This window comes from Sphingomonas corticis (assembly GCF_012035195.1).
In the GTDB taxonomy this organism is placed as follows: domain Bacteria; phylum Pseudomonadota; class Alphaproteobacteria; order Sphingomonadales; family Sphingomonadaceae; genus Sphingomonas; species Sphingomonas corticis.
Window position 1 is genome coordinate 1 of the sequence record NZ_JAAVJH010000005.1, and the last position, 56,340, is coordinate 56,340.

52 protein-coding genes and 1 tRNA gene (1 of these 53 only partly in view) are annotated in these 56,340 nt (G+C 67.8%); 19 read left to right on the top strand and 34 right to left on the bottom strand.

Going from position 1 to position 56,340, the window contains the following annotated elements:
* Positions 1-393 precede the first annotated feature (393 nt).
* From HBH26_RS09020 to HBH26_RS09045, 6 genes are all read right to left on the bottom strand, one after another.
* Complete coding sequence (locus tag HBH26_RS09020) at positions 394-1,167, bottom strand: alpha/beta fold hydrolase (RefSeq protein WP_168134281.1); 774 nt, start codon at positions 1,165-1,167, stop codon at positions 394-396.
* A gap of 235 nt (positions 1,168-1,402) precedes the next feature.
* The gene (gene arsH, locus HBH26_RS09025) at positions 1,403-2,161 is read right to left on the bottom strand and encodes an arsenical resistance protein ArsH (protein ID WP_168134282.1); all 759 of its coding nucleotides are present in this window, start codon (positions 2,159-2,161) and stop codon (positions 1,403-1,405) included.
* Positions 2,158-3,222 carry an ACR3 family arsenite efflux transporter gene (gene arsB, locus HBH26_RS09030; protein ID WP_209308453.1) on the bottom strand — a complete coding sequence of 355 codons (1,065 nt, stop codon included), beginning with the start codon at positions 3,220-3,222 and terminating at the stop codon, positions 2,158-2,160. Before arsB ends, arsH begins: the two co-directional genes overlap by 4 nt.
* Positions 3,222-3,650: an arsenate reductase (glutaredoxin) gene (gene arsC / locus HBH26_RS09035; RefSeq protein WP_168134283.1), complete on the bottom strand. Its 429-nt coding sequence runs from the start codon at positions 3,648-3,650 to the stop codon at positions 3,222-3,224. The genes arsB and arsC overlap by 1 nt, the downstream gene beginning before the upstream one ends.
* A 10-nt stretch (positions 3,651-3,660) precedes the next feature.
* Positions 3,661-3,990 carry an ArsR/SmtB family transcription factor gene (locus HBH26_RS09040; RefSeq protein WP_046411098.1) on the bottom strand — a complete coding sequence of 110 codons (330 nt, stop codon included), beginning with the start codon at positions 3,988-3,990 and terminating at the stop codon, positions 3,661-3,663.
* A gap of 154 nt (positions 3,991-4,144) precedes the next feature.
* Positions 4,145-5,029, bottom strand: coding sequence for a LysR family transcriptional regulator (locus HBH26_RS09045; protein ID WP_168134284.1), 885 nt, complete (start codon positions 5,027-5,029; stop codon positions 4,145-4,147).
* Positions 5,030-5,124: 95 nt separating this feature from the next.
* Here HBH26_RS09045 and HBH26_RS09050 point away from each other — a divergent pair, with 95 nt between their 5' ends.
* Positions 5,125-6,219 carry an aldo/keto reductase gene (locus tag HBH26_RS09050; RefSeq protein ID WP_168134285.1) on the top strand — a complete coding sequence of 365 codons (1,095 nt, stop codon included), beginning with the start codon at positions 5,125-5,127 and terminating at the stop codon, positions 6,217-6,219.
* A gap of 199 nt (positions 6,220-6,418) precedes the next feature.
* Here the strand turns inward: HBH26_RS09050 and HBH26_RS09055 are convergent, their stop codons facing one another.
* The gene (locus tag HBH26_RS09055; RefSeq protein WP_168134286.1) at positions 6,419-7,333 is read right to left on the bottom strand and encodes an AraC family transcriptional regulator; all 915 of its coding nucleotides are present in this window, start codon (positions 7,331-7,333) and stop codon (positions 6,419-6,421) included.
* A 99-nt stretch (positions 7,334-7,432) separates the two neighbouring features.
* On the opposite strand from HBH26_RS09055, the gene HBH26_RS09060 reads away from it, so the two are divergent.
* Entirely contained in the window at positions 7,433-8,182 is a 750-nt protein-coding gene (locus tag HBH26_RS09060) for an SDR family oxidoreductase (RefSeq protein ID WP_168134287.1), read from the top strand.
* A 60-nt stretch (positions 8,183-8,242) separates the two neighbouring features.
* Here HBH26_RS09060 and HBH26_RS09065 read toward each other — a convergent pair whose 3' ends face one another.
* On the bottom strand, positions 8,243-9,109 hold the full coding sequence (locus HBH26_RS09065) for an SDR family oxidoreductase (protein ID WP_168134288.1): 867 nt from the start codon (positions 9,107-9,109) through the stop codon (positions 8,243-8,245).
* 101 nt (positions 9,110-9,210) lie between these two features.
* On the opposite strand from HBH26_RS09065, the gene HBH26_RS09070 reads away from it, so the two are divergent.
* Positions 9,211-10,104: a LysR family transcriptional regulator gene (locus HBH26_RS09070; protein WP_168134289.1), complete on the top strand. Its 894-nt coding sequence runs from the start codon at positions 9,211-9,213 to the stop codon at positions 10,102-10,104.
* 118 nt (positions 10,105-10,222) lie between these two features.
* On the opposite strand, the gene HBH26_RS09075 is transcribed toward HBH26_RS09070, so the two are convergent.
* The gene (locus HBH26_RS09075) at positions 10,223-10,831 is read right to left on the bottom strand and encodes a TetR family transcriptional regulator (RefSeq protein WP_168134290.1); all 609 of its coding nucleotides are present in this window, start codon (positions 10,829-10,831) and stop codon (positions 10,223-10,225) included.
* Between the two features lie 81 nt (positions 10,832-10,912).
* On the opposite strand from HBH26_RS09075, the gene HBH26_RS09080 reads away from it, so the two are divergent.
* Together HBH26_RS09080 and HBH26_RS09085 are read left to right on the top strand one after the other, a co-directional pair.
* The gene (locus HBH26_RS09080; protein WP_168134291.1) at positions 10,913-11,848 is read left to right on the top strand and encodes an SDR family oxidoreductase; all 936 of its coding nucleotides are present in this window, start codon (positions 10,913-10,915) and stop codon (positions 11,846-11,848) included.
* 58 nt (positions 11,849-11,906) lie between these two features.
* Complete coding sequence (locus tag HBH26_RS09085) at positions 11,907-12,638, top strand: SDR family oxidoreductase (RefSeq protein ID WP_168134292.1); 732 nt, start codon at positions 11,907-11,909, stop codon at positions 12,636-12,638.
* 199 nt (positions 12,639-12,837) lie between these two features.
* Here HBH26_RS09085 and HBH26_RS09090 read toward each other — a convergent pair whose 3' ends face one another.
* The 4 genes from HBH26_RS09090 to dcm form a co-directional block, all read right to left on the bottom strand.
* Positions 12,838-14,859, bottom strand: a complete 2,022-nt coding sequence (locus HBH26_RS09090) for a site-specific integrase (protein ID WP_168134293.1) — start codon at positions 14,857-14,859, stop codon at positions 12,838-12,840.
* 235 nt (positions 14,860-15,094) lie between these two features.
* Positions 15,095-16,312 carry a type II restriction endonuclease gene (locus tag HBH26_RS09095; protein WP_168134294.1) on the bottom strand — a complete coding sequence of 406 codons (1,218 nt, stop codon included), beginning with the start codon at positions 16,310-16,312 and terminating at the stop codon, positions 15,095-15,097.
* Positions 16,309-16,758: a very short patch repair endonuclease gene (locus HBH26_RS09100; protein WP_168134295.1), complete on the bottom strand. Its 450-nt coding sequence runs from the start codon at positions 16,756-16,758 to the stop codon at positions 16,309-16,311. Before HBH26_RS09100 ends, HBH26_RS09095 begins: the two co-directional genes overlap by 4 nt.
* A 7-nt stretch (positions 16,759-16,765) precedes the next feature.
* Positions 16,766-18,034 carry a DNA (cytosine-5-)-methyltransferase gene (gene dcm, locus HBH26_RS09105; RefSeq protein WP_168134296.1) on the bottom strand — a complete coding sequence of 423 codons (1,269 nt, stop codon included), beginning with the start codon at positions 18,032-18,034 and terminating at the stop codon, positions 16,766-16,768.
* A 256-nt stretch (positions 18,035-18,290) separates the two neighbouring features.
* Here dcm and HBH26_RS09110 point away from each other — a divergent pair, with 256 nt between their 5' ends.
* From HBH26_RS09110 to HBH26_RS09140, 7 genes are all read left to right on the top strand, one after another.
* Positions 18,291-19,130, top strand: a complete 840-nt coding sequence (locus HBH26_RS09110; protein ID WP_168134297.1) for a 3'-5' exonuclease family protein — start codon at positions 18,291-18,293, stop codon at positions 19,128-19,130.
* A 93-nt stretch (positions 19,131-19,223) separates the two neighbouring features.
* Positions 19,224-19,853, top strand: coding sequence for a hypothetical protein (locus HBH26_RS09115; RefSeq protein ID WP_168134298.1), 630 nt, complete (start codon positions 19,224-19,226; stop codon positions 19,851-19,853).
* A gap of 87 nt (positions 19,854-19,940) precedes the next feature.
* Positions 19,941-20,474: a hypothetical protein gene (locus tag HBH26_RS09120; protein WP_239024691.1), complete on the top strand. Its 534-nt coding sequence runs from the start codon at positions 19,941-19,943 to the stop codon at positions 20,472-20,474.
* Positions 20,475-20,572: 98 nt separating this feature from the next.
* The gene (locus HBH26_RS09125; protein WP_168134299.1) at positions 20,573-21,295 is read left to right on the top strand and encodes a MobA/MobL family protein; all 723 of its coding nucleotides are present in this window, start codon (positions 20,573-20,575) and stop codon (positions 21,293-21,295) included.
* 169 nt (positions 21,296-21,464) lie between these two features.
* The gene (locus tag HBH26_RS09130) at positions 21,465-22,292 is read left to right on the top strand and encodes a chromate resistance protein ChrB domain-containing protein (protein WP_168134300.1); all 828 of its coding nucleotides are present in this window, start codon (positions 21,465-21,467) and stop codon (positions 22,290-22,292) included.
* Positions 22,289-23,704 (top strand): chromate efflux transporter, encoded by a 1,416-nt coding sequence (gene chrA, locus HBH26_RS09135; protein WP_168134301.1) that lies wholly within the window; start codon positions 22,289-22,291, stop codon positions 23,702-23,704. Before HBH26_RS09130 ends, chrA begins: the two co-directional genes overlap by 4 nt.
* 112 nt (positions 23,705-23,816) lie before the next feature.
* Positions 23,817-24,416: a superoxide dismutase gene (locus HBH26_RS09140; RefSeq protein WP_338057308.1), complete on the top strand. Its 600-nt coding sequence runs from the start codon at positions 23,817-23,819 to the stop codon at positions 24,414-24,416.
* Here the strand turns inward: HBH26_RS09140 and HBH26_RS09145 are convergent.
* Genes HBH26_RS09145 through HBH26_RS09165 form a run of 5 tightly spaced genes read right to left on the bottom strand, consistent with a single transcriptional unit; the run spans position 24,413 to position 31,801 of the window.
* A complete protein-coding gene (locus HBH26_RS09145; RefSeq protein WP_168134303.1) occupies positions 24,413-27,640 on the bottom strand; it encodes an efflux RND transporter permease subunit in 3,228 nt (1,075 codons plus the stop codon). The genes HBH26_RS09140 and HBH26_RS09145 overlap by 4 nt on opposite strands.
* Complete coding sequence (locus HBH26_RS09150; RefSeq protein ID WP_168134304.1) at positions 27,637-28,788, bottom strand: efflux RND transporter periplasmic adaptor subunit; 1,152 nt, start codon at positions 28,786-28,788, stop codon at positions 27,637-27,639. The genes HBH26_RS09145 and HBH26_RS09150 overlap by 4 nt, the downstream gene beginning before the upstream one ends.
* Positions 28,785-30,044 carry a TolC family protein gene (locus HBH26_RS09155; RefSeq protein ID WP_168134305.1) on the bottom strand — a complete coding sequence of 420 codons (1,260 nt, stop codon included), beginning with the start codon at positions 30,042-30,044 and terminating at the stop codon, positions 28,785-28,787. The genes HBH26_RS09150 and HBH26_RS09155 overlap by 4 nt, the downstream gene beginning before the upstream one ends.
* 51 nt (positions 30,045-30,095) lie before the next feature.
* Positions 30,096-30,434 (bottom strand): hypothetical protein, encoded by a 339-nt coding sequence (locus HBH26_RS09160; RefSeq protein WP_168134306.1) that lies wholly within the window; start codon positions 30,432-30,434, stop codon positions 30,096-30,098.
* 41 nt (positions 30,435-30,475) lie between these two features.
* Positions 30,476-31,801, bottom strand: coding sequence for an MFS transporter (locus HBH26_RS09165; RefSeq protein ID WP_168134307.1), 1,326 nt, complete (start codon positions 31,799-31,801; stop codon positions 30,476-30,478).
* Between the two features lie 117 nt (positions 31,802-31,918).
* On the opposite strand from HBH26_RS09165, the gene HBH26_RS09170 reads away from it, so the two are divergent.
* Positions 31,919-32,152, top strand: a complete 234-nt coding sequence (locus HBH26_RS09170; RefSeq protein ID WP_476712834.1) for a metal-sensing transcriptional repressor — start codon at positions 31,919-31,921, stop codon at positions 32,150-32,152.
* A gap of 107 nt (positions 32,153-32,259) precedes the next feature.
* Here HBH26_RS09170 and HBH26_RS09175 read toward each other — a convergent pair whose 3' ends face one another.
* Positions 32,260-32,649: a hypothetical protein gene (locus tag HBH26_RS09175; RefSeq protein ID WP_168134309.1), complete on the bottom strand. Its 390-nt coding sequence runs from the start codon at positions 32,647-32,649 to the stop codon at positions 32,260-32,262.
* A gap of 174 nt (positions 32,650-32,823) precedes the next feature.
* Here HBH26_RS09175 and HBH26_RS09180 point away from each other — a divergent pair, with 174 nt between their 5' ends.
* Positions 32,824-33,372 carry a hypothetical protein gene (locus tag HBH26_RS09180; RefSeq protein WP_168134310.1) on the top strand — a complete coding sequence of 183 codons (549 nt, stop codon included), beginning with the start codon at positions 32,824-32,826 and terminating at the stop codon, positions 33,370-33,372.
* Entirely contained in the window at positions 33,369-36,647 is a 3,279-nt protein-coding gene (locus tag HBH26_RS09185) for a relaxase/mobilization nuclease domain-containing protein (protein ID WP_168134311.1), read from the top strand. The genes HBH26_RS09180 and HBH26_RS09185 overlap by 4 nt, the downstream gene beginning before the upstream one ends.
* A 9-nt stretch (positions 36,648-36,656) precedes the next feature.
* Here HBH26_RS09185 and HBH26_RS09190 read toward each other — a convergent pair whose 3' ends face one another.
* From HBH26_RS09190 to HBH26_RS09220, 7 genes are all read right to left on the bottom strand, one after another.
* The gene (locus HBH26_RS09190) at positions 36,657-37,379 is read right to left on the bottom strand and encodes a hypothetical protein (RefSeq protein WP_168134312.1); all 723 of its coding nucleotides are present in this window, start codon (positions 37,377-37,379) and stop codon (positions 36,657-36,659) included.
* A 148-nt stretch (positions 37,380-37,527) separates the two neighbouring features.
* Positions 37,528-37,827: a hypothetical protein gene (locus tag HBH26_RS09195; protein WP_168134313.1), complete on the bottom strand. Its 300-nt coding sequence runs from the start codon at positions 37,825-37,827 to the stop codon at positions 37,528-37,530.
* Positions 37,828-37,883: 56 nt separating this feature from the next.
* Positions 37,884-39,890 (bottom strand): site-specific integrase, encoded by a 2,007-nt coding sequence (locus HBH26_RS09200; protein WP_168134314.1) that lies wholly within the window; start codon positions 39,888-39,890, stop codon positions 37,884-37,886.
* A 107-nt stretch (positions 39,891-39,997) separates the two neighbouring features.
* A tRNA-Pro gene (locus HBH26_RS09205) sits at positions 39,998-40,074 on the bottom strand.
* Between the two features lie 108 nt (positions 40,075-40,182).
* Positions 40,183-40,440 carry a hypothetical protein gene (locus tag HBH26_RS09210; protein WP_168134315.1) on the bottom strand — a complete coding sequence of 86 codons (258 nt, stop codon included), beginning with the start codon at positions 40,438-40,440 and terminating at the stop codon, positions 40,183-40,185.
* Positions 40,441-40,473: 33 nt separating this feature from the next.
* Positions 40,474-40,722 carry a hypothetical protein gene (locus HBH26_RS09215; RefSeq protein WP_168134316.1) on the bottom strand — a complete coding sequence of 83 codons (249 nt, stop codon included), beginning with the start codon at positions 40,720-40,722 and terminating at the stop codon, positions 40,474-40,476.
* A gap of 146 nt (positions 40,723-40,868) precedes the next feature.
* Positions 40,869-42,299 (bottom strand): M20/M25/M40 family metallo-hydrolase, encoded by a 1,431-nt coding sequence (locus HBH26_RS09220; RefSeq protein ID WP_168134317.1) that lies wholly within the window; start codon positions 42,297-42,299, stop codon positions 40,869-40,871.
* Between the two features lie 100 nt (positions 42,300-42,399).
* On the opposite strand from HBH26_RS09220, the gene ettA reads away from it, so the two are divergent.
* Positions 42,400-44,079 (top strand): energy-dependent translational throttle protein EttA, encoded by a 1,680-nt coding sequence (gene ettA, locus HBH26_RS09225; RefSeq protein WP_168134318.1) that lies wholly within the window; start codon positions 42,400-42,402, stop codon positions 44,077-44,079.
* 217 nt (positions 44,080-44,296) lie between these two features.
* Here ettA and HBH26_RS09230 read toward each other — a convergent pair whose 3' ends face one another.
* The 3 genes from HBH26_RS09230 to HBH26_RS09240 are packed head-to-tail and all read right to left on the bottom strand — an operon-like array spanning position 44,297 to position 46,986.
* Positions 44,297-44,944 carry a TetR/AcrR family transcriptional regulator gene (locus HBH26_RS09230; RefSeq protein ID WP_168134319.1) on the bottom strand — a complete coding sequence of 216 codons (648 nt, stop codon included), beginning with the start codon at positions 44,942-44,944 and terminating at the stop codon, positions 44,297-44,299.
* A gap of 49 nt (positions 44,945-44,993) precedes the next feature.
* Positions 44,994-45,611 (bottom strand): flavodoxin family protein, encoded by a 618-nt coding sequence (locus tag HBH26_RS09235; RefSeq protein WP_168134320.1) that lies wholly within the window; start codon positions 45,609-45,611, stop codon positions 44,994-44,996.
* Between the two features lie 34 nt (positions 45,612-45,645).
* Positions 45,646-46,986: a M20/M25/M40 family metallo-hydrolase gene (locus tag HBH26_RS09240; RefSeq protein ID WP_168134321.1), complete on the bottom strand. Its 1,341-nt coding sequence runs from the start codon at positions 46,984-46,986 to the stop codon at positions 45,646-45,648.
* A gap of 56 nt (positions 46,987-47,042) precedes the next feature.
* Here HBH26_RS09240 and HBH26_RS09245 point away from each other — a divergent pair, with 56 nt between their 5' ends.
* Positions 47,043-47,480 carry a hypothetical protein gene (locus HBH26_RS09245; RefSeq protein WP_239024693.1) on the top strand — a complete coding sequence of 146 codons (438 nt, stop codon included), beginning with the start codon at positions 47,043-47,045 and terminating at the stop codon, positions 47,478-47,480.
* 257 nt (positions 47,481-47,737) lie between these two features.
* On the opposite strand, the gene glnA is transcribed toward HBH26_RS09245, so the two are convergent.
* Together glnA and HBH26_RS09255 are read right to left on the bottom strand one after the other, a co-directional pair.
* The gene (gene glnA, locus HBH26_RS09250) at positions 47,738-49,150 is read right to left on the bottom strand and encodes a type I glutamate--ammonia ligase (RefSeq protein ID WP_168134322.1); all 1,413 of its coding nucleotides are present in this window, start codon (positions 49,148-49,150) and stop codon (positions 47,738-47,740) included.
* A gap of 133 nt (positions 49,151-49,283) precedes the next feature.
* Positions 49,284-49,622, bottom strand: coding sequence for a P-II family nitrogen regulator (locus HBH26_RS09255; protein WP_168134323.1), 339 nt, complete (start codon positions 49,620-49,622; stop codon positions 49,284-49,286).
* Between the two features lie 287 nt (positions 49,623-49,909).
* Between HBH26_RS09255 and HBH26_RS09260 the strand changes: the two genes are divergently transcribed.
* On the top strand, positions 49,910-50,197 hold the full coding sequence (locus HBH26_RS09260) for a hypothetical protein (RefSeq protein WP_168134324.1): 288 nt from the start codon (positions 49,910-49,912) through the stop codon (positions 50,195-50,197).
* Between the two features lie 62 nt (positions 50,198-50,259).
* Here the strand turns inward: HBH26_RS09260 and HBH26_RS09265 are convergent, their stop codons facing one another.
* On the bottom strand, positions 50,260-52,461 hold the full coding sequence (locus tag HBH26_RS09265) for a PQQ-dependent dehydrogenase, methanol/ethanol family (RefSeq protein ID WP_168134325.1): 2,202 nt from the start codon (positions 52,459-52,461) through the stop codon (positions 50,260-50,262).
* A 142-nt stretch (positions 52,462-52,603) separates the two neighbouring features.
* Here HBH26_RS09265 and HBH26_RS09270 point away from each other — a divergent pair, with 142 nt between their 5' ends.
* The gene (locus HBH26_RS09270; protein ID WP_168134326.1) at positions 52,604-53,704 is read left to right on the top strand and encodes a CAP domain-containing protein; all 1,101 of its coding nucleotides are present in this window, start codon (positions 52,604-52,606) and stop codon (positions 53,702-53,704) included.
* 42 nt (positions 53,705-53,746) lie between these two features.
* On the opposite strand, the gene HBH26_RS09275 is transcribed toward HBH26_RS09270, so the two are convergent.
* Positions 53,747-55,750 carry a serine hydrolase domain-containing protein gene (locus HBH26_RS09275; RefSeq protein WP_209308454.1) on the bottom strand — a complete coding sequence of 668 codons (2,004 nt, stop codon included), beginning with the start codon at positions 55,748-55,750 and terminating at the stop codon, positions 53,747-53,749.
* 35 nt (positions 55,751-55,785) lie between these two features.
* Positions 55,786-56,340, bottom strand: the 3' portion of a protein-coding gene (map, locus tag HBH26_RS09280) for a type I methionyl aminopeptidase (RefSeq protein WP_168134327.1). It continues 276 nt past the right edge of the window; only the last 555 of its 831 coding nucleotides appear in the window; the start codon falls outside the window, past its right edge — the gene reads right to left on this strand; the stop codon is at positions 55,786-55,788.

A 56,340-nucleotide genomic window follows, 5' to 3' on the forward strand; every position in this document is an offset into this window, starting at 1 on the left:
AATACCAGCATCCCGATCTCGCCGCCTGACACACCGCCAAGCGAGCAGCCTAGACCACCGGGATGAGGGGTCCTTTTTCGACGCCGATCACCCCGCTACCGGGGTCCCTTTTCCACGCCGATCCACAGTCTGTGGGTATGACGATGCGGCACCCCGCGATGTGACATGCGGCACAATGCCGGCGTACCTTCCTCGGCCTTTAGCTCGCCGCGCGTTCCTCGCAGAAATGCTTGGCGAGCACACTTGATGCCGCAAACGCACGGCCGTCACGTTCCTCGGACCCGTCAGATGAACGAGTGTCCGCCTCCAGAAGCGAAGTCAGGCCGCTTGAATGACGAAAAGTGGGTCGATGCTGCCGACATCACGCAAGCGAGCCGTCCAGCGGGTGGAGCTTCACCTCGTCGCGTCGAGGATGACGGCGACTGTCTCCTCCGGCGTGTCCCACATCGGAAAGTGCCCGCTGCCATCAAACCAGTGGAGCTCGGCGCCGGGAAAGGCTGCCTGCGCGCGCGCAGCCTGTTTGGGGAGGCAGAGCCGGTCTTGCCTGCCCCACCCGATGACGACCCGGCCGGTGCCGGCAGCGGGGGGACCGGACTGCTCAGGTCCCGTGGCAAGGCTCTGGACCAGCGCATCGAACGTCGGCGTTCTACTGAGACCTTCCAGCTCGGTCGCGACGGTCTCCCCGTCAAGCGCCCAGGGACGCGCGGAGAGCTGAGCGAGCAGCGCCGTGCGCGACGCTGCGTTCCGGCTCAACGCCGGCAGAGCCGGCCGGATGGCGCGCAGCAAGCGACCGGAGGCGCCGATGGTGGTTCTGAAGAAGGTTCGCTCCCACCCTCGCCAGAAGCCGCCAGGATCAAGCGCGACGACGTTGCCGACGAGCCCGCGCCGCGCGAGCTCAAGCACAATCCGCGCGCCCATGGAACTGCCGACAACATCGACGCCAGGTAAGCCAGCCTCCGCGATGTACCGCTCGACGCTGCCGACCAGACCATCAAACGTTCCGCTGTCGGACTCGGCAAGGGAAGCCCCATGGCCCGGAAGATCGACTGCGATGACCTTCCGCGAGGCGCTGAGTGGGCCCAAGACGGTGCTCCACGATCGCCAACTCCCGCCCAGGCCGTGGATCAGAAGCAGCGTGCGTCCAGTGCCGCGCTCAATCGTGTTCATGCCGCCTCCGCCTTGTCGCTGTGAGAAGCTCAACGAGCACGGTCGCTTCGCGGGCCCGGCCTTAATCGGCTGACGGGCGCTGGAGATCGGCCCCGAGGCCCACGCCAGAAGGCGGTGAGCCGGGTAAGTCTTCCTGTTCAGAAAAGGGTCCTTGAATATGAACGAGCGACCGCTTGCGAGTAGCGCTACGTTTGCACTGGATGGCCGCTTGTGGGTCAAAGCGAGGCGGCGAATGTCACGACGTCTCAACCGGCTGCAGCCCAATCGCGATGGCCGAGTGGTCCTCAGCTGCGTAGGCGATCCCGGCAGACTTCCGCTCGGAATATCGGTCGACCAGCTGCGTCGCGTGCGGGCGAAGCAGGACCGTGAAGCGAACTAGCTCCTCCATCACGTCGACGATCCGGTCGTAATAGGCGGATGGTTTCATGCGCCCGGCTTCGTCGAACTCCTTGTAGGCCATCGCAACCGACGACTGGTTCGGGATGGTGAATATCCGCATCCAGCGCCCGAGCAAGCGAAGCGTATTCACGGCATTGAACGACTGCGAGCCGCCCGAGACCTGCATGACCGCGAGCGTGCGGCCTTGGGTCGGGCGCATGCCCTTCATCTCGAGCGGCAGATGGTCGATCTGCGCCTTCATGATGCCGGTGATCTGGCCGTGCCGTTCGGGGCTGCACCAGACCATGCCCTCCGACCAGAGCGCATGGTCGCGAAGTTCGTGGACGGCGGGGTGGTCATCGCCGGGCACCTGATCGGGCAGTGGCAGATCGCGTGGGTCGAAGATGCGCGTCTCGGCACCGAACAGTTGCAGCAGCCGGGCCGCCTCCTCAACCGCGAGGCGCGAGAAGGAGCGCTCCCGCAGCGAGCCGTAGAGGAGGAGGATGCGCGGCGGCGGTTGATCCTCGCCCAGTCCCGCAGCGGGTCGCCGGATGACGAAGGTGGGATCGAGCGCGGGCAGATGGTCGGCGTCGGTCAGTGTGCGCAGGCGGCTCATGCGCTTGCTCCTTCATACCATCCGCGCGTCCGCTTCACGATGGCGACGACGCTGAGCATCACCGGAACCTCGACCAGCACGCCGACGACGGTAGCAAGCGCGGCGCCACTCTTCAGTCCGAACAGGCTGATGGCAGCGGCAACCGCCAGCTCGAAGAAGTTCGAGGCACCGATCAGTGCAGCGGGCGCTGCGACGCACCAGGCGACACCCAGCCGCTTCGAAAGCCAATAGGCTATGCCGGCGTTCAGATAGACCTGGATGAGGATCGGCACCGCGATCAGCGCGATGACGGCGGGTTGGGCGAGGATCTGCTCGCCTTGAAAGCTGAACAGCAGCACCAGCGTCGCGAGCAGCGCAACAAGCGATACCGGGCCGAGCGTCGCCAGCACCCGATCGAGCGCCGCCTGTCCGCCCCATGCGAGCACCGCCCGGCGGACGACCTGCGCCGCGATCACCGGCACGACGATGTAGAGCGCGACCGACAGCAGCAGCGTGTCCCACGGCACCGTCACCGACGCGACGCCGAGCAGCAGTCCGACCAGCGGCGCGAACAGAAAGACCATCAGTACGTCGTTCAGCGCCACTTGGCTCAGCGTATATGTCGGCTCCCCGTCGCAAAGGTTCGACCAGACGAAGACCATGGCTGTGCACGGCGCGGCAGCCAGCAGGATCAGCCCGGCGATGTAGGAGGGGATCTCGCCCGCGGGCAGCAGGGGCACGAACAGCCAGCCAAGGAAGAAGGTGCCGAGCGCCGCCATCGAAAACGGCTTCACTGCCCAGTTGACGAACAGCGTGACGCCAACGCCTTTCCAGTGCTGGCGCACCGATCCGAGCGAGCGGAAGTCGATCTTGAGCAGCATCGGCACGATCATCAGCCAGATGAGGCCGGCGACCACAAGGTTGATCCGTGCCACCTCGGTCGCCGCTATCGCAGCAAATGCACCGGGCAGGAGATGGCCCAACCCGATCCCGGCGACGATGCAGAGCGCCACCCAGATCGAGAGGTATCGCTCGAACGTCCCAATACCGGGCCGCTGCGCCTCGCTTGCCAGCGTTGCCATCAGCGCACCCGCTGCCCGGCGGCGTCGACGATTTGCTCGCCGTCTTCCTTAGCGAACGCCGCGCGCTGCGGCTCAAGCAGGATATCGAGCACGACCTCGGACGGCCGGCATAGCCGCACGCCGAGCGGCGTCACCACCAGCGGCCGGTTGATAAGCACCGGATGCGTCATCATCGCGTCGAGCAGCGCCTCGTCAGACAGGCTCTCGTCGCCCAAGCCAAGCTCGGCATAGGGCGTGCCCTTTTCGCGCAGCAGCGCGCGCGGCGTCAGCCCCGCCCGCTCGATCAGCTCGATCAGCAACGCGCGCGAGGGGGGCGTCTTCAGGTATTCGACGACGTGCGGCTCGATCCCGGCATTGCGGATCATCGCCAACGTGTTGCGCGACGTCCCGCAATCGGGGTTGTGATAGATGACGATGTCGGTCGGCATGTCGGCTCCCTCAGCAGCAGGTCAGATCGGCGATCAGCGGCTCGCACAGCTCAGCACGGCCCTCGCAGCAGTCCTTGGCAAGGAAGGTCATCAGCTGTCGCAGGGTATCGAGGCGGGCGTGCTGAATCTGCTGCCGTCCGCGCTTCTCGGCGGACACGAGGCCGGCCTTTGCCAGTACCGCGAGATGGGTCGAAAAGGTGCTTTGCATAAGCCCGCTTGCCTCCACGAGCGCCCCTGTCGGCAAACCGTCAGGGGAATGCCGCACAAGCAACCGAAACGCATCCAGGCGTGTCGGATGGGAAAGCGCGGCGAGCGCCGCTAGCGCATCAGGTGTATCCATTCATCGGCTTTATCCGATAGGTCTAGCCTGTCAATTCTAATCGGGATATACCGATGGTTTGGAAGTGAGAGTTGCCTGAATGAACGTCCGCTACCGGGATTTGCTTTTAGGCAGGTGAACGTCCGCAACTGGGTCGAAACGGCCAGGGTTCTGGTCACACGCGCAATGCTTCGATCAATGCGCGCAGCGCTGGTGTGACCCGCCGATCGGGATAGTAAAGGCGGCAACCCGGATAGCTTGGGCACCAGGCTGCGAGGACCTGAACAAGCCGACCATCGGCGATCTCGTCTGCCACATCGTGTTCCATCATGTAGCCGAGCCCAGCGCCGGCGCGCACCGTGGCCCCCGCCAGAACTTCATCGTTGACGATGAGCTGCCCAGGTACCCTCAGCCTCACCTCTCGACCGGCATCTTCGAACTCCCACGGAAGCAGCCCGCCACCGCCCAGCAAACGGTAGTTGACGCAGACGTGGCGATCGAGATCAGCAGGCGTCTCGGGTGGGGTGTGGCGCGCGAAGTAGGCGGGTGTGCCGACCACCACCGTGCGTAGGTCCGGACCGACCGGTACGGTCACCATGTCGCGCTCGACCGTCTCGCCGAGCCGGATGCCGGCGTCGAAGCCACCCGCCACCAGGTCGATCAGCCGGTCTTCGACGGTGACCTCCATCGACACATCGGGATGGTCGAGCAGAAAGCGCGGCAGCCGCGGCGCCAGGATGGTGCGCGCCGCATAGCCGAACGTCGCCAGCCGCACGGTGCCCGAAGGCGCCCCGCGCCAGTCCGCGAGCGCCGCGAGACCCTGCGCCATTTGTTTCAGTGCCGGGTCAAGCGAGCGCAGGAGTTGCTCACCCGCCGCAGTCGGTGCGACCGAGCGGGTAGTGCGAGCGAGGAGGCGGACGCCGAGCCGCGCCTCCAATGCCTTCATCGCGTGGCTGAGCGCTGATGGGGAGAGGCCGAGTTCCGCGGCGGCCCGCGTGAAGCTGCGGTGCCGTGCGACGCTGGCGAATGCCGCGAGATCGTCGAGGTCGCCGCGCCGCATTGATGCATCATGCTCACAAGCCCTTGCGGTTCGCAACGGCTAATCCCGCGATCTTCCATGCTTTACCTCCACTGCAACAGGAGGAGTGATGAGCCATGGACATGACCGACTACCGCACGCTTGGCCGCTCGGGGCTGGCAGTGAGCCCGCTAGCGCTGGGCACGATGACCTTCGGTGCCGGTCGCTGGGGTGCTGACGAGGCCGGATCGCGCGCCATCTTCGATGCCTATGCCGACATGGGCGGCAACTTCATCGATACGGCGGACGTGTATTCCGGTGGCGAGAGCGAGGCGATGATTGGTCGCTTTCTGCGCGAGCGCGGCAGTCGCGACCGGATGGTCATCGCCACAAAGTCGGGCTTTTCGCGCGGGGAGGGCAATCCGCTGGCCGGCGGCAACTCAGCGCGCAACATCCGCGACGGCCTCGAAGGATCGCTCAGGCGACTGGGCACCGGTCATATCGACATGTATTGGACGCATGTGTGGGATCGCACGACGCCGGTCGAGGAGGTGCTACGCGCGCTGACTGATGCGGTGCGGCGGGGCGACATCCTCTACTACGGTTTCTCCAACGCTCCTGCGTGGTACGCCGCGCAAATCGCGACACTGGCGCGCGCGCACGGGCTGCCCAAGCCGATCGGACTTCAGTACAGCTACTCGCTGATCGATCGCGGCGTGGAGCTGGATCTGGTGCCCGCCGGTGGTGCGCTGGGCCTGGGACTGGTGGCGTGGAGCCCGCTCGCTTTCGGGATGCTCACGGGCAAGTACGGGCGGGAGAAGCTCGCCGCCTTCGGACCGGCTGGTAGCGTGCCAAACAAGGGCGGCGAACACACCGGCGGTAGCGACGGCCGCCTCAACGGCGACAATCCCTATGGTGGCATGCTGTTCACCGAGGCAAACTTCGGCATCGTGGACGAAGTGCGCGCCATAGCTGAGGAAATCGGCCGTCCCATGGCGCAGGTGGCCCTTGCCTGGGTGACGGGGAGGCCGGGCATCTCCTCTGTGTTGATGGGGGCGAGTCGGCCCGAACAGGTGCGGGAAAACGCGGCGTCACTCGACATCGTGTTGACGCCGGATCAGCAGCAACGGCTGGACGCGGTAGGAGCGCCGCCGCGGCTGAACCCCTACTTCATCTTCGACCTGCCGCGCGAAAGCATCTTCGGCGTGAACTCGGTGAAGGCCTGGGGGTAGCGCCGCCCTCTCGCGATCGACGTTTGCAGACTCGCTGGCTCACCTGTCGATCGACAAAGATCGTTCGAGTTCCGAGGCGATTGTGTAAATGTTCGCCTTCGCGTCAATGAGCGTCTGCCTTCAAGCGCCGCCGCTACCCGCCTGGATTGCCGCAATTGGGTCAAAAGCGCGGATCCATACGAAGACGCTTTCCACGTCGTCAGGCTGTCTCCGGCACTCGCGCATAGCGCACGGGCGGCATGCCGACGTGCCGGGTGAAGGCGGTGCTGAACGTGCTGGCCGACCCATAGCCGACCTCGGCGGCCACCTGACCGATCGCGAGACCGCGCGTGCGCAACAGGCGCTTCGCCAACGCCATCCGCCAGGTGAGCAGATACTCGATCGGCGGTATGCCGACGGTCCTGGTGAAGCGCGCGAAGAAGGCGGAGCGCGACATGGCCGCCTCGGCGGCCAAGTCCGTGACAGTCCACGGATGCGCGGGGCGCGCGTGAATGGCTCGCAAGGCGGCGACCAGCCGATCGTCGGACAGGCCCCGCGCGACGCTCGGCATGGCGGCCGGACCGGAGCCGCAGCGCAACGCCTCGATCAGCAGGACCTCGAGCAAGCGTTCCAACACCAATTCGCGCCCGGGCCTCGCCTTGCGGGTCTCGTCGCCGACCAGGTCCATCAACGTGGCCAGCCGCGGCTCGCCACGTGCCACCACCATCGCCGGTAGCAAGGACACGAGCAAAGCGGCGTCCGGCGACGCGAAAGAGCAGATGCCCACCTGCATGCGCAGATTGATGGGCTGATCGGCTTGTCCGATGCGGAACCGGCCCTCGCCGATTTCGGTCGGGCTCATGGCGGCGCCGTCGGGCGGTGGGTCCATGCTCTCGATGCCGTCGATGGCCCGATCGCCAGTGGCAGGCAGCAGCACGAAGTCGCCGGCCCGGACAACGGTCGAGGCTTGACCGGCGTTCACCACCCGGCATTCGCCTTCCAGCACCGCAAAATAGACAGGCTTGCCTTCGACGTCGCGGCGAATGCGCCAGCGTCCGGCATATTCGACGAGTTTCGAAAAGCTCGCGGAGGGCCGCAGCAGGGTCACGATCTCGGCAAGCGGATCGATGGTCATGTCAGGACGATCGCCAATGAAGTCAGGATTGTTAACCATAGGCAGTCTTGATCGAGGAAACCATCTTCCGCGCTCCCGTACTCGTCAATGGAGCAAGACATGCCCAGCGTCCTTATCACCGGCTGTTCCTCGGGCTTCGGTCTCGACACCGCAAAACTATTCCTCGATCGCGGCTGGCGTGTCGTCGCGACGATGCGCACGCCTGACCCGGGCCTGCTGCCGTCGTCCGACCGGCTCACCATCCTGCCGCTCGACGTCATGGACCGTGACAGCATCGCCAGCGCGGTTGCGCAGGCAGGCTCGATCGACGTGCTCGTCAACAATGCCGGTTTCGGCGCCGCGGTCCCGATCGAACTCATCGAGTTCGAGACGGCGCGCCAACTCTTCGAGACCAACACGCTCGGCACGCTTGCGATGATGCAGGCGTTTCTGCCGGCTTTCCGCGAGCGGCGATCCGGCGTGATCATCAACGTGACCTCGACCGTCACGCTGAAGCCGCTGCCGCTGGTCAGCACCTATCGCGCCAGCAAGGCCGCGGTGAATGCGCTCACCGAAAGCCTGGCGGTCGAGATGCAGCCGTTCGGCGTGCGCGTCCACATCGTGCTGCCCGGCCGTTCCCCGACGACGCAGTTCGGCGCGAATGCAAGGCCGCACCTGCGCGGTCTCGACGATCCCGACTACAAACCGCTGATCGAAGGCATGATGAAACAGTTCCAGGAGGACACAGGGCCGGTCACCCATGCCCAGGACGTCGCAGCTGCCGTGTTCGAGGCCGCGACCAACCCGTCTGCACCGCTCAAGATACCCGCTGGCGCAGATGCGATCGCCTGGATGGCCGACGCCGCCTGACGCGCGAATCCGGCGGCCGGCGGGTACCCACCCGCTGGCCGCCGGGCCGCCGCCCGAAGATCAGGCGGAAGCGAGCCGGACTGCCGTCTCGCGATAGTCGTGCAGGGGCCGCCCGAGCAGGCTCTCCAGGCGCTCGCGGTCGCCGGCCTTCGGGATCATCCCGTCGCTGACGTAGCGCTCGGCCATCAGCCGCATCTCATAGGCCATCCAGCGCGGCATGAAGGTCGCCATGTTCTGTTCGAAGCCGCTGGGATCGTCGCCGCCATAGGCGACGGGGCGCCCGAGGACGTCGGACCATATCGCTGCCACGTCCTCGCCGGTCAGCGTCTCCGGACCGACCACGTTGATCGTCTCGATCGGAAGCTTGCCGGGTGCGCGGTCGCGCCGGATCAGCTCGATCGCCGCGACCTCGGCGATGTCGCGTGCATCGACCATGGCCACGCCCTTGCCGCCGATCGGCATCGGATAGACGCCGTGCTGCAGGATCACGTCCTTCACCATCGCCTCGTTATCGATGAAATAGGTCGGGCGCAGGATGGTGGCGCCGAAGCCCATCGCCTCGAGCATTCGTTCGGCACCCGATTTCACCGCAAAGTGCGGTACGTTGACGGCGCGGTCGGCGTCGAACACCGACAGATAGACGACGCGATCGACACCGGCCTCTCGCGCGACGTTGAGCGTGACGATCGCCTGGGTGAACTCGTCGCCGGTCACCGCATTGAGAAGGAACAGCGTCCTTACGCCGACAAAGGCTGCGCGCAGGGCGTCGATATCGAGCAGATCGCCCTTGGCAACATCGACGCCGGTCGAAAACGTCGCCTTGGCAGGGTCACGGGTGAGGACGCGGACAGCGGCGTCGCGGGCGACAAGCTGTTCGACGACATGGCGGCCTACGCGTCCGGTGGCGCCGATTACGAGGATGGTCATGAGGCTTCTCCTTGGGTCTTGCTGACCCGAGCAAGATGCGTGATCCATCTTCAGGCAACTAGACGCGCGATCTGGACGCGCCGTCTCATGGGTGGAACGATATGGACCTGCTCGCGCTCGCCGACTTCACGCTCGTCGCCCGTCATGGTGGCTTCGGCAAAGCCGCGCGCGCCGCGCGCAGGCCCAAGGCGACGCTGTCGCGCCGCGTGTCGGAGCTGGAGGTCGCGCTCGACTTGCGCCTGTTCGAGCGCGGCCAGCGGGACCTCAAGCTGACCGAGGAGGGGCGGGCGCTGGCCGAGAGGGCAGGCGCTCTGCTTGCTGAGCTGGAGGAGACGACCATCGAGATCGCATCGGGCAGCGTAGCAGTCCGTGGACGCCTCAGGATCAGCGCGCCGCTGCTCTTCTCTCAGACCGCGATGGGCTCGCTGGCGGCCGGGTTCGCGCAGCGCCATCCCGACGTCCAATTGGAGGTCACAACCGACGATCGCGCGGTCGACATGGTCGAGGAAGGCTATGATTTGGTCATTCGCGTCAACCCGGCGGCAGACGATGCTTTGGTGGGCCGACCCTTCCTCCACGACCGCCTGATCGTCGTCGCTGCACCCGACCTAGCGCCGCTAGCAGGCGTGATCTTCCCTGCTGTGGTGCGCGACCGCGACGTCGAGAGCAGCTGGACGATAGACACCGCCGATGGGCAACGCGCAATCCCGATCAATCCGGTGCTCCGATTGTCTTCGCTGGTGATGATCCGGGATGCGGTGCTTCTTGGAGCCGGCGTGGCGCGCTTGCCCCTCTCGCTGGTCAGTCGGGACATCGCAAGAAGGCGGTTGATCGCGTGGGGCGATGTCCGAACCTCACGCATCGCGCTATGGGCGCTCTACCCCTCGCGACGCTTGCTGAACGCGAGGGTGGCGGCGTTCTTGGATTACCTGCGGCAATCCTTTCCGAACGGGACGGCCGAAGAACTCGCAACCTATTTGGATGATCGTTGCTGACCGTCAACAGCTCCCTGACCACGACGCCCAACCTGAACGAGCGACGGCTTTCGGGCAGCGCCTGCCTCGCTGCGAATGTCGGCGTTTGGGTCTGGCCAGCCTCAGCTAACCGCGCAACTCAGCCCGCGGTGAATTCCGCGGCCAGCCCGTCGAAAGCATCGCGAAGAATCGCGTCGAAGGGCCGGGTGCCGTTCTCCCGGCTAAAGGTCTCGGACGCGAGCCGCGTGGCGCCGACGGCTACCATCGCCACCACCCGCAGCCGCGTTTCCCGCTCGGGTTCGGGCCAGCGCTCGCGCAGCGCAGAGAAGAGCGCCTCTTCCTGCTGTCGATAGCTCGCCTGTTTGCGGGCCTGCACCGAGGCGCTTCCACGCATCAGCCGGTCGAGGGCCAGCATATCGTCATGTGGGAACGACGCACAGACGGTCAACGCCGCGTCGCGGACCACCTCGAACGGGGTATCGGCGGTCGGTGCCCTGCGGACCTCCGCAGCAAAGAGCTCGCCGATGTCGCTCTGCAACGAGAGCAGGATGTCGTCCTTGGAGTCGAAGTAGTGGAAGAAGGTGCGCCGCGAGATGCCCGCGGCGACGGCCACCTCGTCCACGGTTGTCCCGTCAAAACCCTTTTCAATGAACAGGCGCACGCCAGCGTCGGTGATCCGCCGTAGCGTCTCGCGTCGCTTGCGCTCCCTTACGCCGGTCGGCGGAGGAACATCGGATGCATCGGCCACAAGCACGCCTTGAAGAAAATAGTTGCACTGAGTGCATATAGTAACTTACACCGAGTGCAGATTTATCGGAAAGGCACGAAGATGGCAAGGTGGACCCAGGACGACATTCCCCCGCAACGCGGCCGGACAGCGATCGTGACCGGAACCGGCGGCCTTGGGTTCGAGGACGCCGTCGCACTGGCGCGTGCGGGAGCTTCCGTCGTTCTTGCTGGTAGGAACGGCGCCAAAGGAGCTGCGGCACTGAACCGCATCCGCACGATGCTCCCCTCGGCGGACGTCCGCTTCGAGGATTTGGACCTTGCCAGCCTCGCTTCGGTCACGGCGTTCGCCGCTCGCATTACCCAGCGTCACGAGAGCGTGGACATGCTGATCAACAACGCTGGCGTGATGGTCCCGCCGCGTCGGAAGGTGACCGCCGACGGCTTCGAATTGCAGCTCGGGACCAACCACCTCGGCCACTTCGCCCTTACGGCGCATCTTCTGCCAATCCTGCGCGCAGGCGCGCGCGTGGTCTCTCTGTCGAGCGTGGCTGCGCGTGCAGGGGCCATCGAATTTGATGACCTGAACTCTACGCGCAGCTATGCGGCGATGAAGGCGTATAGCCAGTCGAAGCTCGCCTGCCTGATGTTTGCGCTGGAGCTGCAGCGGCGAAGCGACGCCGCGGGCCTGGGCATTGTCAGCATCGCCTCGCATCCCGGCATCGCGCGGACGGACCTGCTTCACAACGGGCCCGGCCGCCGTAGCGCCCACGGGCTCGCGCGGACGCTGCTGCCATTCCTGTTCCAGCCAGCCGACCGCGGCGCGTTGCCGACGCTCTACGCGGCCACCGCGCTGGATGCGGCCGGAGGCGCTTATTACGGGCCGGACGGCATCGCCGAGGTACGCGGCTATCCCACCCTCGCGAAGATTCCGCCGCAGGTGCTGGATCAGGACGTGGCGGCGCACCTGTGGCAGGTTTCCGAGGAACTGACCGGCGTCCGCTTCCCGAATAGGACGTCCCATCCTCGGAACGCCTAAGAGGTGCGATTGATGCTGCATGGGTCCTTGACCCGCGCAACACGGAAGGAAAAGCACAATGCAGATTGAAGGTGCGGTGGTGGCGATCACCGGGGCGAGCGGCGGAATGGGCGAGGCGACAGCCCGATATCTCGCCGAGCGAGGCGCAAAGGTGGTGCTGGGCGCGCGAAACCAGGACCGGCTGCGGCGCCTTGTCGGCCAGATCACGCTTAGTGGTGGGGCGGCAACCTGTGTTCCGGTCGACGTCCGACGGCGCGAGGACGTGGCCATGTTGGCGCAGCACGCGGTCGCGACCTTTGGTCGCCTTGATGTCTTCGTCGCCAATGCGGGTGCCATGCCGATCGGCCCGGTCGACGCGCTTGCGCTGGACGACTGGGAGACGATGGTGGACGTGAACGTCAAGGGCGTCCTGTGGAGCATTGCCGCGGCGCTGCCAATCTTCCGCGACCAGGGTTCCGGCCACTTCATCGCGGTGGCGTCAACGGCGGCGCGCAAGATCGTCCCGAACATGGCGGTCTACTCAGGTACAAAGGCGGCCGTCGTCGCGATCTGCGACGGGCTGCGCCAGGAGCTTGCTGGCGACCTCCGCGTCACCACCCTCACGCCCGGGTTTACAGCCACTGGCTTTGCCGACCATATCCGCGATGAGGTGCTGCGGGAGCAGATCGCGGCAGGCGGATCGATCGCCATGCCGCCGGAATCCATCGCTGAGGCAATCGCCTACGCCATTGGACAGCCCGCGGGCGTGAACGTCGGCGAGATCGTGATCAGGCCGACCGCGCAGGCATAACCAAGCTGCAGGGGCTTGACGGCGGCCCGACCGATGTACCTTTCGGCTCAGGCAGTTCGTTCGGAATTTAAGACGATCGTCTCAGTCAAAGCGGTCACAGGAACGAGCGTTTGCTCGCGGGCAACGCGAATACCCGCCTGAACGGCGGTTTCTGGGTCTTCGAACTCCTGGACAGAAAGTGAATTGGCCAAGGACCGCCCTACCTCTTTCCGATTGAAGCCGCTCCATTCAAGCTTCCCGACTTCGTGGTCTTCAAACGTGGTCGCCGCCATGATGCGCCGTGGCGGAGGCGTTCCAATGGCCTAATCCTAATCGGCAGATGGGGCTGGATATGGGCGGTAAGGGGCGTCAGCAGCATCAGAGCGCCGAGCTTTAACTCCAGATCTGCCTCATCGTCGTAAGTGCTGGCGGTTTCGGTTTCGCCTTCGTGGCCGAAGATGTCGCAGCGTAGGCTGTCGCTCACGCGGCCTTTCAACATGGTGGTGGCGAGGCCGCGGTAGCTGTGGGCGTCCTTGTCTTTCCACGCGCCGCCAATGCGGCGACGCCATTCGGTGCCTTCGGGGAACGCCCAGCGCCGCAGCTTGATGAAGATCGCCTTGTAGAAGGTGCTCGCGAAGCTGGACGAGTCGGCCGAAACCATCTCGGGGAAGAGCATCGTGCAGCCGGCACGGCGCAGTTCGCCGATATAGTCGATGAAGCCGAGCCGGATCAGCTCGGGATGGATCGGCAGCTTGCGGATCGACTGGACGTTCTTGAGCGGGCGATCCTCGGTATAGTCGATGACGAAATAGGGGATCGGGTCCTGCTCGTGAACTTCCGCCAGCCCTAGGCCAGCGAGTTCGGAGCTGCGGCCGCCATACAGGGGCAGCATGAGCTGTATCCAGTACCAAGCGTCGTGGATGATCTCGGTCCCGGGCGTCAGGCGATGGTCGATCCCCTTGGCGCCCGTCCAGATCGGCGCGGACAGCAGACGCGCGACCTCGGCCTTCGTCCAATTGGCGCGCTTGTCACGCTTGCGCTTTCGGTCCTTGCGCGGGCCCTTGCCTGCACCCTTCCGCGCCGTCTTGAACAGAAGCGGGATCGCAGGGCGATGCCCCGTCTCATCGCCATCCTCGCCCGCGGCATGGTCGAGGACAGACGTCACCCACGTGAGATGCTTGTTGATGGTCACCTGGCCGAGGCCGACTTCGGACGCGGGCAGGGTCGCGGCACGGGCAAGGCTGGCCTCGAAGCCGCCGGCGCGTTCCTCGCGGGTTCGGCCCCAGCGGTTCGGCAGGGCGGCACATAGCTTGGTGAACGCGCGGACGTGGGATTGTTGGAGGTCCTCGATCAGGATCCCGGTGCCGCAGGCATAATCGAACAGGCGGATCGCGGTCCGCACCTGCTTGACCGTATCGGTGTCCCAGTCGCCGGCCTTCTGGTGCTCGGCGATCGCTTCCTCGCTGGCTTCGATCAGGTCCTTCTTCGGACGGATCGGCGGCGGGGGCGTTGGTTCGTCATCCACAGCCGGGGCAGGGGGGACAGGCGTGACGACCTCTGGCGCGGCGGTGAGCGCGGATCGTTCGAACGCGAATGGGGTGTCGTCGCCGAGTGCTTCGTCGATCCATGCCTCGCTTTCGTCTTCGCGCCAGGAAAGCCGCGCCGTCGCCTCGCGGCACGCCGCTGCCTTCGCCTTGCAAATCAGGCGTTGAACGCGCCCGACATTGTCCGCCGTGACGGGGAAGCCGAAGGTCGCGCTATAGGTCGCCACCTGCGCACCGGAAATGGTGCCGCCGTTCTGAAGATCGAAGACGATGTTCGCGACGGTCTTGGCCTGCGCGGGACTCCAGCCATTCGCAACGAGGCGCTGATGTTCGTCGAGCGTCCAGCGTGCCGCGACACCGCCGCGGGCGAGGAACTCCCATGCCTCGGCGTGAAGCGAGTTCGCAGTGGCGTGATCGCCCGCGTCCGCCTGGCTGCCGGCCTGATCCTGCTCGATCCGCTGCAACTGCCAGCGCAGGGCGTCGCCGAACACCTGCTTCATCTGCTCGCGGCTCATGCCGGTGAACTGACCATAGGCCATGCGCAAACCCTCGACTGCGACGCTCAGTCGGTCGGATATAAGGCGCGCGCGGTAGAAATTCCCGGTGCGTAACGAAATGGAGAGGGGCAGCGGCTGGCCTGCCACCATGATCTTGCGCCGCCAATGATAGCTGCCGCCGCGCAGTTTCAGGTTCGGCAATCCCACGCCTTGGCCCCCGATGGGTACAGCGATGGGTACAACCGTGGGTGCAACGGTTCCCGATCGCCGGGTTGGCGACGTGAAATCAGTAACTTAGCGGGAGTTGGTCGGGGAGACAGGATTCGAGACCGAATTACCTAGCGCCCAGACCGGTGGAAATCCGCGGTTCTCGCAGGATTGCCGCGCTCTTGTGAATCGGTTGTGTGTAGGTGTCCAGTGCCGATTGCGCTGCTCATCAAAATCCAGCGCAGACCTGACGATCGCGCACCAGCGCCACAAGATCCGACACCGGCATCAACCAGCCCTGCTGCGCCTTGGTGAACGTCTCGTGCAGACCGCGCGGCAGAACAAGCTGAAGCCGGCGCTGTTGCATCTCGTCGGTCTGATTGGTGCTGATCGACGGCTCCAGCGTCAGCAGGTGTTTGTCGGCAATGCGGTCGGCCTCGGCGAGCACCTGCCGCCAGCGATCCTTGCACGTCGACTTGACACCGAGCATCGTCAACAACTCGGCCGGGAAAGCCAGATCCTGATACGCGGCGGTGCCGGGAAACAGGAAATCAGGCTTCGCCTTGCCCTCCGTTACCGGCGTGCGGTCGCACTTCAGTCCCAGCAGGCCAAACAGATGTTCGAGGTGGTTCTCCAGTGCGCTGCCCGCTCGTGACTTTCGCCGGTTCTGCACCGACAGGCTGAACTTGAGGAAGTCGTCGACCTCGGCGAAGCCACCCTGCAAGCGGTCGCCGATCAGATGGCGCTCCATCGTGCGGAACAGGACTTCCTCGCGTTCCATCAGTGCCAACACGGCGGCATCGGGGTCGGCAGTGAGATCGATGTCGCCCAGCGTTCGGCGCGCGTAATCGGAGAATTCGCGGGTGGTCGGGAAGCGACCACCGAACCGCTCGAGCATCTGGTCGAGATAGTTCTCGTCGACCTGCTCGACGACGACACCGATCTCTTCGAGGATCAGACGGGAGGCGAACTCGAGCCGCACCTGATCGGCTTCCAGTTCACCTTTAACGGAGAAGCCTGGCAGCTTTGCCTCGCCGACGCCGAACAGCCACAGCAGCTGGTTGGCGACCGTGGATTCACCCTCGGCGATAATGACCATCAGCGTCCCGTCGGGACGCTGGGCGATGATCAACAGATCGCCTTCGGTGGCGTTGTCTGATACCACCGTGTCAGGGAAGTAGAGGCGATATTCGGTCCGTGTCGGGTGCGCACGCCGGGCATCATACCAGCTCAGAAAGCCTTCCTCGCGCAGCGGCTCCGGATCGTCGTCATTGAGATAGATGAAGACCGCGGGGATATTGCGCTTGTCGTCGTCGCCCAACATCGCTCGCAACCTGCTGACCCCGTCGAACTCGTGCTGGTTCGAGCGGTGCCGGTCCGCCTCGACCGCGCTCAGCGTCTTCACTGCAAAGTCGATGAAATATTCGGAAAGGTGACCCTTTTTCATTCGCGCAACTCGATCATCCGGTCCTCTCCGCGGACCCATGTGGCGAGTCGGTCGGTAACGTCGATCAGAGCCTGTGGGCCTTTGCCGCGCAAGGCACATTCCCATACCGTCGCCACCCGCCAGCCAGCATCGAGCAGCGCGGTCAGGTTCCGCGCGTCACGGGCAGCATTGCCCTCCAGCTTCTGCCGCCAGAAGTCCGGGCGGGTTGCAGGAATGCGGCAAAGCCCGCAATCATGGGCGTGCCAGAAACACCCATGGACCAGCACGGCCGCCCGCCAGCGAGGCAGCACAATATCCGGTCGCCCAGGCAGGCCACGCACATCCGTGCGATATCGCAGCCCGCGGGCGTGCAGGGCCTTGCGGATCGCCACCTCGATCTTGGTGTCGCGACCCCGGATGCCGGACATCATCCGGCTGCGGGTCGCCGTGTCGACAACGTCGACCATCGCCGCTTCAGTCCTGCGGGAGCTCGAACTGGAGCGGCTCGCCTTTCACGAGGTGCATGATACCCGGCTTCATCGCCGCCGCCACCTCCGCGATCAGCGGCACGACGACCGAGTTGCCGAACTGCTTGTAGGCTCGGGTATCCGACACCGGAATGCGGAACGTGTCGGGATAGCCCATCAACCGTGCGCATTCCCGCGGCGTCAGCCGGCGCGGATTGCGCCGCTTGCCCCGCGAGATCAGGATCTCCGAGCCATCCTTGTAATAACGCGCCGACAGCGTGCGGCTGGTATCGGTCGGGCCGACAACGCTGCAGCCGAAGCCGTTGCCAGCCTGCCGGTGCTTCTCCGCATAACCCTGCAGATACTGCCACAGGCGGTCGGTGAGCGTGTACTTCTTCTGCACCTTGCCGTCGGCGCCGATGTAACGATGGTCGTCGACGTCGGCTTCTTTGCCGTCTTCGGGGTGCAGGATCGAGCGCAGGCGCGGTCCTTCCGCCACCGCCGGCATCTTCGCCAGCACCTTTTCCCAGTCGAAGCCCACGTCCTGCTGGAAGCCCACCAACAGGATGCGCTGGCGGTGCTGGGGAACGAACCGGCGGCCATCGACGACCATTGGCCGCACCACATAGCCAAGCGTCTTCTCCAGCACCTCCATGATGACGCGGAAGGTGTTGCCGCCGTCGTGGCTGACAAGATTCTTCACGTTCTCCAGCAGGAAGGCCTTCGGTCGCTTCTCCGCGATAATGCGCTGGACGTCGAAGAACAGCGTTCCCTGCGTCGTGCATTCGAAGCCGTGAGGCCGGCCCAGTGCATTCTTCTTCGACACGCCCGCGAGGCTGAACGGCTGGCACGGGAACCCCGCCAGCAGGACGTCGTGGTCGGGAATTTCACTGGCATCGACCTTGGTGATGTCCCCGTGGATGCCGTGGTCGTCGCCGAAGTTCTCGATGTATGTCTTCTGCGCGAACTTGTCCCACTCGCTGGTGAACACGCACCGACCGCCGGCTTCCTCGAACCCCAGCCGGATACCGCCGATGCCGGCGAAAAGGTCTATGAAGGTGAAATCAGCTTCGTGATCGTCACGATAACCGGCACGGTCGCTGATGACCTGCTGCAGCGCCGGCACGATGGCGGCTGGCACGTCCACCTCGCCGCGCTCCCATCGGCCAATCTGCTTCGCCGTATAGTCGAGACGTTCGGCCAGCTCTTTCTGGGTGTAGAGTTCTCGCGCCCGGGCCAACACCTCGCGACGATCAGCAGTCAGAAACTCGGTCATCGTCGCACCTCATGGGGAATCAATGAGGACTTTTTGTCGCCGATGATTCCCCGCGTCAACCGAAATCGTGGAACGTTAGTGGAACATATATAAGTTGCCGCTCGCAGACAATCAGAGAAAGAAGTCACCCTGACCCATCCAACCGGCGGGGCCCGCATGAGGCTGGCGTGGAAAAGCCGCATGGGCGGCCGTTCTTCTGACCGTGACAGGAGTGGGGAAAAACCTCGCTGCCGCTCGGTCCTGAAGGAGACAAGACATGCGCCGAGGGCCGTTGCCCCAACGCGACGCGTTTAACGAGCATCACGTCGTCGTCTATGACATCGAGACCATCTGCGACGAGGAGCCGGCCGACGGTTCCTTTCCGCCCTGGCCGCGACATCGCCCAGTCGCCGCGGCGTTCCTGACCGCGCGATGGACGACGGAGGGCTATGCGTTTCGCCTTGCCACACTGATGTGCAGGCCCGGTGAGGAGGCCGCATTCCACGCTAAGGTCGAGCAGCAGCTGCCGGCGGACGCGACCGGCATCGGTTTCAACTCGCGTGGCTTCGATAACCGCGTGCTCGCCATCCAAGCCATGAAGCACGTGCCCGGCTTCGACCATGCCGGGCTGGCGCGGCAAACGTTCGCCGGCCGGTTCGATGGCGCGCATTGCGACCTCGCGGATCAGTTCGGAGGCTTGGGCGGGGCGCGGCCGGTGGCGCTGGCCGAAATCTGCCACGCGCTCGACATCCCCATCAAGACCAGCACCAGTGGCGGCGACGTGGGCGCGCTGTGGCGGGCGGGGCAGTATGGCGCGATCCGCGACTATGTCCGCGAGGACGTGCTCGCCACCTACCTGTGCTGGCTGCACTTCATCGCCTTCGTGAATTCGGACGAGGCGAGCATCGTCTTGCCGCTCGCCGATCTCGCTGCTTGGCTCGAACGCGAGCCGGGTCTCGCCCACCTGCGACCGTTCGCCGAATGCCGGCCGGCGCGGGCCGCACGCGCGCGAGCACCGGCACTGCGGGCGGCGGCGGCATTCGCCAGGGCCGAACGCCGCGTCACGCAGGAGCGCGACGAAGCCGCCTTCACCGCCGGGGCCGCCGCCGGCTTCTGACGTCGCCGGGCTGACTGCCCGCCATCTCCACCACCGCACCATCGCTGCCGACACGTCCGGCGGCGCGATGGCGCGCGTCCACCGAGGATCGATATGACAGATACACCCAACACCTGGGTCGCCATGACCGCCGCCACCGTCCCCGTGCCGGCGTCCACCGACGGCCGCTATCCCGCCGAGCGTCAGCTCATCGGCGTCGGCCTGTTCATTGCCAGGTACGAGGATGGTCGCTGGCGGTTCGCCCGCCGCGTCAGCGCGATACCGGCCGGGGTGCCGGAGGCGGCCGTGCTGGAGAACATCGCGGATCGCCTGCCCGCGCAAGGCACGCTGATCGGCTGGCACGTCGATCACGCGCTGATGCCGACGCTGCTCGACGCGGCGGCGACCGCGCCGCCGATCGTCGCGCATCATTTCCTCGGGCGCCTTCACCGGCTGTTGCAGGGTGCAGTGGTCGATCTCGCGCTCGGCCATGGCACGGCGGCGCTCGCGACCATCGCGGCCGACATGGCGATCCGTGCGCCGCAATGGGATGCCGACACCGTCTCTTGCGCTTGGGCATCCGGGCGGATCGAGGGCGTTCGCTACGATCTCGCCGACGAGGCGCTGGCCATCTGGCGCGTGTTCGTCCGCGCGGCGGGGTTGGCCGGCCTCGACGCGGAGGCGGCGACCGACGCTTGGGTCGCACAGCGCAAGCGACTGCGCCTCGTGAAGCGGGCGGGCTGATCGTCAGACTTGGAAAGCGGGTTCCGCAGGGAAGCGGAAAAATGCCCCGGCCGACAGGCCGTCATACGAAAGGATGAACTCATGGATATGATGCTGCGCCACCAGAAGACGATGCTCGCGCTGCGCCAGCAGATGGGCTGGCCGCTGTTCAAGCCAGCCAACGATTGCCTCGCGTTCGGTAGCGGAAAGACCAGCGACTTCGAGGTGGGCATGGAACTGGGACGCATCGCGCAGATGCTCGGCAAGGATATCATCTACTCCGGCTGGGCCAGCGTCGGCGCGACCACACCCGCCGGCTTCACGATCGCCTGGCGCGGCCTGCTCACGGTCGACGTCATCAACCGGGCGCTGCCCTATGCCGCCAACGACCAGGCCCCCATCGTGCTGGTCAGCACACGCTGCGACGAACACTTCGTCATCGACCAGCGCGGCTCGCTGGCGCGAGTGCCAGGCAGGCCGAAGTCGCTCGGCGCCGGGCGTCGGCTCGCCATGAAGCGGATCAAGGCTGCGGCGAAGACCATGGGTGACGAGCTGCTGGCCGGGAACCGTCACGTGCCGTGGGGCTCCGACACCATCGCGCCGGACACGGTGCCGATCGAGACGGTCGTGCGGTTCGGCTGACCCCGCCGCCTAACCCCAGCCATCAACCTCGCGCCCGTCGCGACGCCCTGCGACGCCGCCCCTCATCCGGGCGGCGTCGCCGTTTCAAGGAGAGACCGATGACCCCAGACATCACCAAAGCCGACGTCGATGCGATGAAGCGCATCCTGTTCGCCCGCCCGCGCGACCGCCAAGTCGGCGACCATCCGGACTTCGCGGTCCGGCCGATCAGCGAGGCGTGGCGGCTCGACCGTCGCATGCCCGCTTACAAAACCGCCGTCGCCAACGTCGCTTACATCTGGCGTGATAGCGACGCAGCCGACAGGTTCGGACCGATGCCGGCAAAATTCGCTGAGCGCCGCTGTGAATTGCGCGGTGCGGGGCTGATGTTGCCCGCCAGCGCACCGTTATGGGCCACCCGCGGCTATGACATCTGGGAAGAGGCAGATGCCGCGACTGTAGCGACAGGCGATCCCACCGCGGTCGCGGCATGGCACGTCATGATGGAAATCCCGGCGTCGATTCGGACCGACGAGTGGCGGCAGCTGGTGAACGGTTTCGTGGCGCAGGAACTGGCCGGCCGCGGTGCCGGCGTCGCATGGGCGATCCATGCTCTTGAGGGCCTCGACGGGTGGATCGTCAACCCACACTCACACCTGATCGTTACCGGATTGCACTGGCGGCGCGACTATCGGCACGGGCAGCGCCATCCGGCATGGATCGGGTCGTGGCAGGCGCAACGGCGGCTTGAACTCGCATGGCGCCGGCGATGCTTGGCCGGGCAGCAAATCCCTTCTTCGATCCAAGAACGGCGGATAGGTTCCATTGCAAACTCGACCTGACGCTGAAGGCTTTAGGTGGGAGACATGCCTGGCGCATGAAAGATGGACATGCGGATTCCTCGTTGACTTCATGACTGGTGCGCTGATTATTAGAATCATGGGGACCGCGATCTCCCCACGAGGCGTCAGCCGAAGCATCGCGTCCTGTTGATCACGCCAAGGACGCGTCATGCCTGCACCCAACACGATAACAGTCGACAAGCTGTCGCGCCTCGTTGCGCTGCCGGGATCGCCCGTCGTCATCGATGTGCGATCCGATCCGAAAGAGGCAATACCCGGCTCGTTGATTCGGAACGCCGACGACGTGGGCTTGCGCCCGCTTCTCGACGCGTCCGCCTTCGTCGTCGTCGACGCGCGCGGCGAAGGGCCGGCAGCCGCGGCGGCAGCCTTTCTGCGCAGCGAGGGGCTGGCTGCCGAGACGCTGGAGGGCGGGTTCGCCACGTGGGCCGAGGCCGGAACGCCCACCGTGTCCTTCGCGCACCTCCCGCCGCGCCACGCGGATGGACGGACCTGGTGGGTCACCCGCTCGCGCCCGAAAGTCGATCGTATCGCCTGCCCCTGGCTGATCCGTCGGTTCGTCGATCCCGAGGCGCGCTTCATGTTCGCCGCGCCCGCCGAGGTCTCGGCGGTCGCCCGTCAGCATCAGGCAGAACCCTTCGACGTGTCGGACGACGGCGTCTTCTGGAGCCACCGCGGTGAGCGCTGCACCTTCGACGTCATGGTCGAGGCGTTCGGGCTTTCCGACCACGAGCCGCTTGCGCGCCTCGCCGCGATCGTGCGCGGCGCCGACACCGATCGGCTCGACGTCGCGCCCGAGGCGGCCGGCCTGCTCGCCATCTCGCTCGGTCTGTCGCGCCAGCACAGCGAGGACCACGTCCAGCTCGAAGCCGGCATGGCGATCTACGACGCGCTGTATCGCTGGTGCCGCGATGCCCAGGGCGAGAAGCACAATTGGTCGTCCCATCAGCCCGCCAAGCGGACGGAGGCGTCGGCATGACCGCCGCCGCGACCACGTCGCCCACGGCCGAGTTTGCCGTCCCGAAGCGACCGGAACCGGTGACGCTTCGACAGGCCTTCTGGGTCTGGCTGCGCATCGCACTGCTGTCCTTCGGCGGACCGGCCGGGCAGATCGCGGTGATGCATCGCATCCTGGTCGAGGAGAAGCGCTGGCTCGGCGAGCAGCGGTTCCTGCACGCGCTCAACTACTGCATGCTGCTCCCCGGGCCGGAGGCGCAGCAGCTCGCCACCTACATCGGATGGCTGATGCACAAGACGAAGGGCGGCATCGTCGCCGGCGTGCTGTTCGTCATTCCGGGCGCGGTCGCCATCATGGCGCTCAGCTGGATCTACGTCCTCTACGGCCGGATCGGCATCGTCTCCGCGCTGTTCTTCGGGCTGAAGGCCGCGGTGCTGGCGGTCGTCCTGCAGGCGGTCGTCCGGATCGGCGGGCGAGCGCTCAAGACCGGCGCAGCCCGCGCACTCGCGGCCGTCGCCTTCGTCCTCATCTTCTTCCTGGGCGCGCCTTTCCCGCTGATCGTCCTCGCCGCCGGTGTCATCGGCTGGTGGGCCGGTCGGCAGGGATCGACCGCGTTCAAGGGCGGCGGCGGACACGGATCGAACGGCGGCGACGTCGTCGCCGATGCCGACACGCTACTCGGCGAGGAACTGCCCGCGCATGCGCGCCCGACGTGGGGCGAGACGGCGCGGACGGCGCTGCTCTGGCTCGCCCTGTGGCTCGTCCCCGTCGCCGCGTTGATCGCTGCGCTCGGCCCCGACGACGTGTTCAGTCGCATCGCCACCTTCTTCTCGACGATGGCGATGGTGACGTTCGGCGGCGCCTACGCCGTGCTCGCCTATGTAGCGCAGCAGGCGGTCGAGAGTTACGGCTGGCTGCAGCCCAAGGAAATGCTCGACGGTCTTGGCATGGCGGAGACGACGCCGGGTCCGTTGATCATGGTCCTGCAGTTCGTCGGCTTCCTCGGCGCGTATCGCGACCCCGGAGCGCTCTCGCCGCTGCTGGCGGGGACGCTCGGCGGGCTGCTCGCGACCTGGGTGACGTTCGTGCCGTGCTTCCTGTGGATCTTTCTCGGCGCGCCATTCATCGAGCGGCTGCGCGGCAACGCCGCGGTCGCGGGGGCGCTGTCGGCGATCACGGCCGCGGTAGTCGGCGTCGTGCTGAACCTGGCCGTCTGGTTCGCCCTTCACACCCTGTTCCGCGAGACGTCCGCAGTGTCGCTCGGGCCGATACGCTTCGACGCGCCCGTTATCGCCAGCCTCGATCTGTGGGCAACGCTGCTCGCCTTGGCAGCGGTCGCCGCCGTCTTCCGGTTGCGCCTCGGCATCATCACGACGCTGATCGCGAGCTCGACTTTGGGCGTCGCTCTGCATCTACTCGGACTGATAGGTTGAACAACGAACGGCGGAGGATGGCATGGAAATGAACAGGCGTGCGGCGTTGGCGAGTGGTCTAGCTGCGGGGATCGCTGCGATTCCTGGCACCGCAGGAGCCCAGACCGCACCCGTGCCGGGCTTTACGCCGCGGCCGCTGCCGTTCGACGCCGCCACGGTGCCTGGCCTGTCCGCGAAGCTGCTGACCAGCCACCACGACAATAACTACGCCGGCGCGGTCAAGCGGCTGGGCGCGATCAAGGCGGAGTTCGCGAAAGTAGATCCGCTGACGGCCCCGGGCTTCGCCATCAACGGGCTGAAGCGCGAGGAGCTGATCGCCTGGAATTCGATGATCCTGCACGAGATCTACTTCGCCGGGCTGGGCAACGCGGCGCGGCCGGGCAGTCGCCTCGCCCAGGCGATCGAGCGCGACTTCGGCAGCCAGGCGCGCTGGGCGGCGGAGTTCACCGGCATGGGCAAGGCGCTTGCGGGCGGATCGGGGTGGGTGCTGCTGACCTGGAGCGAGCGGGACCAGCGCCTGACGAACACCTGGGCCGCCGATCACACGATGACGCTGGCGGGCGGCACGCCGCTGCTGGCGCTCGATATGTATGAGCACGCCTACGCCATCGACTACGGCGCCAAGGCCGGCGACTATGTCGACGCCTACATGAAGGTGCTCAACTGGGATGCCGCCAGCCGTCGCTTCGAACGGCTGGCAGCCCCGGTTTAAGCGACCGCCTGCTCGGGCGGTGCGGCGCGCGGTCGCCGCTGAAGCCGCGACGCCCAGGCTGTGATCGCGGGCAGGACGAGCAGGGTCAGCGCGGTTGAGGTGATCAGCCCGCCGATCACCACCGTCGCCAGCGGACGCTGCACCTCTGCACCCGTGCCGGTCGCCAGCGCCATGGGCACGAAGCCGAGACTGGCGACCAGCGCGGTCATCAGCACCGGCCGCACCCGCTCCATCGCGCCCTCGACGATCGCCGCGTCCTCGTCGGCGCCCTCGTCGCGGCGCTTGCGGATCGCGCTCATCATCACGAGGCCGTTCAGCACCGCCACGCCGGACAGCGCGATGAAGCCGACCGCCGCCGTGATCGAGAACGGGATGCCGCGCAGCAGCAGCGCGAACACGCCGCCCGCAAGCGCCATCGGCACCGCGCTGAACACGATCGCGGCGGGGACGAAGCCACCGAGCGCCATGCAGAGCAGCGCATAGATCGCGAGGAAGCAGATCGGCACCACGATCAGCAGCCGCAGCCGCGCCGACTGGAGGCTTTCGAACGTGCCGCCCCACGCCGTGTACATGCCCGGCGGCAGGTCGAGCGCGCCGATCTTCGTCTGCGCCTCCTCGACGAAGCCGCCGAGGTCGCGGCCGCGCACGTTGACCTGCACCACCACCATGCGCTTGCCGTTCTCACGACTGATCTGGTTCAACCCCTGCGTGTAGCTGAAGCGCGCGACCTCGCTCAGCGGGATCGAGCGGGCGGTCTGACCCTCCGCCGTCGGCAGCATCACGGGGATCGAACCGAGCGTCTCGAGGTCGTCGCGCTGGGCGTCGGCCAGGCGGACGACGACCGAGAAGCGCCGATCGCCTTCGAAGAGCAGCCCCGCCTCGCGACCGCCGAGCGCCGCGGCGACGGTGTTCGCCACCTCCTCGACGGACAGGCCGTAGCGGCCCGCCGCCTGCCGATCGATCTTCACGTCGAATGTCGGTGCGCCAGACGTCTGTTCGGCGCTCACGTCGCCGGCACCGGGAATCGTGCGCAGGACGCCCGCGATGCGCTTCGCCTGCTCGGTCATTTGGTCGAGATCGTCGCCGTAGAGCTTGACCGCGACGTCGGATCGAACGCCGGCGATCAGTTCGTTGAACCGCATCTGGATCGGCTGCTGGATCTCGGTGCGGTTGCCGATCAGCGGCTTCATGCGCTCCTCGATGCGGGCGAGGATGTCCGCCTTGCTCTTCACCTCGGCCGGCCACTCGCTCTCGGGCTTGGGAATGACGTAGGTGTCGGACGCGTTGGGCGGCATCGGGTCGGTGCCGAGGTCGGCGTTGCCGTTCTTCGAGAAGACCAGCGCGACCTCGGGCAGCGTCTTCAGCGCGTTCTCGATCTGCAGCTGCATCTGCGTCGACTGGTCGATCGACGCCGACGGCACGCGGAAGTTGGTGACGGTGATGTCCTTCTCATCGAGCTGCGGCATGAACTCCTCGCCGAGCAGGCCGAAGCACAGCACCGCCGCGGCGAACACGCCGGCGCCGGCGGCGATGAACGGCAGCGGCCGGGCGACGGCCTTCGCCAGAACGGGTGAGTAGCGTTCCTTGAACCAGCGGATCGGCTTCACCTCGGTCTCGCTCACCTTGCCGGTGACGACCAGCGCGATCATCGCCGGAACGAACGTCAGCGACAGGACGAATGCGCTCGCCAGCGCGAGCATCAGCGTCACCGCCATCGGCGAGAAGGTTTTCCCCTCGACGCCCTGGAAGGTGAGCAGCGGCACGAAAACGAGGAAGATGATGAGCTGGCCATAGACGGTCGGCCGGATCATCTCCTGCGCCGCGAGCGTCGTCTCCTCCATCCGCTCGTCACGGGTCAGCAGCCGGCCCTCGTGCTCCTGCCGTTCAGCCAAACGCCGCAGCGCGTTCTCGACGATGATGACCGCGCCGTCGACGATCAGGCCGAAGTCGAGCGCGCCTAGGCTCATCAGGTTGCCTGACACGCCGAGGCCGTTCATGCCGGCCGCCGTCATCAACATCGTCACCGGGATGACCGCCGCGGTGATCAGTGTCGCGCGGATGTTGCCGAGCAGCAGGAACAGGACGACGATGACGAGCAGCGCGCCCTCAATCAGGTTCTTCTCGACGGTCGCGATCGTGGCGTTCACCAGCTTCGACCGGTTGTAGACGGGTTCGGCGAACACGTCGGGCGGCAGGGCCCGGTTCACCTCGACCAGCTTGTCGGCGACGCGATTGGCGACGACGCGGCTGTTCTCGCCGACGAGCATCAGGATCGTCGAGATGACGGCCTCCGACCCCATGCGGCTGCCTGACCCCGTGCGGACAGCGCCGCCGATCACGACCTCGCCGACGTCGCGGACACGCACCGGCGCGCCGCCGCGCGTGGCGACCACCGCATCCTGGATGTCCTCGATCGAGCGCAGCCGCGCATCGGCGCGCACGAGGAAGCTCTCGCCCGCGCGCCGGACGTAGTTCGAACCGGCCGACACGTTCGCCCGCTCCAGCGCATCGGCCAGCTCGGTGATCGACAGGCCGTAGGTGGCGAGCGCGGTCAGGTTCGGCTCGATCAGATACTGCTTCACATAGCCGCCGTTCGAGTCGACGCCGGCGACGCCCGTCACCGTCCGCATCTGCGGCCGGATGATCCAGTCCTGCACGGTGCGCAGATACGCGGCCTTGGCCAATTCAGTGGTCAGCCGCTCGCCCTCGGGCGTCAGATAGCTGCCGTCGGACTGCCAGCCGGGCCGACCGTCGACAATCTTCACGCCCTTGCCGTCGGGATGGCGGAAGGCCACCGAATAGAAGAAGATCTCGCCGAGGCCCGTGCTGAGCGGCGCGAGATTGGGCTGTATACCGGCGGGCAGGCTGTCCTTCGCCTGCGCCAACCGCTCGGTCACCTGCTGACGCGCGAAGTAGATGTCGGTGGCGTCGGTGAAGACCGCGGTCACCTGGCTGAAGCCGTTGCGCGAGAAGGACCTGGTCATCTCCAGCCCGGGGATGCCGGCGAGAGCCGTCTCGACCGGGAAGGTGACCTGCTTCTCGATGTCGACCGGCCCCAGCGTCGGCGCGAAGGTGCTGATCTGCACCTGCCGGTTGGTGACGTCGGGGACCGCGTCGATCGGCAGCTTGGTGATCTGCCACGCGCCGAAGCCGATGACGATCAGGGTCAGGACCGCGACGAGCCACCGCATCCTGACCGAGAGCGAGAGGATGCGCGCGATCATTCCGCCTGCTCCTTCTCGATCTCGGCCTTGAGCAGGAAGGCGTTGGTCGTCGCGATCGGCGTCCCGGCGGTCAGGCCGGACACGATAGCGACGAGACCGCCCGAGCGCGCGCCGACCTGCACGGTGCGCGCGCGGAAGCCCATGCGGGTGCGCTCGAACACGACCGTGCGGTCGCCGAGCGTCTGCACCGCCTCCTGCGGGACCATCACACCGTCCTTGGTCGCGCCGCCGCTGGCGAAGATCCGCGCCTGGACCAGCTGGCCGGGCGCCAGCGTGCTGTCACCCGCGGTCGGCACGACGACCACGGTCGCCGCGCGCGTCTCGGGATCGACGACGCCGGTCTCCGACCGCACCCGGCCTTCGATGGTGCGGCCGTCGGTGGTCGTCAGCTCGACGCGGTCACCGGCGCGGACGCGGGGCGCCTGCGCAGGCGGCAGGCTCGCGGTGATCTGCAGGCGGCGCGGATCGGCGACGCGGAACAGCTCGGTCTCGGCCGCCACGAACTGGCCGAGGTTTGCCGGCGCGGCCGTGATCCGTCCGCCAACAGGGCTGACCACGGCGATCGAACGACCATCGCCGGCGAGCCTGACCGCGCCTGCCGCGGCCGATGCGCGGCGCGCGTCGGCCTGTGCGACCGCTAGGTTCGCCTGCGCCGTCTCGTAATCGGCTCGGGGCGATACGCCCTGTGCGAGCAGCGAACGCTCCCGCGCGGCCTGCCGGCTGGCGAGCGTCACGCGGGCGGCGGCGGCGGCACGGTCGGCGGCGATCTGCGATGCATCGCGGCTCTCGACCAGCGCCAGCGTCTCGCCGGCGCGGACCGGGTCGCCGATGCGCTTGAGGATGCGGATGACGGTGCCGGGCGCGCGGGCGGTCAATACCGCCTCGGCATCGGGCGTCGCCTCGACCGTGGCGGACGCCGGGATCGCGGCGTCGAGTTCGCCCGACGTCGCGCGCGCAACCGCGATCTGCGACGTCGCGATGCCATCCGGCGTGATCGCGACGCTGTCGCCGGCGGCGGCGGTCGCCGTCGCCTCAGGTTCGGGCGCCGGGGGCGCGGGCTGGGTCAGGCGGGCGGCGCCGAAGCCGAGCGCGGCCGCCGCGACGAGGCCGACGGCGGCGCCGGCATAGAGACGTGACTTGTCGTTCATTGGACCGGCTCCCCGGTGATGGTGACGCCCGACAGGCGGGCGAGGCTGGCGCGTGCGTCGAGCCGGGCGGCGGCGGCGTCGAGGACGACGCCCCTGGCCACACCCAGCCCGTGACGGGCGGCGAGCAGTTCGATCAGCGGCGACTTGCCGGCTTCGTAGGCGATGCGGGCGAGCCGATACGTCTCGTTCGCGGTCGACATCGTCCGCTCAGCGGCAGCGGCGCGGGCGTCTGCGGCGGCTACCATCGCGACGGCGGCGTTCGCTTCCGCCTGCGCCTCCAGCCGGGCGGCGGCAAGCCTCGCCTCCGCGCCTCTGGCCTCCGCCTTGGCGGCGGCGATGTTGCCGCGGTTGCGGTCGAAGATGTGCAGCGGCAGCGACACGCCCGCCACCAGCGCGGTGGCGTTGTCCTGCTCGAGCCGTCGGACGCCGACCTGCGCCGTCAGGTCCGGAACCGCGGCGCGGCGCTGGACGTCGACGCGACGGGCGGCGGCCTCGCGTTCGGCATCTGCCGCGCGCACCGCCAGCGTCTGCATGGGATCGAGCGGACCGGATATCGGGCGCGTGGCGAGCCGGTCGAGTAGCGAATCCGAAAGCCCGGTATAGGGGGTCGTCGCGCCCGCCAGCGCGGAAAGCCGGGCGAGCGCGGCCGTGCGGTTCGCCTTCGCCGTCTCGAGCTCGGCGCGCAGCGTGTTCAACTCGGTTTCGGCCTGAAGCTGCCGGAGGCGCGCTTCCTTGCCCGCACCGACCAGCGCCTTGGCGACGTTCAGGTCGGCGGTTGCCTCCTCGACCTCGTCCTCGGCGATGCCTATGCGGCGTTCGGCCACCTCGGCCGCGCCATAGGCACGGGCGAGTTCCCAGGCGAAGGCGAGCCGACCGTCGCGGCCACGCGCCTCGGCCGCCGCGACGCCGGCGCGGCCCGCAGCGATCCGCGCCGAGCGCTTGCCGCCAAGCTCGATCGGGTGGTTGTATTGCAGCGTCGTCTCGGTCCTGCCGAAGCCGCCGTAGGGCGACGAGCCCGCGAAGTTTTCCCCATAGACGCTGATCGTCGGGTTGGGCCGGGCGCGGGCCTGCTCGGCCAGCCCCTCGGCCCGCGCGACGTCCGCTTCTAGCACCGCGACCTGCGGCGAAGCCTCAGCCTGCCGCAGCAGCTGGGAAAATGGTGGCGCCGTCTGCGCCCACGCGGTGCCCGCGAGCATCGTGCCCGCAAGCGCGCCGGTCAGCGCAATCATGCGCCGCCGGCCGGTTCTGCCGTTCATGTACCTGTTCTCCACGTCTGTCCCCGATGGCGCGAGCGCGCCGCGGCGGGATTAGGCGCGTGGAGGGCGCAACAGGGTTGACGGGCCAACACCGACCAGCAAGGCGGCGTCGACGATGCTGACCGGCGTGCGCGACGTGGAGAGCAGGACGGGCGCGAGCGTCCGTGCCGGCTCGACGAGCCACTGTCCGGCCGTGTGGGCGGCAAGATGCACGGGACTGTCGGGGTCGGTCTGCGCCCCGCCGTGCGTATGCTCGACCGATTCGACGTGCGCCGGATCGTCGTCGTGGAACGTCGCGCCGTGCCAGCCGGACACGCCGTTCATCGCGAACACCGCCAGCAGGGCCAGCAGCGCACCGAGGAGCGTGGAACGGGAACGACGAGCGATCACGGCGGTCAGCCTAGGCGAAGCGGTCGGAGGCGACAAGCGCGTCACGACTTCGGCCACTTCGGGTGCAGGCGATCGATGACGAACGGGTGATCGCCCTCGTCATGCCCGCGCCGGTGTTCGTGATCGGCGGGAAGGTCGTCGTGCTCGTGCGGAATCACGTCGGGATCGTGCCCCGGCCACAGCCACAGGGCGGACACCGTGCCGATCAGCGCCAGCAGCGCCATCGCGCCGAACGCCGACGCCATTCCCGTCCGCGCGCCGAGCTGCCCGACCAACGGATAGCAGACAAGCCAGCAGACGTGGCTAAGTGCGAATTGCGCGGCGAAGAGCGGCGGCCTGCCGCCCGCGTCGGCCGATCGCCGCAGCAGCCGGCCCGACGGCGTCACGCTGCCGGAATAGGCCGCACCGAGCAGCAGCCACCCGATCAGCAGGACGTGCCAATACCCGGCGCCGGCCGGAACCGTGACCGTGGCGACCGCCATGAGCGCGAGCAGCACGGTCATTGCACTGGCGGCGACCAGCATGACGGTGCGGTCGGCGATGCGGTCGAGCAACTTCGGCAGCGTCAGCGCCGCCGTGATCGAGCCGCCACCGAACGCGGCCAAGGTCAGCGCCACGTCGCGCTGGCTGAACCCGAGCCCCTTCACGATGACGACGGTGTTGACGATCACCATGGCGCTTGCCGCCGCCGCCGCGAGTGTCAGCGCGAGCAAGCCGCGCAGCCGGGGCGTTTTCAGATAAACGCGCACGCCGCGCGTTGTCTTGTCATAGATGCCGCCTTCGTCGTTCGAGGCGGCAGGCCGCGGCAGCACGGTGCTGACGACCAGCAGCGCCGAGGCGACGAAGCCGATCGCCGTGCCCGAGAACAGCCAGTGGTAGCTCATCACCGTCAGCAGCCCGGCGGCGAGGATCGGGCTGGTCAGGCTCTCCATGTCGTAGGCCAGCCGCGAGAGCGACAGCGCGCGGGTGTAGTCGCGCTCGTCGGGCAGCACGTCGGGGATCGTCGCCTGGAACGTCGGGGTGAATGCCGCCGACGCCGACTGCAGGACGAAGATCAGGACGTAGACCTGCCAGACCTGGTCGACGAAGGGCAGGCAGAGCGCGACGCCGGCGCGAACGACGTCCATCGACACCAGCAGTGCCCGCCGCGGCACGCGGCCGACGAATGCTCCCGCGACCGGCGCGACGCCGATATAGGCGATCATCTTGATCGCCAGCGCCGTGCCGAGGACGGCGCCGGCGTCGCCGCCGGCAATGTCGTAAGCGAGCAGCCCGAGTGCGACCGTGGCCAGCCCGGTCCCGACCAGCGCGATGATCTGGGCAAGGAATAGATGACGATAGGTGCGGTTCGCGAGGACGGCGAGCATGCCGCCTCATATCCCCCCGGGGGGATATGGTCCATCCCTTGAACGGTTGGCTCGTCAGTTTCGAGTGTTTAGGAAAAGCGTATGTCCCACGCAGCCCACGCGAGCCATCCCGCCATCGTGAAGCGCCTCAACCGCGCCGCCGGCCACCTCAAGAGCATCGTCGGCATGATCGAGGCGCAGCGTCCCTGCGTCGACATCGCGCAGCAGCTCCAGGCGGTCGAGAACGCCGTCGCCAATGCCAAGCGGGAGCTGATCAACGACCACATCGACCACTGCCTAGTGCATGCCGAGGAAGGCGAAGGCGCGAAGCATGCGATCGACGAGTTCCGCGCCATCTCAAAATACTGGTAGGGGACCGGCAAGCCTATAAAAAAGCAAAACTGATCGTCGCGCGGTGCGCCGTTATCGTCGGCCATGATGCCCCCTTATTGCGGGACATTGTCGCCGCTAAACCCCTGTCAGTCCAGCCGATCCGACCGGATTGGATCGTCCTCGGATGCCTTGCCGGGGCTGCCGGCCTTGAGGTGGCGCGTGACGATGGCTTCCAGCCGGGCGTCGGAAGGCAGTTCGCCTTCCACAGCACCGCCGGCGACGAGCTCGGTGAGCATGGCGGTGACGACCTTGGCGAAGTCGGCGGTGGGCAGATCGTGATCAACGGCGTTGGCGGCGCGAATGGCACGCAGCACGAGGTCGTCGATGTTCATCTGCGCCCAGCGCCGATGCAGCGCCTCGCCGACCTGGCGGTGGGCGGCGGCGTCGAGCGCCGCCTCGAACTCGTCGGACGGCGAGAACCGCGCCGACGCGCGGCGCCGTCTGGGCTTGGACGTATCGACAGGCTTGTTCGGCATGATGCGCGGTTCCAGCAAGATAGATTGGCGCAACTTAGCGCTTGGCAAAGCGCCAGACAAAAGGGATCATAAGAATTAGTAGATGAAAGAAGTAGCAAGGAATGTCGTGTCCACCACTTTAGCCCCCGCTTCTGTCGCTGCGCTCTGTCACCGGGGGCGGTGGAACGACCTTCCTTGTCGGGCGGGGTGCAGCCCCTCCCGAACCCTCCCCGGGCGAAGCCGGTCATCATGACCGGCTCGCCCAAGAGCCGCGCGGCGGCCCGCCCCAGGCGGGAGGACTTTCGCATCCGGCTATCGCCGGAGGATCATGCGAAAGTCCTGGCGCACATCGCTGCAGCCGGGTTCAGCGGGCCCTTCGCCAAGCAGGACTGGCTGCGGTCGCTGATCCCCGCGATGGCGCCACCGCGCCCCAGCCGTGCCGCGCGCGGCGAGGACACGGCGCAGCGCATGCCCATGCCCGGCGGGCAGGAGGCCCTGGCGCTGCTGGGCAACGTCGCCGTCGACCTCCGCGACGCCGCCCGCGACCTGCGCCGCCTGCGCGAATGGATCGACCGCATCGATCCCGTCTTCATCGCCGACGAACATCGCGAACGGGTGAAGCACGAGCTGCCGGTGATCGCGGAAAAGGTGCTGACGCGTCTCACGGCGCTCGAGCCGGCGTTGCGTCCCCGGCTCGATAGTGCGATCGACGCGATCGTCGCGCCGAAGCGTCGTGCGCGATGATCATCAAGGTCACTCGCGGCAACGACTTCGCGGGTGTCGTGGACTATATCGCGCGCCTCGGCAGCTATGCGTGCAAGGGCGCGGCGCGCGTCATCGCGCTCGAGCGGCTGCATGACCTGCGCACCGCTGCGGCCCAGCTGGCCTATGACGCGGCGCTCGACCCTTCGCGTTCCCGGCCGGTCGTGCATCTCATCGCCCGCGCCGAGCGCGGGCTGAGCGACGATCGCTATCTCAATCTCGCGCACCGGGTGCTGAAGGCTGCGGGTCTGGACGGGCACCGGTTCGTCGCCGCCGTGCATGATGACGACGGCCATCTCCACGTCGTCGCGAGCGAGGTGGACGAGGATGGCGCCGTTCCCGCGCGCATCCATTGGCACAAAGGGGAAAAGCGCTCGGTCACCGCGGAAGAAGCCGAGGCGTTGCCACGCGGCATCGTGGCGAAACGCGCGTGGGACAGCCACCTCGCCTGGCGGCTGACCCGCGTCGCCCGCGAAGTGGAGATCGACTGGAACCTGCGCCGGCTGTCCTCGTCGGCGAAGGCCAATGCGCCGGCCGAGCCACGCCGCGAGCAATGGCAGAAGGAGCGGCTCGCCCGCACCGGCAAGGTGCCGCTGCAGGATCGCTACTGGACCGAGATTCGGGCGGCGCTGGCGCTGCCCGGCTGGGGCGAGCGGACCGCCGCGCTGGCCGCGCACGGCCTCGTCATCCGCGCGCACGAGGTGGGCGGTCGGGTGCGCGGGCTGCAGGTGCACAGCCTGACCGACGCGCAGGACTTCGTGAAGATCAGCGCGTTCGAGATGGGCGGCATGGCCAAGCTCGACGCCAGCGCCGGCCAGCCGTTCATGGCCTGGGCGGCGCAGGAACGCCGCACCGCGATTAGCCTGACCAAGCCCGCGACCAGCGGTAATCCGGACATGATCGCCATGCAGGCCACGTTCAAGGCGCACATAAAGGAATGGCGACGACGCGAAGGTACGAGGATCGCTGCCTATCGCCAGCGCCGCCGCGATACCGGGGCGATCGATGCCGACATGGAGGATTTCGCGAACCGGTTCCGGCCGATCCTGACCGTGCCGGCGTTCCGCCAGGCGCGGGCCGAGAAACGGCGGGGGCTGAAAGCGCTCGCCGATGCGCGGCTGGCCGCTGCGCTGGCAAACGCAGGGCCGCGGACGCCGCAGCCGGTGTTCGTCGACTTCGTGAGAGCACGTGCCGGCACGGGCGATGACAGGGCGGCCCGCGTCTATCGCGATATCGCCGGTGACGTGTCGGAGACGCGGCGTCGCGCGCTGGACCGCGTCGCCATGATGGCGGCCGAACTCTCGGCGACGGCCCGCGCGTTGCGCGAGCGGCGCGATCGCCTGCGCTCCGATATCGCTGCGGCAACGGCGGCTCTGCGCAAAGTGGCGGGCGATCTTGCCCAACGGGCGGAGGCGGACACGGCGCGGATCAAGGCCGCGATGCATACAGCAGCGCGGAATACGCGCACGCGCCTGACATTCCTCGCCGAGGGTCTGGCCCAGCGGCTGGATGCCTCCGGTCATCGCATCCGCGTCACCGACAGGGTTCACGTCGATCGGTGGCAGCCCGGCCCGGCCGAACGCGAGATCATCCAAGCCCTCGCGAACCGCCGTGTGTTCGAACAATATGCGCGGGTGCAATCGGAGCAGGTCGAGGCGCTGCGCGACGACGTGCACCGCACTGGCGCCGTCCGGCGCGACGGCCGGCGTGTCGCGTTCGATCCCGCACGGTCGGGCATCGGCAATCCCCAAGTGCTGCGCTGGGCGAGCGAGCCGGAGGTCGTGGCGGCACTACGCGAAATCGATCGCCGTCAGCGCACGGCGCAGGCCCATGACGAGCGCATCGAGGCCGACCGACGCTGCCGTGACGCTGCGACCGTGCTCGATCGGCTGCGCGCCACGGTTGCGGTGCAGGCTGCGGTGCTAACCGCATGGCTGCCGACGCAGATGGCGAACGAGCTGCGCCAGGCTTCTGCCGCCATCCGCACGAGAAGGGCCGACCTGACGGCACGCGAAGCCGATCTTCGCAAGCAAGCCGCGGTCGAGCGGGCGAGCATCGAGCAGGAGCGATTGACCCTGCTCGCATCGCTCGTGCCGACCGGGCGGGTCTCCGGGGCGGTCGCCACCTATCTCGACCTATGGCGCCGGGCGGTCGAGCCGATGCCCGCCGACCGGCTGATCGAGCGCAGCGCGATGAACGTGGTTGAACAGGACACGGTTCGCGCGATGCTCTCGCAGGGCTTCACCGAAGGCGCCTTGCGCGGCATCGTTCGGGATCGCTCGCCACTCCGGGTAAGCAATGACGTGGCAAACGACCGTCGCGCCAGCGAGGTACTCGCGCAGGTGCTCACAGATCCGGCGGTGCGGCGGGTCCGCGACGAGAAGGCGGCCGAGCTGGCCGAGCGACAGGATCGGCTCGACACGATGGCGATGCTGGAGCGGCAGACCACACGCCTGCCCGCAGAGGAACGGTGGATCGAGCTGTGGCTGGAAATTCTAGCCGAACGGCCGCTGGATACGGACATCCCGCGCGCCGAGCGCAATCGGTCGATCGACCACGAAGTCGCGGCAGTGATGCTGGGCGAGGGCGTTACGCTGGTGAGCACACGTTCGGCGCTGATGCGGTGCTCGCCGGCGTTTCGAGCGCTGCCGTCGCGCGAGCGCCTGGCCTATGTCGATGAGCAGATCGACGCGCTCGACCACGTTCTGCGCCGAATGCCGCCCGAACAGCGCGAGCGAGTGGGTCCGAAGCCCGTCCCAGCGCGAGCGCTTGCGCGGATGGCCGAGGCAGGCAAGGCCGCGCGCGCGACGTGGCCGGAGGACGACGGCTCCGATTGGGTGTCCGGCAAGCTGCCCGGTATGCCGCCCTCCATCACCGATGTTGCCAAGATCGTCGATGGCAAAGCCATCTTTGGCGGGATGGAATTGCAGGTTGCCGGCTCCGTCATGGTCCAGGCTGCCAATCACAGGCCAGAAGAAGGGGCGGTCACGGCTGGCGAGAAGGAGACCTTATTCGACGCTGCCGGCCGGCCGTTGCCCCATATCCAAGCCCTGCTGAACGGCATCCGCCAGCATCGCGGCGCATTCAAGCTCGATGACAAGGGGCGGCTCACTGCACCTGGTCAGCCGCCCGAACATCGGAAACTGCTGGCCGGCTTGCTCGCCGACCCCCAGTTCGAACGGCTGGCGCTGGCTGCCTTTCACGGGCGACCGAACCCAGCCGTCCTCGCCGCGGGGATCGGCGGCAACCAGCGCTAGCCAGGCGGGTCAGCTCGGCGGCGCTTCAGTGGCGACGCTGGGGTCGTCGGCAGTCGCAGCGGCAGCCATCGGCAGCGCCATCTCGGTCTGAGGACCTTGAGTCTCGCCGGCTGCCGAAGCCATCACGTCCGCTGCATCAGGTTCGACGTGACTCTCGGGCGTCTCACTCGTCAACTGTCGCCCCGCCAGCATCGCTGCCGCGTCGATCGCTCGCTGCTGGAGCCGCCCGGTCAGTAGATCGACTTGGCGTCGGACGTCGGTCACTTCCCGGGTCAGTTCCGCAACCTGCGCAAGCGCCGCGTCGCGCTCCGTTTCGACCTGCCGGCAGAGTCCCAGCAGGTCCATCCGCTCCGCCTCCGATCCTTCGCGGCTGCGTTCGGCAGCGGCGACCCGCAACGAGGCGGCTTGGTCAATCGTGCCGCCGACCGCGCGCACCGTGCGTGCGAATTCGACCATCGCGTCATTAGAGAACTGGTCGAGCGCGGCGCGGAACGCCGCGCTCGCCTCCACCGGCACCTCGATCCCCGTCACCGACGTCTCCGCTTGCCGACGGCGGCGCCAGTCATAGACCTTCTCATAGAAATCGCCGCCCGGCTTCTCGATGCCGAGCTTCTTCGCCACCTGATAGGGCTTAACTTCCTCGGGGCCGCACCCACGTTCGGCGGCGGTCTCATCCGCCGCCTGGTCCACCGCTTTCTGGCGGAACCAGTCGTCACTGTCCTTCATGATCATTCTCGCAGCATTGCGAGACGGCTTCCGCGATACCCGCGCGTATCGCTGGTATCGCGGCTATCGCGGGATGTGCCGTCTACGTATCATCAACTGGCGCATGGCCGGCCCGTCACCGGGAGCGCGCGGATGGCAGCAATGATGTCGCGAGCTATGGTGCCGCCCAAGCTGACGGCGGGTGCGCAAGATGGCCGGAGAGCCGGTTGCCGGCGCTGGCAACTGCTGTCGAGTCGGCGGAAGCCTGCCGCCTTACCAGCAGAACTACCACGCCAACTGCAAACGCGACCGCGATCGACGCCAGCCGGAGTAGCGCGCCCGGACCGCCAAGCCGACGATCGAGATATCGCGCGACAGCGGCCAACACTTCGCCGATCATCTCGATCACCGACTTGCCCTCAAGCTCCGCCATGACGGCGGGATCGACATCTTGAGGGGCGAGTGCATGATCCACGGGTCCTGTATAGGACGGACGTGGGCACCTCGCCAAACGACCTGTACGAATTACGCCTAGCCGCGCTTCAACGTCGCCGGACGCCGGCTGCTCGAACCGGCATCATTCCGAATCTTGCGAGGCCGCGCCGATCCGACCCTGGATCGCTGATCAAGCGGCAGCAGCCGGATCGGCGCGGGTGCGAGGTCTCCCGTAACGATGGGCACGTAGCGCGTCATGAATTCGAGGCGCTCGCGCAGGACGACGGTAAGGCCCTCGGTCGCTATCCGCTTCGAATAATGCTTGCCGTTCACGGTCGCGCGGGCGTGTCCCATCACGTCGGCGCGCATGATCTCGTTGACGCCGTCGACCTCGTAAAAGGAGGCACCCAGCGCCCGGATCGAATGGATGTCCGGCCCCTTGCCGGCGCGGTTGCGCTCGACCGGCAGGCGGTCCTCGATCCAGTCCGCCATATGATCCCATGCCCGTGCGTAGAAATGTGCGCCGCCGCGCTTGGCGGCATGGACGTAGAGTTCGGGGAACAGAGGGGTATGGCCTTGGTCGCGGATGGCGCGAACATAGTCGAGGAAGCCGAGCCGGATCAGTTCGGGGTGCAGCGGCAGCTTGCGGCGCCGCGCCAGCCGCTTCTCGCCGGCGAGCTCGCCGTCGCGCCCGCGCACGTCATTGTCTTGGATGACGAAGTGGGGGACGTCATGGTCGATCACCACCTCGTCCGCTCGCAAGCCGCAGGTCTCCTCGCGGCAGCTATGGTGGTAATAGCAGAGCAGCGGCACCCAATAGGCTGCATCGTGCGACACCGTCAGGTGCCTGCCGGCGGCGGTCAGGCGATGCAGCGGGCCGTCGTTACCGGTGTAGAGCGGCGATCCGAACAGCAGCGCTAGGTGTTCCTTGCGCCACGGCGGGCGGGGATCATCGCCGGTGTCCTTCACGGTCAACGTCGCGGCGGCGAAGTCGAGCACCAGCGTGTTGGGCTGCTTCGGCTTCCATACCGTCTGGGCCAGGTGCCGCGACACCCGCGACATCGTCGACAAGTCTCTGTTGACGGTCTTGGCGTGCCGCTGCTTGTCCGGCGTCACCGGCGGCAGCGTCGCGACGACCTTGGCGAACGGCACCGCCATCGCGCCGAACTGATAGTCCTTGGGTAGCCGCATCAGACCGCGCTTGAAGGCGTCGACGTCGAGATGGGTATAGGCACCGCGAGGCTTGTCGCCGGTGATCCAGGCGAAAGTGCCCATGATGCGGCGCTGCTGGGCGCAATCGCCTTTCCACGTCTTCTCCTGCCGCAACTCGGCGATGATGTCGTCGATCCCGTCGCTGAAGCGACGTTGGTCGAAGACGATGAAGGGACCGTCGGGGTCCGCCTTCGGCTCAGTCGACTGAATGGGCGGCGCATCGCCGAGCGCCATCAGCGCCTGCAGCGGGTTGGCCGCGTCGATTACCGCCGGGTCGAATACCCGCTCGGTGCGGCGCCACGCCTCCGCCCGTGCGCGCAGGATATGACTGCGGGCGATCTCCAGCAGCGTGCGGGACGCCGGGACGCCGATGGCGGCGAGCCGTTCGCCGACATCATCGTCGCGCAGGCCGGCGACGTGACAGAAATCGGCCAGATATTCCTCGATCGCGGTCATATCGCACCGGTCGATCCCGCGCGCCGCTAGGTCGGCTCGGTCAGTGTCGGTGAGCGCATGGGGGCGATCCGGTCGCCGGGCGATGCGATATGCCTCGGCCAGCGGGCGGGCGTTCTCGTCCATGAAGCGCGAGTGGCTCTGGTTGCTGAAAGCGTCGCCGAGGTTCCGGGCTAGTTCCTGTTCGAGCTCGCGGCGGAACAGGGCCTCGATCTCGTCCCCGGTCAGGAAGGCGCGTTGTTCCGACAGCATGGCCTCGACGTTCATCTTCACTAGCACGAAGCGGGCCGACAGCAGGGCGGCGCGCCTGCGGGCCACCGAAGGATCGGCGGTCTGCAAGGCCAGCGTTACCGTCTTGGAGATAATATTCTGGAAATGGATACGGCGGCGATAGACATACCGGCCGGCAATACGGACGGTATTCGGGATGCGGCACATGGGTGGTAACCTTCCCGCGTGTGCCAGTGCCGTGTGCGCTGGTCGTGCGACCAGCCCGGGCCTTGGCAAACGCTAAAAGGCAGATTTCCAATAGCTTGGAGCTAAAGTGGTCGGGGAGACAGGATTCGAACCTGCGACATCCTGCTCCCAAAGCAGGCGCGCTACCAGACTGCGCCACTCCCCGACGCGGGCACCGATTAGGCGCGCGGACCGCGCGACGCAATAAAAAGGGGACGCGCCCGCGACGGGTGCGTCCCCTTCGAAACAGGCCGCGCCGGGGGCGCGGAGGCCTTCAGCGGGCGGCGTTGCCGTCCGCCTCGTTCGCGTCGCGGACCGCGTCCGCCTGCGATTCGAGGTTGTCGGCCGCCCCTTCCAGCAGAGCCGCCGCGTCGGCGTTGGCATTGCTGTCGGCCAGCGCCTCCAGATTGTCCGCCTTCGCTTCCAGCGCGGCGGCCATCTGTTCGGCGTCGTCGCGCACCGATGTCTCGGGTTCCGGGCTGCACGCGGTGGCGAGCAGCCCGGCGGTGGCGGCGAGAAGAAGCGTCTTCACGACGTCACGCCCGAAATCGATCGGCGCTGGCGATTACTGCGCGTTGTCAGCGGCGTCGCGGACGTTGTCGGCCGCGGCGTCGATGTTCTCGGCAACCGCCTCGGCGTTGTCCTCGGCGAACGGGTTGGCGGTGGTGTTCGAGGTGTCGGCGACGTTGTCGGCCAGCGTCTCGAGGTTGTCCGCAACCATCTCCGCGTTGTTCTCGACCGGCGTCTCGGTCTTCGAGCAGGCGGCGACCGACATGAGGCCGGCGGCGGCGGCAACGAGCAGGATCTTCTTCATTTTCGAATGCTCCCAAGCATCACAAAACTCGCGCCCGACCCCAGCGCCGTCGCGAACGCTTCGAATACCCTACCGATTCCGTAGGTCAACCGCCAATCGACACAGGTTATCGCATGAAGGTGACAGCGGGGTGACCAGGCAGGCGACTAGGGCCGCGGCACGGGACCGATCGTTTCCGGCGCGTCGGCGACGATCGCCAGCATGGCCGTCCACGCCGCCACGTTCTGGCGCAACTGCTCCTTGTCGACCCGCTCCAGCGTGTCGTCGGGCGTGTGGTGGACGTCGAAGTAGCGCAGGCCCGACTGGTTCAGGTCCACGCCCGCCACGCCCCGCGCGACGATCGGCGCGATGTCCGCCCCGTCGCCCGCCTTCCCCGTGCCGCGCACGATGCCGAGCGGGGCGAGCGCGCCGGCCAGGCGGTCGCCCACCGCCTTCGCGCTGTCGGGCAGGCTCGTCTCCACCCGCCAGACGCGATCGGCGCCAAAGTCGCTTTCCGCCGCGACGACGTGCCGCTCGTCGCCGTGCCGCCGCGCGTAGTCGTCGCCGCCGAAGCCGCCCACTTCCTCCGCGCCGAACCAGACGACCCGGATGGTGCGGCGCGGGCGGCGGCCGGAATCGAGGATGCGCTTCGCCGCCGCGGCGGTGATGGCGACGCCGCTCGCGTCGTCGATCGCGCCGGTGCCGAGGTCCCAGCTGTCGAGGTGCCCGCCGATCAGCACAATGCCCGCACCCGCGTCCGTCCCCGGCACCTCGGCGATCACGTTGCCGCCCTCCTGTTCGCCGATCTGCCGCGGGGTGAGCAGCAAGCGCATCCGCACCGGCTTGCCGCGCCCCGCCACCCGCTCCAGCAGCGCGGCATCGGGCGCGGCGAGCGCGGCGGCCGGGATCGGCGCGACGCCCGCGGGGAAGTTCGTGACGCCGGTGTGCGGCAGGCGATGCTCGTCCGTGCCGATCGAGCGGATCACGATCGCCGCAGCTCCCTTGGCCGCCGCCACGCCCGGCCCGGCGAAGCGCGCCGGGCCCGCCGCACCATAGCTCGACCCGTCCTGCGTAGGCGCCATCGTGTTGCCGACATAGGCGATCTTGCCCTTCAGGCTGCCGTCGGGCGCGCGCGCCAGGTCGCCGTACGTGGGGAAGACGACGACCTCGGCCTCCAGCCCGGCGGCGGGGGTCGCCGCCGAATTGCCGAGCGCGGCCAGCGTCAGCCGGTGCGCGAAGGGAAGGAGGATCTCGCCCTTCTCGTCGCCGCGCACCCACGTGGGCATCCGATATGTCTCGATCCGCACGTTGCGGAAGCCCAGCGCCTTCAGCTTGCGCACGCTCCACTCGCGCGCCCGCGCCTCCGCCGGCGTCCCCGCAAGGCGCGCGCCGACCTCCGTCGTCAGCCCCTCGACGATGTCGTAGGCCACGTCGTCCGCCAGTGCCGCGTCGCGCAGCGCGGCCACGCGCGGATCCACCGCAGGCGGCGCGGCGGGGACGCCGCGGCGCTGCGAGGCCGGGGTCTGCTGCGAGGCGGCGGGCGCGGCGAGCGCCCAGGTCAGCAAGGGGAGGGAAGCGGCCAGGATCAAGCGGTTCATGCCGCCTGCGTATCGCGGCGCGTCAGGTTTGCCAACGCCGCCGTCCGCCCCTACATGCGAGCCGCATTCCAGCATCTTCGATACGGAGCGAGCGCGCCAGATGGCCGTCCAGTATACCTACGTCATGAAGGGTCTCACGAAGACCTTCCCGGGCGCGAACAAGCCCGTGCTGAACAACATCCACCTGCAATTCCTGCCGGGTGCGAAGATCGCGATTATCGGCCCCAACGGGTCGGGCAAGTCGACGCTGATGAAGATCATGGGCGGGATCGACCAGGATTTCGTCGGCGAGGCATGGGCGGCCGAGGGCGTGCGCGTCGGTTACCTGCCGCAGGAGCCGCAGCTGGACGAGACGAAGAGCGTGATCGAGAACGTGCGGCTGGGGGCCGGGCCGATCGTCGAGAAGATCGACCGCTTCAACGCCATTTCCGCGGAAATGGGCGATCCCAAGGACGACACCGACTTCGACGCGCTGATGGCGGAGATGGGCGAGCTGCAGGGCGAGATCGACGCCGCCGACGGCTGGAGCCTCGATTCGCAGCTGGAACAGGCGATGGAGGCGCTGCGCTGCCCGCCGTCCGATTCGCCCGTCACCAACCTCTCCGGCGGCGAGAAGCGCCGCGTGGCGCTGGTGCGGCTCTTGCTGGAGAAGCCGGACATCCTGCTGCTGGACGAGCCGACCAACCACCTCGACGCCGAGAGCGTGGGGTGGCTGGAGAACTTTCTGAAGGAATATGCGGGCAACGTCATCCTCGTCACCCACGACCGCTACTTCCTCGACAATGTCGTGAACTGGGTGCTCGAGCTCGATCGCGGGCGCTACTACACGTACGAAAGCAACTATTCGGGCTATCTGGAGAAGAAGGCCAAGCGGCTGGAGCAGGAGGAGCGCGAGGAAGCGGGCAAGCAGAAGGCGATCGCCGACGAGCTGGCCTGGATGCGCCAGACGCCCAAGGCCCGACAGACCAAATCCAAGGCGCGTATCCGCGCGTTCGACGAACTGGTGAAGAACCAGGAGAACCGCGCCGTGGGCAAGGCGCAGATCCTGATCCAGATTCCCGAGCGTCTCGGCGGCAAGGTGATCGAGGCCAAGGGGCTGACCAAGGCGTACGGCGACAAATTGCTGTTCGAGAACCTGGACTTCATGCTGCCGCCGGGCGGCATCGTGGGCGTGATCGGGCCGAACGGCGCGGGCAAGTCGACGCTGTTCAAGCTCATCACCGGGCAGGAGCAGCCCGATGGCGGCTCGATCGAGGTCGGGCAGACGGTGAAGCTTGGCTACGTCGACCAGTCACGCGACCACCTCGATCCGAACAAGAACGTCTGGGAGGAGGTGTCCGACGGGCTCGACATCTTCCGCTTCGGCAAGCAGGAACTGGGCACGCGCGCCTATGTCGGCGCCTTCAACTTCAAGGGGCAGGACCAGCAGAAGAAGGTGGGCCAGCTCTCCGGCGGTGAGCGCAACCGCGTCCACATCGCGAAGATGCTGAAGGAGGGCGGCAACGTCCTGCTGCTGGACGAGCCGACCAACGACCTGGACGTCGAGACGCTGCGGGCCCTGGAGGAAGCGCTGGAGAGCTTCGCCGGTTGCGCGGTGGTCATCAGCCACGATCGCTTCTTCCTCGATCGCCTGTGCACGCACATCCTGGCGTTCGAGGGCGACAGCCACGTCGAATGGTTCGAAGGCAATTTCGAATCGTACGAGGAGGACAAGCGCCGGCGACTGGGCGATGCCGCGGATCGCCCGACGCGACTGGCGTACAAGAAGCTGACGCGCTGATCCTCGCGTCAAGGGGCCACGTCATGCCGGGCTTGTCCCGGCGTCCACTGCGCCGCAGACCTTCGGTCGAAGTCTGGACGGCACCATGGATCCCCGGACAAGTCCGGGGTGACGCGGGGGAGGGCGGTAGCCGGATTTCTGATCCGCCCGGTCGGAACCGCTCCTGTCGTGTGCCGGCTTACGTCGGGGAAGCCTCCGGGATGGGCGGGACCGGCTCTTAGCCCGCCGGGCTGGTCAGGATCGCTTCCACGGCGTCGACGATGCCGGTCAGCGCCTCCGGCCGGCTCCAGAAATGGTGGTCGCCGGTGTCGCTGCGGTCCAGCGCCGCCTCGCGCGCGGCGACCAGCGTCTGCAGCGCCAGACCGGCGAACAGCAGCCGCTGGTTCACCGTCGCCGCCGGCAGCGGCGCGAGCAGCCGGTGGACGTGCGCCAGGTAGCGCGCATAGCCCGGTGAATGCTCCGGCACCGTGGCGCTGAACAGCGCGCGGCGTTCGTTCTGCACGTTCACGATGAAGCGGAAGTACGTCTCGCCCTCGCCGGTGTCGCCGCCCAGGTCGATGCAGGGCATGACGTTGGCCTCCACCACCGCGCGCAGGTCCGGCTCGCCCGCCGCCTCGGCGGCGTCGAACAGGGCGCGGCGGCGGGCGTCGATCAGGTCGGCGCCGTCGATCAGCAGCTCGCGCAGAAGGTCGTCCTTGGTGCCGAAATAATAATGGACCGCGGCCGCGTTGCGCTGGCCCGCGGTCTCCACCACCTCGCGCATCCCCACCGCGGCGATGCCGCGCTCGGCGAACAGGCGGCGGGCGGCGCGCTTCAGCTCGTCGCGGGTGCCGCCGCGCGCGGGAGAGGAAGGGGCCGCCGTCATCGTGGCGACGGACCATCCACCATGGATCGCCCCACCGCAAGGGCGCGCGTCACCCGCCCGCGCCGGGGATCGGCGACTCCTTCAAGAGCCGGGCTAGGTGCGCGGCGTTGGTGGCCAGCATCGCGGCGGTTTTCACCACCTTCTCCGGCGTCTCGTCCAGGTCCTTGAAGTCGGTCGAGCCATAGGCCTCGCCGACCCAGTAGACCGCGCCGACCGGCGGGATCGTCCAGCCCACGTCGTTGAGGCACTGAAACGCCTGCGCGGAGGAGACGTGCGCGCCGTCCTCGTTGCCGACGATCGCGGTGACGGCGACCTTGCCGTAGCTCGGCATCCGCCCTTCGTCGTCGGTCTCGGAGAGGAAGGCGTCCATGCGCTCCAGCACGCGCTTGGCGACGCTGCCCATCTGCCCCATCCAGATCGGACCGCCCAGGATCAGGATGTCGTGGTCGAGGATGCGGCGGCGCAGGTCCGGCCAGTCGTCGCCCGGCCCCTCGTCGCTCGTCACGCCGGGTAGGATGTTCAGCGCGGCGACCCGGACCGGATCGGAGACGGTGACGCCCGCCTGTGCGAACGAATCGGAGACCACGCGCAGCATCGCGTCGGTCGAGGATGGCTCGGTGGCGTCGGCCTTGAGCGAACAATTCAGCGCGATCGCCGTCAGCGGCATGGTCATCTCCTAACCTGGGGAAAGACCGAGCGTTTCAGCGCGGGCGCGGTTCCGCGGACAAGCGGCTCATCAGCACGGCGGCGCGCAGGGCCTGGCGCGGCAGGCTGGTGAGGTCGACCCACTCGCCCTCGGCATGGCTGCCTCCGCCCGCCGCGCCCAGCCCCGCCAGCACGGCGACGTGCGGCGACACCCAGCCCGCGTCGGAGGCCCCGCGCTTCGCCGGGTCCCAGGGCGCCATCTGCGGCAGACCCAGGTCCGCGTTCACGCGGTTCAAGGCGGCGAGCAACGCGTCGTTGCGCGGATCGGGCGCCATCGGCGGCAGCGCATCGTTGAAGGTGATCGTGGCGCCGGTGCCCGGCAGATGCTGCGCGACGATCGCGCGCATCTTCGCCTGGACGCGATCGGCCTGCTGCGGCGACAGCGCGCGCAGATCGCCGCGCATCACCGCTTCCGCGGCGATGATGTTGGGCTTGCCGCTGGCCGTCGCGCGCACGCCATCGGCGTCCAGCGCAGCCGGGGTGCCGCCGACCATCAGACCGATGTTGTATGTGAGCGACGGTTCGGTCAGCTCCCGGCGAAAGGCGTCGGCGATCCGCGCGACCTCGTAGATCGCGCCGTAACCCGGCGGCCCGAAGACGATGCTGGAATGGCCGGTCTTGCCGGTCGTCTTCACCTCCCAGCTGATCGACCCGCGCCGCGCCACCGTGCCGAAGTCGCGATCCTCCGACGTCACCAGCGCCTCGAACTCCAGCGCGACGTCCGCTTCCTTCGCCGCCGCCACGAGATCGGCGCGGGCGAGCGACGCCGGCTCGCCCGACCGCTCCTCGTCGCCGACCAGGACGACGGTGATGTCCGCCTTCGCCAGCGTGCCGGCCGCCTTCATCGCGCGCAATGCCGCCACGATGACCACGTCACCGCCCTTCATGTCGCTAGCGCCCGGACCCTCCGCTTCGTCTCCCTCGCGTTTCCACTTCTGGAACGGGCTGTCCGGCTCGAACACGGTGTCGAGATGGCCGATCAGCAGCAGCCGCTTGCCGCGCCCGTCGCCCTTGTGCGTCGCGATCAGATGGCCGGCGCGCCCCGTCGCGCGCATGTCGACCCAGCGCGTGGCGAAGCCGAGCTGCGCGAATTCCGGCACCAGCATGTCCGCCACCGCCTTCACGCCCGCCAGGTTCAGCGTGCCCGAATTCTGCTCCACCAGCTTCTGCAACAGCGCCTCGTGGCGCGCGACCTCCGCATCGACGGTCGTCTTCATGCGACGCTCGGCGGCGGTGGGCGCGGCGCCGGCGGGTGCGGCGTCGAGCGAGAGCACGGTCGCCAGGGCGGCGAGGATCGGCCGGGTGCCGTTGGCGAGCGCGGGCGCGCGGAACGTCATGCGTGGAACTCCCCCTTCGGCCGGCGGATTGTCGCACGGCAACGATGGAGAGTAACATGCGTAAAGCCGTCGCCGCCATGGCGATCCTGATGTTTGCCGCGCCGCTGGCGGCGCAGGGCAACGATCCCGCCGCCCCGCGCGCGCCGCTGGCGCAGGACCGCGGCTACGACAAGGACCAGCCGCGCACGCGCGCGATCAACGAGGCGGAACGGCCGGAGGTGCAGGAGGCGAACGACCTGTCGCTGGCGCAGGCGCGCACGATCGCGGCGCCGACGGTGCGCGGCAACGCCGCCAACGAGGCACGCTACGAGGCCGACATCGCCGCCTATCGCGACATGCTGCGCCAGCACCGCCGCGACGTGCGCGCCTATGCCCGGCAGGAGCGCGCCTACGCGAAGGCGATGGCCGACTGGCGCGCCCAGGTCGCCGCCTGCGACGCCGGCAACCGGCGGGCGTGCAACCTGCCGACGCCCGATCCGATGAGCTATATGTGAGGTGAGGGAGCGGGTCTTTGCCGGGGCAGACTTGCCGGCGTAACGCCCAAACTCCGTTCGCGACGAGCGAAGTCGAAGCGCTCTCCTTTCCGACCGGTAGGTGACCGGCGGCACGGGAAGGACAGCGCCTCGGTTTCGCGCGGTACGAATGGAGATATCCGGCCAGACGACGCGGCAACGCTGCGTCGTCGATCCTCGCTTCGCAAGGTCGGCCGGCCTTCGCGGTCTCGCGGGCAGCACCGCTGCCCGCGTGCCGCTCAGGCGCTGTAGTACATGTCGTACTCGACCGGGCTCGGCGTCATCTCCCAGCGCGCGACCTCGGACCACTTCAGCTCGACGTACGCCTCGATCTGGTCCTTCGTGAACACGTCGCCCTTCAAGAGGAAGTCGTGATCCGCGGTCAGCGAGTCGAGCGCCTCGCGCAGGGACGCGCAGACGGTCGGCACCTCGGCCAGCTCGGCGGGCGGCAGGTCGTACAGGTTCTTGTCCATCGCCTCGCCGGGGTGGATGCGGTTCTGGATGCCGTCCAGGCCCGCCATCAGCAGCGCGGCATAGGCGAGATAGGGGTTCGCCATCGCGTCAGGGAAGCGCACTTCCACGCGCTTGCTCTTCGGACCGGTGCCATAGGGGATGCGGCAGGAGGCCGAACGGTTGCGCGCCGAGTAGGCGAGCAGCACCGGTGCCTCGTACCCGGGCACCAGCCGCTTGTAGCTGTTCGTCGTCGGATTGGTGAAGGCGTTGATCGCCTTGGCATGCTTGATGATGCCGCCGATGAAGAACAGGCACGTCTCGCTGAGGCCGGCATAGCCGTTGCCGGCGAACAGCGGCTCCTTGCCCTGCCAGATCGAGAAGTGCGTGTGCATTCCCGATCCATTGTCCTCCTTGATCGGCTTCGGCATGAACGTCGCCGACTTGCCGTAGGCGTGCGCGACCTGGTGCACGACGTACTTGTAGATCTGCATCCGGTCGGCGGTGGTCGTCAGCGTGCCGAAGGTGAGGCCCAGCTCGTGCTGCGCCGCCGCCACCTCGTGGTGGTGCTTGTCGCAGGGCAGACCCATCTCGAGCATGGTCGAGACCATCTCGCCGCGGATGTCGACCGCGCTGTCGACGGGGGCGACGGGGAAATAGCCGCCCTTGGCGCGCGGGCGATGGGCGAGGTTCCCGCCCTCATACTCGCGACCGGTGTTGGTCGGCAGTTCGATGTCGTCGATCTTGAAGTAGGATTCGGCGTAGTTCGTGTCGAACTGCACGTTGTCGAACATGAAGAACTCGGCTTCCGGCCCGACATAGACGGTGTCGCCGATGCCGGTCGAGGCGACATAGGCCTCCGCGCGCTTCGCCGTGGTGCGCGGGTCGCGGCTGTAGCCCTCGCCGGTCGACGGCTCGACGATGTCGCAGAACACGATCAGCATCGGCGTGGCGGAGAAGGGATCGGTGTAGACCGCGTCCAGATCCGGCTTCAGGATCATGTCGCTCTCGTTGATCGCCTTCCAGCCCTCGATCGAGCTGCCGTCGAACATCAGGCCGTCGGTCCACTCGTCCTCGCCCATCACCGAGGCGACCATCGTCAGATGCTGCCACTTCCCCTTGGGATCGGTGAAGCGCAGGTCGACCCACTCGATCTCCTCGTCCTTGATCTTGCTCAGAACGTCTGCGGCCGTGTTCGCCATGTCGAAGTCTTTCCTCGTTCGCGTTTCCCGTCCCGCTGGCGGGAGGGGTTAGGGGAGGGGAGTGCCGCGACCGCGACGACCGCGGCCAGGCCCACCCCCGACCCCTCCCGCCGGCGGGAGGGGAAAAATGGGATCAGATCGCGTCGTCGCCGCGCTCGCCGGTGCGGATGCGAAGCGCGGTCTCGACGGGAAGGACGAAGATCTTGCCGTCGCCGATGCGGCCGGTCTGCGCGGCGGCGGCGACCGCCTCCACCACGCGCTCGGCGAGTCCGTCCTCGACCACCACCTCCAGCTTCACCTTCGGCAGGAAATCGACGACATATTCGGCGCCGCGATAGAGTTCGGTATGGCCCTTCTGCCGACCGAAGCCCTTCGCCTCGGTCACGGTGATGCCGGACACGCCGATCTCGTGCAGCGCCTCCTTCACCTCGTCCAGCTTGAACGGCTTGATGATCGCCTCGATCTTCTTCACGCGTGCTCCGCCCCACCCGACATCGTCGCCCCGCTGACGACCTTGCACCGACCGTGCCAGTCGCGCGCGCGAAGGGCAAGGCGGCAGCAGGCCGCATCGGAGGCGTGGATCGTGCCCACGGAACGGGCATTGCCGGACCACTGCCACGAAAATGGGCAGTTCGCTGTCGCGGTCCACGCAAGCGAGGTGCCCGGTATACCCGATCTGGCGACCGGCAGGGATCGAAGGTTCTGGGACGCCGTTGGCATCGATGGCGGCGCAAGTGCCCGTCGTCGAATGGAGCTGCCATGTCCCGTATCGCCTTCCCCGCGCTCGCGGCTTGCGCCGCCGCGCTGATGCCCGTGACCGCGTCGGCACAGGACGGGGTGTTCGACATGGGGCAGTTAACCGGAACGCTGTCGCAGGATCACGTGACGCAGTCTGAACGTGCGCGGGCCGGGAAGTCGCGACCGCGCGACCCCAGAACGGTCGAGAAAATCTGCGTCCAGTACCTGCCGGTGTATCGCAAGCAATACAGCTCGCGGCATCCGAAGGTTGCGCAACTCGGACGGATGTGTCGGCAGGCGGGGTATTGATCTCGCCCGAGGCAACTGAAACCTGACCCCCCGCCTGATTGCATCCCGGCGCCGGCGCGGGCTCACCGAACGCCGGTTCTCCGCGGCCCTGCTTCCGGTTTCGGCGCCGGAGACGGGTCCGTCAGATTGGCCCGCGCCCACGCCGCCTCGTCGATGACGTAGAGCCGCACCGCTTCCGCCTGCGCAGGGCTCATCACCTTCGCGAAGCTGACCATTCCCTGGTCCTTGAGCACGCCGTCGATCAGCACCGACTTCCACGTGTCCGCGTCGGCAAGCACGCCCGAGCGCTGAAGATCGGGCAGCACCCCGCCGCCGCCCGCGCTGGCGCCGTGGCAGACCTGGCAGTAGCGGCCGAACAGCAGCCGTCCGTCCGCCACCTGCTGCGGCGTGCCGCGCCGGTCGGGCAGCGGCGGCGGCGGCGCTGCCGGTTCCGCGGCCACGTCGGGCAGGCGCGCGGTGCCGTTCAGCTTGAACACCAGTAACCGCGGGCGATTGGGCACGTCGCGTGCCTTGCCGATGGCATAGCCGATCGACAGCGGCAGCGCGCCACCGCGTCCGGCGAGCACCGCGACATATTGCGTATCGCCCACCATGTACGTCGCCGCGCCCGCCATCACCCCGGTGCCGACCGGATAGGCGAACAGCTGCCTGCCCGTGTCGGCGGCATAGGCGCGGAACTCGCCCAGCGCCGTGCCCTGGAAGACGAGGTTGCCCGCCGTCGCCATCGTGCCGCCGTTCCATGGCGTGGGATGCGGCACCGTCCAGCGGGGCTTGTTCGCTACCGGATCCCACGCCACCAGCGCGCCCGTCGCGCCCGCGGTCGCGGCCTTCACCACCGCGGCGTCGCGCGGGTACATGGCGTTGCCGAGATCCTGGCCGACGTTGAAGCCGATCGGCTTCGCCGCGTCGAGAGGGGAGGAGGGATTGAGGTAGGCCGAACCAACCGATTGCGCCGGGATATAGGCGAGGCCGGTCTGGCGGGAGAAGGCCATCGGCTGCCAGTTGTGCGCGGCGATCGCGCTCGGCATCGCCAGGAACGGCTTGCCGGTCTTGTAGAAGCGCGCCGCCGGGTTCTCGATCGGCCGCCCCGTCTTCATGTCGTAGCCGCTGGCCCAGTTCACGCCGGGGATGAACTGGCCGGCGTTGACGAGCTTTCCGTCGGTACGGTCGACGACGTAGAAGAAGCCGTTCTTCGGCGCCTGCATCAGCACCTTTCGCGGCTTGCCGCCGATCGTCAGCGTGGCGAGCGCGATCGGCTGCGTCGCGGTGAAGTCCCACGTCTCGCCCGGCGTCTCCTGATAATGCCACAGGTACGCGCCCGTCTCCGGCTTCAGCGCGACGACGGAGGAGAGGAAGAGGTTGTCGCCCTGTCCCTCGCTGCGCAGGCCATGGTTCCACGGGCTGCCGTTGCCGACGCCGAGGTACAATTGGTCGAGCTCCGCGTCGTAGACGATCGAATCCCACACCGTCCCGCCGCCGCCCGACTGCTTCCACTGGCCGTTCTTCGACCAGGTGGGCGCGACCTTCGCCATGGCGGCGTCGCTCGCCTCGCCGTCCTTCGCGCCGGTGGGGTTGGGCACGGTGTAGAAGCGCCACTTCTTCGCGCCGGTGGCGGCGTCATACGCGGTGACGTAGCCGCGCACGCCGAATTCCGCGCCGCCGTTGCCGATCACGACCATGTCCTTCACCACGCGCGGGACGCCGGTGATCGTGTATGGCTTGCTATTGTCCGTGGTCTGCACCGACCAGTCGGGCTTGCCCGTGGCGGCGTCCAGCGCGATCAGCCGGCCGTCGATGGTGCCGACGTACAGCCGCCCCTTCCACGCCGCCACGCCGCGGTTGACGACGTCGCAGCACGCCTGGACGCCCTTGTCCTTCGACACGCCGGGATCGAAGGTCCACAACGGCGCGCCCGTGGCCGCGTCGAAGGCGAACACCTTCGACCAGGGTCCGGTGACGAACAGCTTGCCGTCGACCACGACCGGCGTCGCTTCCTGACCGCGCGCGTCGGGCATGTCGGCGAACCAGGCGAGGCCCAGCTTCGCCACGTTCCCCGCGTTCACCTGCGTCAGCGGCGAGAAGCGGTCCTCGCTATAGTCGAAGCCGGTCATCGCCCAGTCGCGGCCGTTGCCGCCGCTGGCCAGCAGCGCGCCGTCCACCTTGTCGACGCCTGATGTCGCCACGCGGTCGCGTGCCGGCTCGCCGCCGCTGCACGCGGACAGCACCAGGGCGGCCGTCCACGCCGATCGATAGGCCCTGCGCATCCCCGTTCCCCTCCCGCTTGGTGCCGGCGTCGCCGGTCGTTCGCACGATGGTGGCGCGAAAGCCGAACGATGGGAAGGGTGTAGCGCGATGTTAAGTTTGCGCGGGCTACGGCGGTATCCGGGGACGGAGGAATCGATCGACATGCGTATCATCAGGCAGCGCCTGACCCATGCGGCGCTGGCCTTTCCGCTGCTGCTGACCGGCTGCGGCGGGGAGGGGGGCGGGGACGGCAGCTCTTCGACGCCGATCGTCGTCGCGCCGGCGCCCGCGCCCAGCCCGTCGCCGACCGCCAGCGTGCCCGCGCCGTCGCCCAGCCCTACGTCCGCACCCACGCCCACCAGCGTCGTGGTGCCACCGGCCCCGCCGCGCCCGGCGAGCTGGGCTGCGGGTGCGGCGGCGCTCTATACCAGCGCGCCCGACGTGCCCGGCTGCCGCACGGGAACGCTGGCGCAGGCAGTCAAGGATGACGTGCTGCTGCGCATGAACGCGCTGCGCGCACTCCACGGTCTCGCCCCGGTGACGTACAACGAGGCCGACGACGCGCAGATGATGCAGTCGTCGCTGATGATGGCGGCGAACGGCGCGCTGGAGCACACGCCCCCCTCCACGTGGAAGTGCTGGTCGCAGACCGGCTACGACGGGTCGAGCACGGGCAACCTCTACGGCGGCACGATCTCGCCCTTCCTCGTCTGGTCGACCGAGGACGACTTCATCGGCGGCTGGATGACCGAGGTGAACAACCTGATCGCCAACAACGTCGGGCACCGCCGCTGGATGCTGGACCCGTTCCTCGGCAAGATCGCCTACGGCCGCGTCGCGCAGGTGCTGGCCGACGGCAAGCGGACCGACGCGGCGACGCTGAAGGTGTTCAACTTCACGGGCGGCGTGCCCGCGCCGTCCACGGTGCCGGCCTTTGTCGCCTATCCGCAGGGGGACTATCCGGCGCGCTGGTTCGACACGCGCGCCCTGCTGTCCTTCTCCGCCATCTCCAGCACGGCCAGCCGCGGCGCGAACGGAAACGTCAGCTTCGCCAATGCGACGATCACCGTGCGCGATCCCGGCGGCACCGCGCTGGCGGTCAGCGAGGTGTCGTTCGACAACGTCGGCTACGGCATTCCGAACAACCTGCAGTGGAAGCTCGCCGGACTGCAGAGCAACGTGCGCTACGCGGTGACGATCGCCAACGTGCGGGTCGCCGGCGCCGCGCGCACCTATGACTACACCTTCCGGATCGTGCCGTAGGGGAACGCCATGTCGGGGGCGCCGGGAAAGCCCGACGCCGCGCTACGGCCGCCCCTCGAACCGGTATTCGTGCTGGCTGTCGCGCACGACCAGCGCACGCTTTCCGTCCTTGTCGTCCACGACCATGGGGAAGCCGAGGAAGGTCGGCTCCAGCGTGACGAACGACAGCGTGCCGTCGTCGTTCCGGCGCGAGGCCATCGGCACCTTGCCCAGCGTGGGGAAGTCGAAGGTCACGCCGGTCTTCCCGCCGCGTTCCACGGTGAAGCCGCCGAGTTCCGGACTGGCGTAGGCCGATGCCAGCTTCGCCACCGCGGCCGGATCCGCCGGGATCGTCAGCCGCTTGCGTTCCGCCTCGATCTCGCCGGCGTAGCGCGCGGCGGAGGCCCTGACGTCGCCCGCCGCCTCCGCCCGCCCACCGTAGAGCAGTTCCATCAACCGCCGCGCGAAGGGGCGTAGCAGCGCGCGCCCGTTGTCGGCATTGGTCAGCAGCACCGCGCCGACGCCGGCGGCGGGAACGAGCATGATGTCGCTCTTGTACCCGCCCATGCTGCCACCGTGGTGGACCACCTCCACCCCGCCCATCTTCTCCGTCTCCAGCCCCATGCCGTAGAATTCATCCTCCCCGGTCGGCACGTTGGGGATGCGCCGCTGGAGCAGGTTCTTCGTGCTGACCCATTGCCGCCCGTCGTCGGTCTTCCCCTCGTTCAGCTCGAAGCGGACGTACTTGATGAGGTCGTTGGCGCTGGACCACGCGCCGCCGGCGGGGCGGAACGGGAAGACCGCGCGGTTCAGCAGCATTGCGTTTGCGACGGAAGCGACCGGCCGGCCGTCGATCGCGTCGCCGTGGGGGCGCGCCCAGTTGCGCTTCATCGCCTGGTCGAAATCGAAGTAGGTCGCAGTCATGCCGAGCGGGCGGAACACCTTCTCCTGCATCGCCGCGTCGAAGGCGCGCCCCAGCTCCCATTGCGGGTGGACGAGGTGCCCGCCGACATAGCCCGCGGCGGATGCCATCAGGTTGTTGTACTGGAACACCTCGCCGAAGCCGCTGGTCGGCTGCGTGTCGGCCAGCTGCGCGAACGTGTCCGAGGCAGGGGTGGTCGGCAGCGTGTTGAACAACCAGATGAAGTCCTTGCGCGGCAGGCCGGTGCACGCGCAGACCAGATGCTTGACCAGCACCCTCGACGTCGTCTCCGCGCTGCCGAGGCGGAATTGCGGATAGACCTGCGTCACGGGCTGCTCCCAGCCGAGCTTTCGCTCGTCCACCAGCCGCGCCAGCAGCAGCGTCGCCATGCCCTTGGTATTGCTGGCGATCATGAACTGGGTATCGGCGTCTACCGGCGTGGGATCACCCAACTCGCGCACGCCCAGGCCCGTCGAATAGAAGGTCCGCTTGCCGTCGGTCAGCGCGAAGGAGGCGCCGGGGACGCCCAGCTCCTTCATCGACGTCTCGACGAAGGCGCGCAGCTGCGCGATCCGCGCGGCGTCGAGCGGCCTGGCGGTCCGGCCGGCGAAGCTCTCCTTGGCGTAGCCGGCCGGGCAAAGGCTCTGCGACACCAGCGCCGCCGCGGCGCCGCGCTTCTCAAACGTCGCCTCGCTCCCGTCGGCGATCATCACCGTCCAGCGCTGGCCTGCGCGCATCGCCGCGCCCTGGATGAAGCGCTTCTCGTTGGGCGACGTCTCGTAGGAGAAGACGGGGCGCTCGTCCCAGCCGTCCTTGGCGGCGCGCGGGCTGACCAGCTTGGGCGTGCGCACCGCCTCGGCCGGACGCCACGCCTTCCACGCCGCCGCCATGGCCGCGGTCGCATCAGCGGCGGCGCCCACGTCGACGATCGCGATCGTCAGGTCGCCCTCGGGTGCGGAGACGGTGGTGACGGTGTCGCCCGCCTGCGCGCGGATCCATGCCTTGGGCAGGGTGAAGCCGGTGCCACCCGGCGTGGCGATCGCCTGGTCGGCGGCGGCGGCAGCAGCGGGTTGCTGCGCCCATGCGGGCATGGGCGACAGGGCCGTGGTGACGAGCAGCAGCGGCGCGAGCAGACGAACGGTCATGAAGCGATATCCCCCCGGTTATCGAGGGGCGGACGCTATGCCGGGTAGGGCGGCCTGTCGAGTCCCGCGGGCGAGGTGGTAAAGATCTCGCACCCGTCCTCGGTGATGCCGATCGAATGCTCGAACTGCGCCGACAGCGACCGGTCGCGCGTCACGGCGGTCCAGCCGTCGTCCAGCAGCTTCACGTCGGGCCGACCGATGTTGATCATCGGCTCGATCGTGAAGATCATGCCCGGCTTCAGCTCCGGCCCGGTGCCGGGCCGGCCGACGTGGACGACCTCCGGCGCGTCGTGGAACAGACGGCCCAGGCCATGCCCGCAGAAATCGCGCACCACGCCGTAGCGATGCGCCTCCGCGTGGCGCTGGATCGCGTGGGCGACGTCGCCCATCGTGTTGCCGGGCCGCGCCTGCTCGATGCCGATCATCAAGCATTCGTAGGTCACGTCGACCAGCCGCCGCGCCTTCAGCGGCACGTCGCCGATCAGGTACATGCGGCTGGAATCGCCGTGCCACCCGTCGACGATCGGCGTCACGTCGACGTTCACGATCTCGCCCGATTTCAGTTGCCGCTCGCCGGGGATGCCGTGGCA

Bases quoted from the DNA above. Each gene is read 5' to 3' on its own strand.
- arsB (WP_209308453.1), bottom strand. From the start codon at position 3,222: ATGGCAACGCTGGCAAGCGAGGCGCAGCGGCCCGGTATTGGGACGTTC.
- HBH26_RS09115 (WP_168134298.1), top strand. From the start codon at position 19,224: ATGACAGATACACCCAACACCTGGGTCGCCATGACCGCCGCCACCGTC.
- HBH26_RS09020 (WP_168134281.1), bottom strand. From the start codon at position 1,167: ATGAACACGATTGAGCGCGGCACTGGACGCACGCTGCTTCTGATCCAC.
- HBH26_RS09120 (WP_239024691.1), top strand. From the start codon at position 19,941: ATGATGCTGCGCCACCAGAAGACGATGCTCGCGCTGCGCCAGCAGATG.
- HBH26_RS09265 (WP_168134325.1), bottom strand. From the start codon at position 52,461: ATGCGCAGGGCCTATCGATCGGCGTGGACGGCCGCCCTGGTGCTGTCC.
- ettA (WP_168134318.1), top strand. From the start codon at position 42,400: ATGGCCGTCCAGTATACCTACGTCATGAAGGGTCTCACGAAGACCTTC.
- chrA (WP_168134301.1), top strand. From the start codon at position 22,289: ATGACCGCCGCCGCGACCACGTCGCCCACGGCCGAGTTTGCCGTCCCG.
- HBH26_RS09275 (WP_209308454.1), bottom strand. From the start codon at position 55,750: ATGACCGTTCGTCTGCTCGCGCCGCTGCTGCTCGTCACCACGGCCCTG.
- arsC (WP_168134283.1), bottom strand. From the start codon at position 3,650: ATGCCGACCGACATCGTCATCTATCACAACCCCGATTGCGGGACGTCG.
- HBH26_RS09060 (WP_168134287.1), top strand. From the start codon at position 7,433: ATGCCCAGCGTCCTTATCACCGGCTGTTCCTCGGGCTTCGGTCTCGAC.
- HBH26_RS09155 (WP_168134305.1), bottom strand. From the start codon at position 30,044: ATGAACGGCAGAACCGGCCGGCGGCGCATGATTGCGCTGACCGGCGCG.
- HBH26_RS09130 (WP_168134300.1), top strand. From the start codon at position 21,465: ATGCCTGCACCCAACACGATAACAGTCGACAAGCTGTCGCGCCTCGTT.
- HBH26_RS09125 (WP_168134299.1), top strand. From the start codon at position 20,573: ATGACCCCAGACATCACCAAAGCCGACGTCGATGCGATGAAGCGCATC.
- HBH26_RS09045 (WP_168134284.1), bottom strand. From the start codon at position 5,029: ATGCGGCGCGGCGACCTCGACGATCTCGCGGCATTCGCCAGCGTCGCA.
- HBH26_RS09215 (WP_168134316.1), bottom strand. From the start codon at position 40,722: ATGAAGAAGATCCTGCTCGTTGCCGCCGCCGCCGGCCTCATGTCGGTC.
- HBH26_RS09190 (WP_168134312.1), bottom strand. From the start codon at position 37,379: ATGATCATGAAGGACAGTGACGACTGGTTCCGCCAGAAAGCGGTGGAC.
- HBH26_RS09235 (WP_168134320.1), bottom strand. From the start codon at position 45,611: ATGCCGCTGACGGCGATCGCGCTGAATTGTTCGCTCAAGGCCGACGCC.
- HBH26_RS09095 (WP_168134294.1), bottom strand. From the start codon at position 16,312: ATGAAAAAGGGTCACCTTTCCGAATATTTCATCGACTTTGCAGTGAAG.
- HBH26_RS09240 (WP_168134321.1), bottom strand. From the start codon at position 46,986: ATGACGTTCCGCGCGCCCGCGCTCGCCAACGGCACCCGGCCGATCCTC.
- HBH26_RS09065 (WP_168134288.1), bottom strand. From the start codon at position 9,109: ATGACCATCCTCGTAATCGGCGCCACCGGACGCGTAGGCCGCCATGTC.
- HBH26_RS09145 (WP_168134303.1), bottom strand. From the start codon at position 27,640: ATGATCGCGCGCATCCTCTCGCTCTCGGTCAGGATGCGGTGGCTCGTC.
- HBH26_RS09165 (WP_168134307.1), bottom strand. From the start codon at position 31,801: ATGCTCGCCGTCCTCGCGAACCGCACCTATCGTCATCTATTCCTTGCC.
- HBH26_RS09220 (WP_168134317.1), bottom strand. From the start codon at position 42,299: ATGAACCGCTTGATCCTGGCCGCTTCCCTCCCCTTGCTGACCTGGGCG.
- HBH26_RS09245 (WP_239024693.1), top strand. From the start codon at position 47,043: ATGCGTAAAGCCGTCGCCGCCATGGCGATCCTGATGTTTGCCGCGCCG.
- HBH26_RS09080 (WP_168134291.1), top strand. From the start codon at position 10,913: ATGGCAAGGTGGACCCAGGACGACATTCCCCCGCAACGCGGCCGGACA.
- HBH26_RS09230 (WP_168134319.1), bottom strand. From the start codon at position 44,944: ATGACGGCGGCCCCTTCCTCTCCCGCGCGCGGCGGCACCCGCGACGAG.
- glnA (WP_168134322.1), bottom strand. From the start codon at position 49,150: ATGGCGAACACGGCCGCAGACGTTCTGAGCAAGATCAAGGACGAGGAG.
- HBH26_RS09040 (WP_046411098.1), bottom strand. From the start codon at position 3,990: ATGGATACACCTGATGCGCTAGCGGCGCTCGCCGCGCTTTCCCATCCG.
- arsH (WP_168134282.1), bottom strand. From the start codon at position 2,161: ATGAGCCGCCTGCGCACACTGACCGACGCCGACCATCTGCCCGCGCTC.
- HBH26_RS09110 (WP_168134297.1), top strand. From the start codon at position 18,291: ATGCGCCGAGGGCCGTTGCCCCAACGCGACGCGTTTAACGAGCATCAC.
- HBH26_RS09150 (WP_168134304.1), bottom strand. From the start codon at position 28,788: ATGAACGACAAGTCACGTCTCTATGCCGGCGCCGCCGTCGGCCTCGTC.
- HBH26_RS09200 (WP_168134314.1), bottom strand. From the start codon at position 39,890: ATGTGCCGCATCCCGAATACCGTCCGTATTGCCGGCCGGTATGTCTAT.
- HBH26_RS09085 (WP_168134292.1), top strand. From the start codon at position 11,907: ATGCAGATTGAAGGTGCGGTGGTGGCGATCACCGGGGCGAGCGGCGGA.
- HBH26_RS09070 (WP_168134289.1), top strand. From the start codon at position 9,211: ATGGACCTGCTCGCGCTCGCCGACTTCACGCTCGTCGCCCGTCATGGT.
- HBH26_RS09055 (WP_168134286.1), bottom strand. From the start codon at position 7,333: ATGACCATCGATCCGCTTGCCGAGATCGTGACCCTGCTGCGGCCCTCC.
- HBH26_RS09175 (WP_168134309.1), bottom strand. From the start codon at position 32,649: ATGCCGAACAAGCCTGTCGATACGTCCAAGCCCAGACGGCGCCGCGCG.
- HBH26_RS09270 (WP_168134326.1), top strand. From the start codon at position 52,604: ATGCGTATCATCAGGCAGCGCCTGACCCATGCGGCGCTGGCCTTTCCG.
- HBH26_RS09260 (WP_168134324.1), top strand. From the start codon at position 49,910: ATGTCCCGTATCGCCTTCCCCGCGCTCGCGGCTTGCGCCGCCGCGCTG.
- dcm (WP_168134296.1), bottom strand. From the start codon at position 18,034: ATGACCGAGTTTCTGACTGCTGATCGTCGCGAGGTGTTGGCCCGGGCG.
- HBH26_RS09050 (WP_168134285.1), top strand. From the start codon at position 5,125: ATGGACATGACCGACTACCGCACGCTTGGCCGCTCGGGGCTGGCAGTG.
- HBH26_RS09100 (WP_168134295.1), bottom strand. From the start codon at position 16,758: ATGGTCGACGTTGTCGACACGGCGACCCGCAGCCGGATGATGTCCGGC.
- HBH26_RS09185 (WP_168134311.1), top strand. From the start codon at position 33,369: ATGATCATCAAGGTCACTCGCGGCAACGACTTCGCGGGTGTCGTGGAC.